The sequence below is a fragment of the Chitinophaga arvensicola genome (assembly GCF_900110835.1).
GTDB classification, from domain to species: Bacteria; Bacteroidota; Bacteroidia; order Chitinophagales; family Chitinophagaceae; genus Chitinophaga; species Chitinophaga arvensicola.
The window spans coordinates 2,440,842-2,498,512 of record NZ_FOJG01000001.1; the positions used below are offsets into that span (position 1 = coordinate 2,440,842).

At 47.1% G+C, this 57,671-nt stretch carries 39 protein-coding genes (2 of these 39 cut by a window edge); 17 read left to right on the forward strand and 22 right to left on the reverse strand.

The window, feature by feature from the left end:
• The 3 genes in view from hutU to hutG are tightly spaced (at most 50 nt apart) and all read left to right on the forward strand, a layout consistent with a single transcriptional unit that may run on beyond the window.
• Positions 1 to 800, forward strand: the final stretch of a protein-coding gene (gene hutU, locus BMW79_RS10310; RefSeq protein ID WP_089894118.1) for a urocanate hydratase. 871 nt of this gene lie to the left of the window's left edge; the window shows 800 of its 1,671 coding nt (coding positions 872–1,671); its start codon lies beyond the left edge, outside the window; it ends in the stop codon at positions 798 to 800.
• A gap of 50 nt (positions 801 to 850) precedes the next feature.
• The gene (hutI, locus tag BMW79_RS10315; protein ID WP_089894121.1) at positions 851 to 2,080 is read left to right on the forward strand and encodes an imidazolonepropionase; all 1,230 of its coding nucleotides are present in this window, start codon (positions 851 to 853) and stop codon (positions 2,078 to 2,080) included.
• Between the two features lie 2 nt (positions 2,081 to 2,082).
• Positions 2,083 to 3,087 carry a formimidoylglutamase gene (gene hutG, locus BMW79_RS10320; protein ID WP_089894124.1) on the forward strand — a complete coding sequence of 335 codons (1,005 nt, stop codon included), beginning with the start codon at positions 2,083 to 2,085 and terminating at the stop codon, positions 3,085 to 3,087.
• A 19-nt stretch (positions 3,088 to 3,106) separates the two neighbouring features.
• On the opposite strand, the gene BMW79_RS10325 is transcribed toward hutG, so the two are convergent.
• The 6 genes from BMW79_RS10325 to purU form a co-directional block, all read right to left on the reverse strand.
• Positions 3,107 to 3,934 (reverse strand): CHAD domain-containing protein, encoded by an 828-nt coding sequence (locus BMW79_RS10325; RefSeq protein ID WP_089894127.1) that lies wholly within the window; start codon positions 3,932 to 3,934, stop codon positions 3,107 to 3,109.
• Positions 3,935 to 4,030: 96 nt separating this feature from the next.
• Positions 4,031 to 5,275 (reverse strand): DUF5018 domain-containing protein, encoded by a 1,245-nt coding sequence (locus tag BMW79_RS10330; RefSeq protein ID WP_089894129.1) that lies wholly within the window; start codon positions 5,273 to 5,275, stop codon positions 4,031 to 4,033.
• Between the two features lie 50 nt (positions 5,276 to 5,325).
• Positions 5,326 to 8,103: an outer membrane beta-barrel family protein gene (locus BMW79_RS10335; protein ID WP_089894132.1), complete on the reverse strand. Its 2,778-nt coding sequence runs from the start codon at positions 8,101 to 8,103 to the stop codon at positions 5,326 to 5,328.
• Between the two features lie 145 nt (positions 8,104 to 8,248).
• On the reverse strand, positions 8,249 to 9,229 hold the full coding sequence (locus tag BMW79_RS10340) for a FecR family protein (RefSeq protein WP_177192108.1): 981 nt from the start codon (positions 9,227 to 9,229) through the stop codon (positions 8,249 to 8,251).
• A gap of 74 nt (positions 9,230 to 9,303) precedes the next feature.
• Positions 9,304 to 9,888, reverse strand: a complete 585-nt coding sequence (locus BMW79_RS10345; protein WP_089894138.1) for an RNA polymerase sigma-70 factor — start codon at positions 9,886 to 9,888, stop codon at positions 9,304 to 9,306.
• Between the two features lie 61 nt (positions 9,889 to 9,949).
• Positions 9,950 to 10,819 (reverse strand): formyltetrahydrofolate deformylase, encoded by an 870-nt coding sequence (gene purU / locus BMW79_RS10350; protein WP_089894141.1) that lies wholly within the window; start codon positions 10,817 to 10,819, stop codon positions 9,950 to 9,952.
• Between the two features lie 54 nt (positions 10,820 to 10,873).
• On the opposite strand from purU, the gene BMW79_RS10355 reads away from it, so the two are divergent.
• Entirely contained in the window at positions 10,874 to 11,344 is a 471-nt protein-coding gene (locus tag BMW79_RS10355) for a metallophosphoesterase family protein (RefSeq protein WP_262487470.1), read from the forward strand.
• A gap of 31 nt (positions 11,345 to 11,375) precedes the next feature.
• The gene (locus BMW79_RS10360; RefSeq protein ID WP_089894147.1) at positions 11,376 to 12,428 is read left to right on the forward strand and encodes a DUF4421 domain-containing protein; all 1,053 of its coding nucleotides are present in this window, start codon (positions 11,376 to 11,378) and stop codon (positions 12,426 to 12,428) included.
• Here BMW79_RS10360 and BMW79_RS10365 read toward each other — a convergent pair.
• The 3 genes from BMW79_RS10365 to BMW79_RS10375 form a co-directional block, all read right to left on the reverse strand.
• Positions 12,425 to 13,006: an LOG family protein gene (locus BMW79_RS10365; RefSeq protein WP_089894150.1), complete on the reverse strand. Its 582-nt coding sequence runs from the start codon at positions 13,004 to 13,006 to the stop codon at positions 12,425 to 12,427. The genes BMW79_RS10360 and BMW79_RS10365 overlap by 4 nt on opposite strands.
• Before the next feature lie 9 nt (positions 13,007 to 13,015).
• Positions 13,016 to 13,630 (reverse strand): HD domain-containing protein, encoded by a 615-nt coding sequence (locus BMW79_RS10370; RefSeq protein WP_089894153.1) that lies wholly within the window; start codon positions 13,628 to 13,630, stop codon positions 13,016 to 13,018.
• Positions 13,631 to 13,716: 86 nt separating this feature from the next.
• Complete coding sequence (locus tag BMW79_RS10375) at positions 13,717 to 15,987, reverse strand: aconitate hydratase (protein WP_089894156.1); 2,271 nt, start codon at positions 15,985 to 15,987, stop codon at positions 13,717 to 13,719.
• A gap of 344 nt (positions 15,988 to 16,331) precedes the next feature.
• On the opposite strand from BMW79_RS10375, the gene BMW79_RS10380 reads away from it, so the two are divergent.
• A complete protein-coding gene (locus BMW79_RS10380) occupies positions 16,332 to 16,553 on the forward strand; it encodes a PspC domain-containing protein (protein WP_089894158.1) in 222 nt (73 codons plus the stop codon).
• Positions 16,554 to 16,725: 172 nt separating this feature from the next.
• Positions 16,726 to 21,588, forward strand: coding sequence for a PKD domain-containing protein (locus BMW79_RS10385; protein WP_089894161.1), 4,863 nt, complete (start codon positions 16,726 to 16,728; stop codon positions 21,586 to 21,588).
• Positions 21,589 to 21,649: 61 nt separating this feature from the next.
• On the opposite strand, the gene BMW79_RS10390 is transcribed toward BMW79_RS10385, so the two are convergent.
• Entirely contained in the window at positions 21,650 to 22,051 is a 402-nt protein-coding gene (locus BMW79_RS10390; RefSeq protein WP_089894164.1) for a hypothetical protein, read from the reverse strand.
• A gap of 113 nt (positions 22,052 to 22,164) precedes the next feature.
• Entirely contained in the window at positions 22,165 to 22,986 is an 822-nt protein-coding gene (kdsA, locus tag BMW79_RS10395; RefSeq protein WP_177192109.1) for a 3-deoxy-8-phosphooctulonate synthase, read from the reverse strand.
• 247 nt (positions 22,987 to 23,233) lie between these two features.
• Here kdsA and BMW79_RS10400 point away from each other — a divergent pair, with 247 nt between their 5' ends.
• On the forward strand, positions 23,234 to 24,172 hold the full coding sequence (locus BMW79_RS10400; protein ID WP_089894171.1) for an NAD-dependent epimerase/dehydratase family protein: 939 nt from the start codon (positions 23,234 to 23,236) through the stop codon (positions 24,170 to 24,172).
• Between the two features lie 72 nt (positions 24,173 to 24,244).
• On the opposite strand, the gene BMW79_RS10405 is transcribed toward BMW79_RS10400, so the two are convergent.
• From BMW79_RS10405 to BMW79_RS10445, 9 genes are all read right to left on the reverse strand, one after another.
• Positions 24,245 to 25,492 (reverse strand): sulfate adenylyltransferase subunit 1, encoded by a 1,248-nt coding sequence (locus tag BMW79_RS10405; RefSeq protein WP_089894174.1) that lies wholly within the window; start codon positions 25,490 to 25,492, stop codon positions 24,245 to 24,247.
• A gap of 84 nt (positions 25,493 to 25,576) precedes the next feature.
• On the reverse strand, positions 25,577 to 26,485 hold the full coding sequence (cysD, locus tag BMW79_RS10410; RefSeq protein ID WP_089894177.1) for a sulfate adenylyltransferase subunit CysD: 909 nt from the start codon (positions 26,483 to 26,485) through the stop codon (positions 25,577 to 25,579).
• A gap of 44 nt (positions 26,486 to 26,529) precedes the next feature.
• Positions 26,530 to 27,213, reverse strand: a complete 684-nt coding sequence (locus tag BMW79_RS10415) for a phosphoadenylyl-sulfate reductase (RefSeq protein WP_089894179.1) — start codon at positions 27,211 to 27,213, stop codon at positions 26,530 to 26,532.
• Positions 27,214 to 27,508: 295 nt separating this feature from the next.
• A complete protein-coding gene (locus BMW79_RS10420) occupies positions 27,509 to 27,928 on the reverse strand; it encodes an RrF2 family transcriptional regulator (protein ID WP_089894182.1) in 420 nt (139 codons plus the stop codon).
• 152 nt (positions 27,929 to 28,080) lie between these two features.
• On the reverse strand, positions 28,081 to 28,800 hold the full coding sequence (dapB, locus tag BMW79_RS10425) for a 4-hydroxy-tetrahydrodipicolinate reductase (RefSeq protein ID WP_089894187.1): 720 nt from the start codon (positions 28,798 to 28,800) through the stop codon (positions 28,081 to 28,083).
• Between the two features lie 42 nt (positions 28,801 to 28,842).
• On the reverse strand, positions 28,843 to 29,508 hold the full coding sequence (locus tag BMW79_RS10430; RefSeq protein WP_089894190.1) for a DUF5683 domain-containing protein: 666 nt from the start codon (positions 29,506 to 29,508) through the stop codon (positions 28,843 to 28,845).
• Positions 29,509 to 29,548: 40 nt separating this feature from the next.
• Positions 29,549 to 30,466 (reverse strand): ParB/RepB/Spo0J family partition protein, encoded by a 918-nt coding sequence (locus BMW79_RS10435; RefSeq protein WP_089894193.1) that lies wholly within the window; start codon positions 30,464 to 30,466, stop codon positions 29,549 to 29,551.
• Positions 30,450 to 31,271 (reverse strand): ParA family protein, encoded by an 822-nt coding sequence (locus BMW79_RS10440; RefSeq protein ID WP_089894195.1) that lies wholly within the window; start codon positions 31,269 to 31,271, stop codon positions 30,450 to 30,452. Before BMW79_RS10440 ends, BMW79_RS10435 begins: the two co-directional genes overlap by 17 nt.
• A gap of 67 nt (positions 31,272 to 31,338) precedes the next feature.
• Positions 31,339 to 32,019 (reverse strand): metal-dependent hydrolase, encoded by a 681-nt coding sequence (locus BMW79_RS10445; RefSeq protein WP_089894198.1) that lies wholly within the window; start codon positions 32,017 to 32,019, stop codon positions 31,339 to 31,341.
• Positions 32,020 to 32,471: 452 nt separating this feature from the next.
• On the opposite strand from BMW79_RS10445, the gene BMW79_RS10450 reads away from it, so the two are divergent.
• From BMW79_RS10450 to lon, 4 genes are all read left to right on the forward strand, one after another.
• Positions 32,472 to 33,737, forward strand: a complete 1,266-nt coding sequence (locus tag BMW79_RS10450; protein ID WP_089894201.1) for a metallophosphoesterase — start codon at positions 32,472 to 32,474, stop codon at positions 33,735 to 33,737.
• A 122-nt stretch (positions 33,738 to 33,859) separates the two neighbouring features.
• Positions 33,860 to 34,768, forward strand: coding sequence for a hypothetical protein (locus tag BMW79_RS10455; RefSeq protein ID WP_143059122.1), 909 nt, complete (start codon positions 33,860 to 33,862; stop codon positions 34,766 to 34,768).
• A gap of 113 nt (positions 34,769 to 34,881) precedes the next feature.
• Entirely contained in the window at positions 34,882 to 35,496 is a 615-nt protein-coding gene (locus BMW79_RS10460; RefSeq protein WP_089894208.1) for a porin family protein, read from the forward strand.
• A 215-nt stretch (positions 35,497 to 35,711) separates the two neighbouring features.
• Positions 35,712 to 38,114, forward strand: coding sequence for an endopeptidase La (gene lon / locus BMW79_RS10465; protein ID WP_089894210.1), 2,403 nt, complete (start codon positions 35,712 to 35,714; stop codon positions 38,112 to 38,114).
• A 147-nt stretch (positions 38,115 to 38,261) separates the two neighbouring features.
• On the opposite strand, the gene BMW79_RS10470 is transcribed toward lon, so the two are convergent.
• Together BMW79_RS10470 and ahcY are read right to left on the reverse strand one after the other, a co-directional pair.
• Entirely contained in the window at positions 38,262 to 38,993 is a 732-nt protein-coding gene (locus tag BMW79_RS10470) for a pyridoxine 5'-phosphate synthase (protein ID WP_089894213.1), read from the reverse strand.
• A 110-nt stretch (positions 38,994 to 39,103) separates the two neighbouring features.
• Entirely contained in the window at positions 39,104 to 40,432 is a 1,329-nt protein-coding gene (gene ahcY / locus BMW79_RS10475) for an adenosylhomocysteinase (RefSeq protein WP_089894216.1), read from the reverse strand.
• Positions 40,433 to 40,957: 525 nt separating this feature from the next.
• Between ahcY and BMW79_RS10485 the strand changes: the two genes are divergently transcribed.
• The 5 genes from BMW79_RS10485 to BMW79_RS10505 all read left to right on the forward strand — a co-directional run.
• Complete coding sequence (locus BMW79_RS10485; protein WP_177192110.1) at positions 40,958 to 51,295, forward strand: Calx-beta domain-containing protein; 10,338 nt, start codon at positions 40,958 to 40,960, stop codon at positions 51,293 to 51,295.
• Positions 51,296 to 51,352: 57 nt separating this feature from the next.
• Positions 51,353 to 52,267, forward strand: a complete 915-nt coding sequence (locus tag BMW79_RS10490; RefSeq protein WP_089894226.1) for a PorP/SprF family type IX secretion system membrane protein — start codon at positions 51,353 to 51,355, stop codon at positions 52,265 to 52,267.
• A gap of 20 nt (positions 52,268 to 52,287) precedes the next feature.
• Entirely contained in the window at positions 52,288 to 54,438 is a 2,151-nt protein-coding gene (locus tag BMW79_RS10495) for an OmpA family protein (protein ID WP_089894229.1), read from the forward strand.
• A 43-nt stretch (positions 54,439 to 54,481) separates the two neighbouring features.
• Entirely contained in the window at positions 54,482 to 56,965 is a 2,484-nt protein-coding gene (locus BMW79_RS10500) for a Calx-beta domain-containing protein (protein WP_089894232.1), read from the forward strand.
• 272 nt (positions 56,966 to 57,237) lie between these two features.
• A protein-coding gene (locus BMW79_RS10505) for a hypothetical protein (protein WP_089894236.1) crosses the window boundary here: on the forward strand, positions 57,238 to 57,671 show its 5' portion. 817 nt of this gene lie beyond the right edge of the window; the window shows 434 of its 1,251 coding nt (coding positions 1–434); the start codon lies at positions 57,238 to 57,240; its stop codon lies off the right edge, out of view.

Below are 57,671 nucleotides of genomic sequence, written 5' to 3' on the forward strand. Positions count from 1 at the left end.
TGCGTAAGAGTGATGCGGTGAAATATAAGGAGCTGTCGCTGAAAAGCATGGCCCGTCACGTAGGCTTTATGTTGCAGCTGCAGCAGAAAGGCGCTGTTACTTTCGACTACGGTAACAACCTGCGTGAGTTTGCCCGTGAAGGAGGAGAGCCCAATGCCTTCAACTTCCCCGGGTTCACACCGGCGTATATCCGTCCGCTGTTCTGTGAAGGAAAAGGACCTTTCCGCTGGGTGGCCCTCTCCGGCGATCCGGAAGATATTTACACTACAGACCGGGCGCTGATGGAAGCGTTCCCGGAAAATACGCACCTGATCAACTGGCTGAAACAGGCACAGGAAAAAGTAGCATTTCAGGGATTACCTGCCCGCATCTGCTGGCTGGGTATGGGTGAGCGCGAAAAAGCCGGTCTTATTTTTAATGAACTCGTGAGAACAGGCAAAGTGAAAGCGCCGATCGTAATTGGCCGCGATCACCTGGACTGTGGCTCTGTGGCTTCTCCCAACCGGGAAACGGAATCTATGAAAGATGGTTCCGATGCCGTGAGCGACTGGACCCTGCTTAACCTGATGGCCAATACCGGTGGCGGCGCTACCTGGGTATCCTTCCATCATGGCGGTGGTGTAGGTATGGGATATTCCCAACATGCAGGCATGGTAGTGCTGGCAGATGGTACTGATCGGGCAGCCGATTGTTTACGCCGTGTACTCTTCAATGATCCGGCCCTTGGCATTTTCCGTCATGCAGATGCCGGCTATGAAAAGGCACAGGAATGGGGAGATAAATTTGGTATCAATATTTAATCGCAGCAGCAGCCGGTGTAAACCGGCTGCTGTCAATTAATCCGGCGTTCATGAAAACATTAATCGGTCCTTTTGCACAGATCCTTCCTATGACAGGCCTCTCTCTCAAAGGCACCCTGCAGGATGAGCAGTTAACCGTGATTCCCAAAGGTGGTATCGTAGTGGAGAATGGGGAGATAGTGGCGATAGCGGAATACAAATCTTTATTACAAAAGTATCCGGATAGTGAAATCGCTTTTATCGATACGCCACAGGTATTATTGCCGGGGTTTATTGATTGTCATACGCACATTTGTTATGATGGTACCCGCAGCCGCGACTATGCCATGCGCATTGCCGGCAAAAGCTACCTGGAAATAGCCCGCGCCGGTGGTGGCATCTGGGATTCTGTCACCAAAACACGTGTAGCCGACATCGTTACCCTCACAGAAAATACGGTGGCCCGGGCCAACCGGCACCTGAAAGAAGGGGTGACGACCATAGAAGTAAAAAGCGGGTACGGACTGAGTCTGGAGAGTGAATTGAAAATGCTGCGTGCTATACAACAGGCAGGGATGCATACACCGGCTACGCTGATCTCTACCTGTCTGGCGGCGCATATGAAACCGCGTGACTATGAAGGTACCGAAGAGGAATACCTGCAATGGGTGCTTACGGAATTATTACCTGTCATACAACAGGAGCAGCTGAGTAACCGTGTGGATATCTTTATTGAAGAAACCGCATTTTCTGCGAAAGCGGCGGCGCATTTCCTGCAACAGGCCATGCAGCAAGGCTTTGCGGCTACGGTGCATGCCGATCAGTTCAGTGCCGGCGGCGCGGAAGTGGCGGTAAATGCGCAAGCCTTATCTGCCGATCACCTGGAAGCCAGCAGTGAAAAAGAAATCGCTTTACTGGCGAAATCTGATACGGTTGCCGTAGTTTTGCCGGGTGCTTCACTGGGACTGGGCATGCAATATGCACCCGCCCGTAAATTGCTGAATGCAGGCGCATGTGTGGCCATTGCAAGCGATTGGAATCCTGGATCTGCGCCCATGGGCGATTTACTGGTACAAGCCGCTGTGATGAGTGCTGCGGAAAAATTATCTACCGCAGAAGTACTGGCCGCCCTCACGGTGAGAGCAGCCCCCGCATTGCAACTGAAAGATGCCGGCCAGCTGATAGCAGGTTACGCGGCAGATCTGCAGGCTTATCCAACCGCAGATTACCGCGATATTCTTTATTATCAGGGCAAAATGAAACCGGCCATGGTATGGAAAAAAGGCGTTTTAGTACCGTAATTATGATAACAAAGGAAAGCTATCAACCCACAGATATCAGTGCATGGACCGGTCGTACCGATGGTACCGACCCGGATCTGCTTCGCTGGCATCAGGTCGTTCAGGTAATCAACCTCTTACAGCAACCATTGCCGGCATTAACGCCCGGTCAGAAAGGAATTGTATTGCTGGGTTTTGCCAGCGACGAAGGCGTTCGCCGTAACAAAGGCCGTGTAGGCGCAGCTGAAGGGCCAGCAGCACTTAGGAAAGCTATTGCCAATTTCCCGGTTCACTTCAACGCACAAACGCTGTTACTGGATGCCGGTAATATTATCTGTGTAAACGGAGAACTGGAGAACGCGCAACAGGTGCTGAGCGAGGCGGTGAAAGCCATTCTTACTGCGGGTTACCTGCCTTTGCTGCTGGGTGGCGGTCATGAAATTACGTATGGTCATGCCAGTGGTATCCGGCAGTTTGCCGGAAAACGGCCCGTTGGATTCATCAATTTCGATGCGCATTTTGATATCCGGGTGCCCGGAGAAGAAGGCGCCAGCTCCGGTACCGGCTTCTGGCAACTGGCGCAGGACGCCAAACAGGCCGGAGTACCTTTTCATTACCTCGCCCTCGGTATCCAGAAGAACGGGAATACCCGCCAGCTGTTTAATATTGCGGGCGAAGAAGAAGCTACCTATGTAAGTGCAGATGCGTTTCACCTGCAAGATAAAGACACGCTGCTGGCAGCTATTCAGCATTTTTTATCGCAGGTGGAGAAGGTATACCTGACTACCTGTCTGGATGTATTTTCGGCTGCGTTTGCGCCGGGAGTAAGCGCCACCGCCTACAACGGTATTCTGCCGGGAGGCTTGTTCCTGCAATGCTACCGCAAGATCATGGAAAGTGGAAAAGTAGCAGGTGTGGATATCGCAGAATTAAATCCTTCGCTCGATATAGATAATCGTACGGCTAAACTGGCGGCTTCTTTGATTTTTGAAACCGTAATGGCGTACTGTGGCGAAGAGCCATTTTAGTATACAGAAAGCGGCCGGTTTACAGGCTGGCCGCTAAAACCTTTACCTGCCTGGCGCATTGTGCCAATTGTTCCTTCCTGTCTGTGTCCAGTAATTGCACCAGTTGTTGTGCATTCACCGGTAAGGTGATTTTCTCCTTTTTCAATTGTGCCACTGTAGCTTTTACAAACAGTAATAATTCGCTGGTATCATGCCATTGTCCCAACAGTTCACCTGCCTCACGGGCCGGTGGCAGCAGGTGAACTGTAAAAGTGGCGGGTAGCAGCTGCTCAAGTATATTCAGGTGGTAGTATAACGCCTTTACTTTTTTTCTCACACCATGCCATACCGTATGATGCGCACGGCTGGAGGGGATAATAATCTGCTCATGTTGCTGCTTTAAGAAACCGATCAGCGCAGGCGTAGCTGCATCAGGATCGATGTCTGCAATAGCTGCTTTAAATCTTTCCGGCAGTGTTCCTAACTTTTTCAACGAACTGAATTTTACGGTTGCTTCCATCATTTCATCGGCGGTAGCCGCTTTGTTTTGTAGCAACAGGTGCGCAAAGGAAAAGCGCCAGTCCACTTTTTTCTCGTAGGCACGTAAGTGTTTTTCCTGTAGATGCGTATCCCTGGAAGCCCCGCCGATAGACTGTATCAGGCGTGCCTCTTTCAGGTGTTTGCCGGCGCCGAAGGAATAATCCGGCAGTTGTGTTACCAGTGAGAAAAAAGCGCGCAGTTTTTTAACGCCAACCCGCATGGCATGAATGGCATCTGCATCGCCGGGAGCCTGCTGCAGTGTGTTGTAGGCGGCTGTTACCGTATCGCATTCCTTGCGGAGATAATGATATAAAGTAGTATGTAGCATCGTTACTAAAGTTAACTATTTAAAACGAAGCTACCCTGAATTGACCCGGTAAAAAAAGTATACCGGGTATAGGCGTACCCGGTATACTTTCTGAACTTATATTATTTTGATAATGTCCTGGCATTCCTCGCTGGTTTTGCCGTTCTGTTCAATCACAATTTTATAGCTGCCTTTAGGCAAAGTAGCATCCACCTGGAATCTTACGTCGGAACCTTCCATGCTCTGGGCAGAAATACGGCCTGTTCTGACGTACACCGGACCGCCATTTACCGGCACAAATTTAACCGTAGGATCAGGTGTCATGCTGATATACTTTACAAGTATCACCATCACATCATCCATCCGGAAGCTGGCGCCATCCGGATTACTGGACCTGTTAATTTTAATAATCGTGGGTTTATTGGCAACAACGGGGGCCACCACTTCTATATCTTTAGCAGCGGATGTTTTATTGTTTGAGTTCACCTGTACGGTATATTTGCCACCGGGAATACCCGCCAGCTTAACTTCTATTTTCGCAGTGGTGGCGCTGACAATAGCTTCGCTGGGATAGTTGATCGTATAAACGGTACCATCGGCTTTTGACTTGAAGGTCAATGACAAGGTATTGCCTGGTGCAAAGAAACGGCCATTGATGGTTAAAGTTTCTTTTTGCTCTAAGGAAGCAGCGCTCAGTGATTCAATGATAGGGGCTGCCTGTACAATCGTTAATGTAACGGGCACCGGCACGGCTTCGCCATTGATCACCACCTGAACGGAATAAGTGGCCAGGGGTAGAGTGGCGGGGATGTTAAACCCTATATTTTTATTATCAAGCACGGAGAAAATAGTAATCGCTGTATTCAGGGCGGTGGTTTTATTGGTGAGTATTACCTCCACCTTTGCCGCTTCTGTACCAAAGCCATTGCCTTTTAATAAAAACGATCCGTTACCGGCTTCCAGTTCTGTAGGCCCAGTATAATTATCAACACTGAATTTGGCATTGTTAACCGTTGTTGTTACCTGGTAATCCTGTGTACTGCCATCTTCTGCCGTCACTTTATAAGTCACTACCTTTGAAAAGTCGGCAGCTGCGGTATTATTAATGCTGGCCTTTTCTGAAATCGTAATAACCGGTTGAAGGGAAGTGACTACGGTACCATATGGCACACTCACTGTGATCTTTTTGGCGCCCTCATCTACGGTGCCAACCGCCTCAGGTTTTGTAGCGGTAAATTTAAACGACAACACTTTTTTTTCGCTGCTTTTAGTCGCAGTTGCAGGTGGATTTTCACTCGTTGAGTCTTTCTTACAGCTAAACAGGCACAGCAAGATAGGGAGTGCGAAATTTCTGATTCTCATTTGGTTTTTATTAATTAGAAAAGCTAATATAAAGGCTTCTCTCATATGTATTACAATCTTCTCCTTGCTTCATTACCTGCAGCATCTACCTGTTCTTTGTTGCTTTGCTTTCTGCCACTGGAAAAATTGTACGTGATGAAAATTCCAACATATCTTGTGTAGTCCAGCCGTCTTCTTATCACGTTCCTGGTAAACTCGGGTGTATTCACTTCATATCCTGGTTGATAGAGATGAAAAGGATCCTGCAATTCTACGATAGCAGTTAGCCGGTCTTTCAGGAAATTTTTCCGGATAGCCAGATCCACTTTGCCCACACCAAACTGATCGTAGATATCATGAAAATCGGCGCTGCTGTAATTGCCGGAGATCTCTAAAAAGTATTTGTTGGGCAGGCTGAATTTATTGGTGCCCCATATATTCTGTGTAAACTTCGACCGGTGAACTTCCGGATTACCATACACATCGATAGTCCGGTATCTCAGGGTAGTATTGGTATTGAATTCCCACCACCGGGTGATCTTCAGAGGAATGTACATCGAAAGGAAAACGTTGCTGTTGTCGTTCATATTCTCATCTCTGGAAATAATCATATCTCCCTTGTTGGTCACTTTCGTAGAAATGGCATTGGCGGTATTTTGATAGCCAGCTGTGAAGGAGTACTTATTTTTTAACAGGTATTCCAGTTGCACATTGTTGCTGTAATACGGCAACAGGTTGGGATTTCCTTCCCAAACGGTATTAGGACTGGTATACGTAATAAAAGGATTCAGCTGCCTGAACCCGGGGCGTTCTATGCTCCTGTTATAAGCCAGCGTGAAAGCATGATCATCTGTGAGTCTCCGGTTGATATAGGCCGATGGAAACAGGTTCCATTGATTACGCCCAATAGTTTCACCGGTGGTCACAGACCTGCCGTTGTAATCGGTTTGCTCCGCTCTTAATCCAATTTTTACGTCCCATTGCTTAAATGATTTTGACAGCGTTCCGTAAAATGCAAGGATGTTTTCGTTATAGAGGAAACGGTTCGACTGTGAGGTATCCAGTGGCGCTTTATCATTCAATCCTTTGCGGAAGTCCATGGAATAATCTGTTTTGGAACCGGTGTATTTGGCGCCTGCATTCAGTATCAGCGAATGCAGGAAATGTTTTTCGAGGTCGATGTTTGCCACGTGTATCATGGAGGTGCCGAGCGTTTTGGTAAACAGGCTGTCGGGCGGATGAAACTCAGCGCCTGCACTGTTCAGGAAACGGGTTTCTATTGCAGAAGGATCTCTCAGGCCATAATAGATATAGCTGTAGCCAACATCCAGCTTGCTGCCGAGGGTATCCAGTTTATTCCGGTAAAACGCATTCGCCATCTGGTTGATGTAGCGGAAGTCGGTGCTTTTGGTGGTATTGAAGGAAGAATCGATGGTGTTGGCTTTTACCTTGTTCATATAGTCGATACCGGTAGTTGTGATGTTACTGATATCGCCCGGATTGGTGAACATGTTGTAACTGACGCCCACTGTTTGTTTATCACTGATTTTATAATCGACGGCTGTATTGAATCCCAGTGAATGATAATGCTCCTTATATTTCTCGGTCTGTTGGCTGGTAACGCCAGTGGCATTGATGGTTTGCTTCGCTTCGTCTTCATAAAAAGCAGGCACGCGTGCATAGTTGAAACTTCCCTGGAGATTGAATTTTCCTGCCCGGTAGTTTACAAACGATGATCCTTTGCCATTGCTGTTGCCATTATACCAATAGCCGGTATTGACATTGCCGGTAAGGCCGTATCTATACTCGGATTTTAAGACAATATTGATGATGACACCTGCGTGCTGTGCGTCGTTTTCAGCGCCAGGAACGGCTTTTAGCTCGTACGATTTAATGGATTCTGAGGGAATAGACCGTAGGTAGGTGAGCAGCTGTTCTCCCGGCAGGAGGATTCTCCGGTTATCCACATATACCGTAACGCTTTCACTGCCACGGAACGTAATGTCTTTTCCGTTTACATATACACCGGGAATTACGTTGAATAACCGCAGCGCATTTTCTCCTTTTTCATAAACGCTGCCTTCTACATTTAATGTCAATTTATCGAGCGACCGGCTGATCAGCTGTTTCTTTTCTTTAATCTCCACTCCTTTTAACTGGATAGTGGGGCCGCTGAGGATAATATCCGGTAATTGCAGCAGCGCGTTATTGCTGATAGTGATCCGTTGTGTGAAACTATCGGTGAACGGCGACGCTGCTTTCAGCAGGTAATCGCCCTGTTCCGGAACTTTCAGGCTGAACCTGCCGCCGGTGTCTGCCAATGCAGCGGAACTGATATTGGGATTGACTATGCTGGTGACTGTAATCGTGACCAGGTCTACCGGTTTTTGATCCGGACCCAATACCCGTCCCTGCACGGTGTAATCTGCCTGCTGATGGCGTTTTTCGAGTAAAATATTATTCTCAATCTGGCGGAAGGAGAGGTTGGTATTTTTCAGCATTTCAGTCAGGAGATCTTCTATAGTACGGCTACCGGAAGCGATATCGAGGCCGGTGATTTGCTTTATTTCCGCTTTCCGGTAATAGAACCGGAAATTGCTTTGTGCCTCGATCATCTTTAGCCCGGTCAGCAAACTTTCCTTTTCCAGCTTCAGCGTTACTTTATAGTCGCTCATACGCTGACCGTGTACGGTAGCAGCTGTGAGCAACTGCAAAGAAGTGAGGAGGAAAAGCAATATGATAAAACTTACACGCATTAACCAGGTGATGAATTGTTTGTTTTTAAATAATATTCTCATGAGATGTGCATATAACATCCCCTCATTCCACACGTTTGCAGAATTTTTCATAATTTTAAAATGTTTTAAGTGATTCCGAATTGTTTAAAGCACCGGTTATCCGGGAACCTGTAAGCCGATGGCCGTCGGTTTACAGGTTATTTTTTGTTGATACGCCACTGAAGGCTTTCCTGTATAAATAGATTTTAATGATGCGTTATTCGGTGCATCCATCTCCGTAAATAACAATCAGTCCATCCGGTTTCCTTTGCCAGGTGGCGTTATTAAAGCCGGTGATGACATCCAGTATTTTATCCAGCTGATCCCCTTTCAGGGTACTTCCACTAAAGCGGCAGGCTTTTAATTTTTCATTGTTAAAGCTGATTTTTACATGAAAGTGTTGTTGTAATTGCAGGGCGGCATCGGCAAAAGTGATATCGTCGAACGACATTTCGTTGCCTTGCCAGGCGATAACCGTATTGGCATTCACTGTTTTCTCCGCAAATTTGCCACTCACCAGGTCCAGGCTGATCTGTTGGTTACTGGTAAGAATACCTAACAGTTTACCAGCATCTTCCACACTCACTTTTCCTTTGCTCACGGTTACTTCCACTGTTTGCTGGTCTTTGTCTGCTTTAATATTAAACGCTGTTCCCAATACAGTGGTGAGTACTTTCCCGGTATGAATAAGGAAAGGTTTGGCGGGGTCATGTTGTACATCGAAATAGGCTTCTCCCGATAGATAAACTTCTCTTGCTTTTTCGCTGAATACAGCAGGATACTTTAATTCGGCGCCTGCATTGAGCCATACCCTGCTGCCATCTGCCAGTGTGATCTGTTTTTTCTGATCCCTGGGGATGGATACCACAGCGAGGTCTTTGGGCAAAGCCGGTTGCCCGGAAAACCTTGACCACACCGCAAATACTACTAATAACACGGCCGCGGCTCCCGCTAGTTTGTACCATAGGTAGCGGTGCGATGGAACCAACTTTCTTACCGGCTGATTACTTCCGATCGTTGCTTTCACGTCCGTGAGTACATCGGCCAGCCATTGTTCTTTATCAGCGGGGGCCAGGCGTTGCCAGGCAGGATCTGCTACCCCGTTTTCTGCCAGCCATTTTTCAATCAGCTGGTTTTCTTCAACGGTAGTGTTGCCTTGCCGGTAGCGGTCTAACAACGCTTCTATATTGCGGTTCATGACATCGGATTTCACAATAGCCGTATGAACCAGCATGTAGTACTATAAAAAAATAAAATTTTTTCCGGGAGATATCAATGCAGGCACCACGCGACCAGTGCAGATGCAGACAGGAGTGTCAATGACTCGCGCAGATGTTTCAGCGCAACGGTGAGTTGATTTTTTACAGTTTGTTCAGATAGCTGGAGTTTATCCGCTATTTCGGGAATGCTGAGATGCGCTTCCCGGCTCAATAGGTAAATCTCTTTTACTCTTGGCGATAGTTTGTCCAGCGCCTTTGCAAAGTGTTCCTTCAGTTTTTTTACGGCCATCTGTTGCTCTGGTGCGGCTGCCAGGCTGGTTTGCAGCGCCAGCATCATTTCTGTGTAATCTTCCCGGGTAATATTTTTCCGGATCTTGTCGATCACCCGGTAGCGGACAAGTGTAAAAAGGTAAGCTTCTAAATTCCGGGTGATGGTTAACGTTTTTCTTTCTTCCCACAACTTTACAAAAACATCGTGGATGATATCGCGTGGTTCTTCGAGGTTATATAGTTTGGCACTTGCAAATCCCGTCAGCTTTTCAGCATAGCGGTGGTAGATCTCTGTGAAAGCAGCGTCATCGCTGTCTTTCAGGAGATCTACCAGCTGCAGATCAGTGAAGGAATAGTATGTGGTCATTTTTTTACGTTCCGGGCAAGTTACAGGAAATGGAGGTTCCCTGCAAACGCGATTCCACTGTCTAAAACACGATCGTCTTATTTCCGTGGAGGATCACCCGGTTATCGATATGCGATTTTACGGCGCGGGTGAGCACCTGTCGTTCAATATCACGTCCCAGCATCACCAGGTCTTCCACCCGGTGTTTATGGCTTACCCTGGCCACATCCTGTTCAATAATGGGGCCTTCGTCCAGCTCATTGGTGACATAGTGCGCGGTAGCGCCAATCAGTTTTACACCTCTCGTATAGGCGTTGAGGTAAGGTCTTGCACCTGCAAAAGCTGGTAAAAAGGAGTGATGGATATTGATGATGCGTTGAGGATAGTGGCTCACAAACTGTGGCGACAGGATCTGCATATACCTGGCCAGCACCGTGAAATCAACCGCGTGTTCTTCCAGGAGGCGAACAGCGGCGCGTTCCTGTAATGCTTTGTTGTCCTGGTTTACGGGCAGGTAATGAAACGGGATATCCAGCGCGGTGCATTCTTTTTCCAGGGAAGGGTGATTCGAGATCACGAGCGGGATATCTACGGACAGCTCACCGCTTTTCCATCTCCATAATAATTCCAGCAAACAATGATCGTAGGCAGATACCATGATGGCCATCCGTTTCCGACGATCACTGTAATCTATTTTCCATTCCATTTGTAACGGCGTGGCTACCTGTTCCTGAAAAGCCGCTTCCAGTGCGGATTTATCAAGGTGCTCTACCTGGAATTCCATGCGCATAAAAAATAATCCTTCGCGGGGATCGGTACTGTGTTGACTTGCATCCAGTATATTTGCACCCAACAGGTACAGGAATTGCGATACGCCGGCCACTATACCTGGACGATCAGGACAGCAAATGAGCAAACAGGCGGTTGTATGAGGGGTATTTTGCTTTAACATATAGCTACCAAAATAAAAAATTAATACAATTCTCCGTTGAAAAAGATAGGACTCATGTCAGATACCCACAGCTATCTGCACCCGCAGGTATTCCGGTATTTTGAAGAAGTAGATGAAATCTGGCATGCCGGCGATATCGGTAATGTGGATCTGGCCGATAAACTGGAAGCTTTTAAACCTTTCCGGGCCGTTTTTGGCAATATCGACGGCGCGGATATACGTATACGTTATCCCGAAATACTGCGTTTTAACCTGGAAGGAGTGGAGGTTATGATGACACATATTGGCGGATATCCGGGGAAATATGCCCCCGGTGTGAAGGAGGCCCTGAAAAAGGATCCGGCCAAACTGTTTATCTGCGGGCATTCCCATATCCTGAAAGTAATGCCGGACCCGGCACTTCATTTGTTACACATGAATCCGGGAGCCTGCGGACAACAGGGATGGCATAAGGTAAAAACGCTGCTGCGTTTTCAACTGGAGGCAGGCAACATCCAGCAACTGGAAGTCATTGAACTTCCCTGATCATCTATAATATTCATAACCTGCAACGTGTATGAACCTACGAATTTTAGTATGGCTGATAGTATCTGTAATGTGCACTGCGCAAGCAACGGCGCAAAATAAATTCTTTAAATGGCTGAAAACAGAGAATGATACGGCGTACATCGAAGATCATACGGAAGATATCACCTTTCGCTTATATGGCTCCCGGAAGTATACCAAGTACGATATCATGGACAGGAAAACCAAAACGGATATCCTGTACCGCCCCAATACGCCTTTTAACATTGGATTTGGCGCCAATTACCGCTTCGTGGGGATCAACCTGGGGTTTAACCTGCCCTTTATCAATCAGCACAACGATAAGTATGGCAAAACAAAATACCTTGATCTGCAGTCGCATATCTATCTCCGTAAACTGGTGGTCGATTTTTACGGGCAGTATTACAAAGGCTATTATGTGGCCAATCCACAGGAAGTATTCGGAAAGACCTATGCGGCGCAGAATCCTTATCCCCAGCGGCCGGATATCCGCAATATTGACTTCGGATTGAATGTGGGCTATATTTTCAACGATAAACGTTTTTCCTACCGGGCGCCCAACCTGCAGAATGAATACCAGAAGAAAAGCGCCGGTTCCCTGATTGTGGGCGGAGAAATGTTTCTTGGCAGAATCAAAGGTGATTCCTCACTGATTCCCTCCAATATGGCGGATACTATGTTTCTGCGGGATGAACACTATTATAAAACCGGTATTTCCTCTCTGGCAGCCAATGTGGGCTATGCATATACCTTTGTAGTGCACCAGCACTTCTTCCTGTCGCTGTCGCTTACGGCAGGTTTGGGGGGAAATGTGACCAGTCTTTTCATGGAAAACGGCGATATCAGCCGGAAGGTTGGCTTACAGTTCAGTAATACCGTGCGGGCCTCGCTCGGATATAATTCCAGCCGTTACTTTGCAGGCGTACACTATGTAGGTATGAACACCCGCAGCGGGATGTCCATACCGCATACTTACCAGACATTCGGCACCGGCAATTTCAGGGTGAGCCTGGTGCGCAGGTTTACCTTACAAAAGCCGCTCTGGAAAGCAAAAGAGATCTAGCTCTGTGCCGGTGAAATCCATTTGGATTTGGAAGGTGGCTGGTAGTTTTCCAGTTTGGATAGCAGTTCATCAATGTTGTCGCTGTGCAACAGCATATCCCTGTTTTCCGCTGTCAGGAAGCCTTTTTCCGACATATTGCGGGCGAGACTGATGAGGTCATCGTAAAAGCCATCGGTATTCAGCAGGCCGATTGGCTTGCGATGCAGGCCCAGTTGTCCCCAGGTAAGCATTTCGAACAGCTCTTCCATAGTGCCGAAGCCGCCGGGGAGGGCAATCACGCCATCACAGAGTTCATTCATTTTTGTTTTGCGTTCATGCATGGTATCTACCAGGATCAATTCTGTGAGGCCGGCATGCGCAAGTTCTTTCTGTTGCAGAAAATGAGGAAGCACCCCAATGGCCTTTCCGCCGGCGTTGAGGGCGCCATCTGCCACCGCACCCATCAGTCCTACCCGGGCGCCGCCGTATACTACAGTGAGGTTCTTTTTAGCTAATGCTGTGCCCAGTTGAAGGGCCTGTTCCATGTAAACGGGGTTGTGTCCGGCACTGGATCCGCAATACACCGCAATTCGATTCATATCTGTTGATTATAAAGTGTTTAATTCCGCCTGGATGTTCTGCCGGGCATTTGTTTCGTATAGTTCCCTGAATACCGGTGTTACATATATAACGGGCTTTTCCAGGAAGTGTTGGAGTACTTTTTTCCGCCCTGGTTTATAGAGCAGGTCGGGGTAAATGTGGTACTCCTGTCGTATTTGCCCGGTGTATGCCCGGTATGTAACCGGATCGCTCCCCAGGATCTGAAGGTCAAAATCCAGGAAATAATCGATGTCCGGATCCTGATGGGTATTCAGATGTGTTTTGGTAGCGATGATGAAATCGCTGATTTTTTCCGTTTGTGCTACCGGATAGCCAATTTTTTGCAGGTGTGCCACCGCTGCCGCTGCGCTTTTTTCTTCGTTATCTGATTTTCGGGCGTTGTAAATAATATCATGAAAGAAGATGGAAAAAAGTACGGCTTCCCGGTCAGCGATCTGTTGGACGTATGTTTCGTAAAGATGGATGAGCTGTTGGATATGTGACCAGTTGTGATAATGGCGACTGGAAGATCCGTAAGCTTTCAGCAGACTGGCGTAGGTGCTTTGCACCAGTGCTGGTGGGGTAGTGGGATGCAGGGAGGACCAATAATCGGATGTTGACATATGGTACTGTTTTTTGGGTCGCTATAGAAAAGGAAAACGGGCAGAAATAAATTCCTGCCCGTTCCTTATATGCTTAAAGCGTTTGATTAAGCTTTTTTGGCAGCTTCTGCGCGGATCACGTTCAGTGCGCCACCTGCTTTGAACCACTCGATCTGTTGTTCGTTGTACGTGTGGTTTACAGGGAATTCGTTGGTGCTGCCATCTTTATGATGAAGCACAACGGTGAGTTGTTTACCTGGAGCGAAGGTAGTCAGGCCGTCGATATCGATGGTATCGTCTTCCTGGATCAGGTCATAATCTTCTTTGTTAGCGAAGGTCAGACCGAGCATACCTTGTTTTTTCAGGTTGGTTTCGTGGATACGGGCGAAAGATTTCACCAGGATCGCACGAACGCCGAGGTGACGGGGTTCCATGGCAGCGTGTTCGCGGCTGGAACCTTCACCGTAGTTTTCGTCACCTACTACTACTGCACCAAAACCGTGTGCTTTGTAGTCGCGCATAGTGGCAGGAACTGCACCATATTCGCCGGTGATGGAATTCTTAACGGTATCACTTTTATCGTTGAATGCGTTGATCGCACCAATGAGCATGTTGTTGGAGATGTTATCCAGGTGACCACGGTATTTCAGCCATGGACCAGCCATAGAGATATGATCCGTGGTACATTTACCGTTTGCCTTGATGAGGAGTTTCAGCCCTTTCAGGTCGGTGCCTTCCCATGCGCTGAATGGCGCGAGGAGTTGCAGACGCTCAGAAGTAGGGGATACAATTACCTGTACACCGCTACCATCTTCAGCAGGGGCCTGGTAACCGGCATCTTCCGCTTCAAAACCATTCGGAGGCAGTTCATAACCTACGGGTTCATCCAGCATTACTTCTTCGCCATTTTTGTTCTTCAGTTTATCGGTCAGCGGGTTGAAGGTAAGATCACCTGCAATAGCCAGCGCAGTAACGATTTCCGGAGAAGCTACGAAAGCGTGGGTAGAAGCGTAACCATCATTTCTCTTCGCGAAGTTACGGTTGAAGGAAGTGATGATGGAGTTTTTGCGGTTAGGATCGTCGATGTGACGGGCCCATTGACCGATACACGGACCGCAGGCATTTGCCAGTACTACACCGCCTACCTGGTCGAAAGTGTTCAGCAGGCCATCTCTTTCGATGGTGTAGCGTACTACTTCAGAACCTGGAGTGATGGTATATTCAGATTTCATATCCAGCTGTTTGTCGATCGCCTGTTGAGCGAGAGACGCAGAGCGGGAAATATCTTCATAGGAAGAGTTGGTGCAGGAACCGATCAGGGCTACATCCAGTTTTTCCGGCCAGTTGTTTTCTTTAACAGCCTGGGCAAATTTGGAAATAGGCCATGCCAGATCCGGAGTGAACGGACCATTTACATATGGTTCCAGTTCGTCCAGGTTGATTTCAATTACCTGGTCGTAGTATTTGGTAGGATCTGCGTATACTTCCGCATCCGGACGCAGGTGTTCTTTTACTTCGTCTGCCAGGGCAGCTACTTCTGTTCTGCCGGTTACTTTCAGGTAATCCGCCATTTTGGTATCGTAAGCGAAAAGGGAGCAGGTAGCACCGATTTCAGCACCCATGTTACAGATAGTACCTTTACCGGTAGCGCTGAAGCTATCGGCACCTTCACCAAAGTATTCCACGATAGCGCCGGTACCACCTTTTACGGTGAGGATACCCGCCACTTTCAGGATAATGTCTTTGGCAGAAGTCCAGCCACTCATTTTACCAGTCAGCTTCACACCGATCAGTTTCGGCATTTTCAGCTCCCATGGTAAACCAGCCATTACGTCTACCGCATCAGCACCACCAACACCAATCGCCACCATGCCTAAACCGCCGGCATTAGGGGTGTGGGAGTCAGTACCGATCATCATACCACCTGGGAACGCGTAGTTTTCCAGCACTACCTGGTGAATGATACCAGCGCCTGGTTTCCAGAAACCAATGCCGTATTTATCAGAAATTGAGGAAAGGAAATCGTAAACTTCTTTATTGGTGTCAATAGCAGTTGCCAGATCTTGTGTAGCGCCTACTTTAGCCTGAATGAGGTGATCACAGTGAACAGTGGATGGAACCGCAACTTTATCGCGGCCGCACGTCATAAACTGGAGCAATGCCATCTGGGCAGTTGCATCCTGCATAGCTACGCGATCTGGAGCAAATTCAACATAGGATTTGCCTCTTTCGTAAGGCGTGGTAGTCGGTGCATACAAGTGAGCGTACAAAATCTTCTCGGCAAGTGTGAGCGGGCGACCTAACATTTTACGGGTTGCTTCCACCTTACCCGGGAGTGCCGCATACACTTTTTTAATCATGTCAATATCAAACACCATGGGAAAAAAATAATTTAAGAGCGGTTAAAAATCGTCCGCAAAATTAACTAAAAACAACAAGTTTTTAAATTAAATACTTAACATCTAGCCAACTGTGCATAAACTTCCTGTACTTTAACAGTTCCTTAAATTCCGGACAGCAGCCGGAAATATGCCCTTTTTATCTTCCCGAAAAATTATCAAAAAATGATATATTAAATTTATCTGCCCTGCTTTTGCTGGCTTTCTCATGCACAGAAAACCGGCAGGGCGGCAAAGATGCTGATATTCAAGGTACTGGAGGGAATACCGGCATTCGCTGTTTTTTGCTTGTTTTTCCAGCCGGAATTTGATAAATTTGATCTATGAACCGGATTAAAGACTTTGTGGAATGGAAAGCGTTCGGTGTATGTGCCGCTATTGGAGATAAACTCGGGGTAGCCACATCCCGCATACGCATCTTTTTCATCTATGCCACTTTCCTGACAATGGGTTCCCCACTCATTGTTTACATGATTCTTGCGTTCTGGGTTAATATGAAAAATTATATCCAGAATGCCCGGAGAAACCCTTTACGCTATTTATAACGCATAATATTAAGCTGACCCCAACAAAACCAGCGAACATTTCCTTCCATTTACATGTTTTCAAAAATTAATCTGAGCCACTAGATCAATTTTTTGGCTATTGGGTATAAAATTGTACTTTGATCCCCAATCTTATCGAGAGTCCGTAACCGTATCCGTATCCGAAAAAACGATGAACCTTACCGTATCTGCAAAGAGCAATATCGTTGCTATTCTATGCTGTGTAATGGCATTTCCTGCCAGGGCACAACTGAAAGCCGCTTTCTCTGCCACCAACACCAGCGCCTGTGGCCTGCTGGTCACCAACTTTACTGATCAATCCACCGGTAATCCCGTATCCTGGCAATGGGACCTGGGAAATGGATTTACTTCCCGGGAACAACATCCCAGCGCTTCTTACGTAACCGGAGGAAGTTATACCGTAAAACTGACCGTAACCGATGCCTCCGGCGCTTCCAATACCATTGTAAAAGAAAACTACATCAATGTATGGAAGAAGCCTGCCGTGAAATTCAATGCCATACCCCCTGCCGGTTGCACCCCTTTTACCACCACTTTCACTGACGGGTCTGATCCCGGTAGCGGTACCATTGCTAAAGTTACCTGGGATTTTGGCGATGGGTTCATCGGCAGCGGCAACACCATTGCCCACACTTTCAATAAAGCCGGTAAATATGCCATCACCCTCACTGTTACCAACAGTAACGGGTGTACCAATTTTGCACGGGTAGATAGCGCCGTGGAAGCACAGGCACCTATTATCGCCGATTTTATAGTGGCAGATAAAACGCTTTGCCAGGCGCCTGCAGACGTTACGATCACCAATACTTCTGTTGGCGGTGGCAAACTCAGCTACCTGTGGACATTTGACGATGGCACTACCTCCACCGAAAAGGATCCGGGTAAACATACTTTTACCACCCCAGGTAAACATGCCATTACACTGAACGTAACAAATGACCTCGGATGTTCCGCCACCAAAACCATCAGCGATATCAATATCGCTAATTATAGCACAGACATAGCATTGCCCGCCCCCGTATGTACCGGCACCGGCAACATTTTTAAGGCTGTTTTATCAGGCATCAATGCAGATAACTACAGCTGGGAATTCAACGGCCAGCCCTATGGCGGAAATAATGCAACAGTAGTATACCTACCCGCTGCAGCCGGGCCTTTGAAAGTAAAATTGACCGCCACCTACGGGAAGTGTACGCAGGTAGTAGAAAAACTGGTGACCGTCAATACGTCGCCAACAGCCAGTATCAGCAGCGACAACAAACCCGTGTGCAGTTTGCCGGCCATCGTTCATTTCAATGATAACGCTACCGGCGCTGCCAGCTGGCTATGGGATTTTGGTGATCAGCAAACATCCGGAGAAAAAGCTCCGGCGCACAGTTACGCTGCCCCGGGATTGTATAAAGTCCGGCTGACTACCGCCAATGCGGCCGGCTGCGGCACCAGCAGTGAAGCAGATATCCAGGTGGTACAAACGATTATTACAGCCACTGCAAATGGCGCCAGTGGCTGTGAAGGAATTACGCCCGGTTTCAGCGCCACCAGTAACAGCAGTGACGCCATCAGTTCTTATGAATGGGATTTCGGCGATGGCTCGCCCCGATCTGCCGCAGCCAATCCTTCACATGCTTACCCGAAAGCCGGCACTTACTCCGTAAGCCTCACATATACTACAGCCAGCGGATGTAAAGGAACCGTGAAATGTAATCCGGATATCACCGTGTTTAAAAAGCCTGTCATAGATTTTTCTTCGCCGGATATTCCACAGGTCTGCGGCAATACCGTGGTGAGCTTTAAAGATCTGTCGGACGTAGGAGATAAATGGCTATGGGATTTCGGTGATAACACTACCAGCGAGGGGAATACACCCACGCCCAAACATGCCTACAGCAACCCGGGAACCTATGATATTAAACTGACGGTGTGGAACGGTACCTGTAGTAATACGCTCCTCAAACCGCAATACATAAAGGCCATCGATCCTTTTCCCCGTTTTAGTATTCTTAACCCCGACTGTAATAACCGGCTTACCGCCACTTTCATAGAAAATTCTACCCAGGCCACTTCCTGGAAATGGGAATGGGGCGATGGTACAGATACCTCCTACACCACCCGTGTGGCCAGGCTTACCCACAAATATTCCCGTACCGGAAAATACCAGGTACGTCTTACGATTACATACGGTGGCTGTACCACAGTGCTGGTAAGAACAGCAGATATGATTGCGGCTTCTCCGGTGACCATCACGGCAGATAAAAACACCTTGTGCAGCAGCGATATTATTACCGCAACGGCCAGCAAGTATGATCCGGATATTTATGTTGCCAATAGCTTTGCCTGGCGGGTAAATGGAAAAGCCTGGCCAGATAGTACACAAACCACTTATCGCTTTAGCAACCTGGCACCCGGTAAGCAGGCTTTACAGCTGCTGGCTGTGAACAGGGTAGGATGTATCGACAGCAGTAATATTGTGAATATACAGGTGCGCGGCCCGCTGGCAGGCTACAACACACCACCTCAGGTGCAATGCCGTGGAACAGTGGTTACGTTTACAGATGCTACAGATCTTACCTACAGCAGCAATATTGTAAAATGGGAGTGGGATTTTGGCGATGGTACACCGGTGAAAACATTCACCGCTCCACCTTTCACACATACCTACTATACGGCCGGATTATTTTATCCGGTGCTGCGAGTGACTAATAAAGAAGGCTGCACGAATGTTTTCTCCGGAAAAAAAATACAGGTAAATGGCCCCAATGCCGCTTTTACCGCCGATAAAAACATCGTGCAACCCGGTGCCAATGTGAGATTTACCAATCGCTCTGTTGAGGTGGGAGGAAAGATTGCCACTACCTCCTGGGATTTTGGAAATGGCACTACTGTTTCCAATTCTGATAATCCTGTTGTGAATTATCCAACTCCAGGCCTGTATACTGTAACCTTAATCATCACCGACAGCAACGGTTGTACAGATACCACTTCACAACAGATCAAGGTAGCAAAGACGGGCGCCGCATTTACCTATACTTCCTCCTTTGTTGATGGTGGCAGTTGCGCACCCATGGTGTTCCGCTTTACCAATAAATCGTTCAACTATATCAGTTCTGCATGGGATTTTGGCGATGGCAGTACCTCAGATCAAACTAACCCAATGCATACCTACATACTGGCTGGTAAATATAAAGTGACTTTAAAAGTAAAAGGAGAAACCGGTGCGGAAGACCAGGCAGAAGAACTGATTACAGTAACCGGGCCTTCTGCGGAGATAACGCCCAGTACACAGGGCGGCTGCCTGGAAAAAGAAGTGGTGTTTAACATTGTTAATTCCAGCGCAGCTACTTTCAACTGGGATTTTACAGATGGGATCATCCAGGAATCAAAGGATACAGTGATCACGCATCTCTTTAAGACCCCGGGAATATACAATCCCCGCCTGTTATTAACAGACAAACAAGGCTGCAAGGGCGTTGCTTTCCTGGCGTCGCCGATCGTTATTGATCAACTCGATGTGAAATTAAATCCTTCGGCCACGCAGATCTGCGGTAAAGGTGAACTCACTTTTGCACCGGTATTTACCAGTCAGGCCATGAGCCTCGGTATGCCGTCTACCTACAAATGGACCTATGACCCTTCTGTGAGGGCAACGGGGGCCAATACAGCCACGCCAAAGTTTTACCTGGATAAACCGGGTACTTATGAATTCAGCTTAACCACTACTACCGCCTATCTGTGCGAAAAAACGGTGTCGGCAACGGTGGTCGTATATCCGGCGCCGGTAGCGTCCATTACGGGGCCGGATAAAGCCTGTAAAGACATGCCTGTCGGCTTTAAAGGAAACAGTACGGGCATGACCGCAGCTACCTGGAAGTGGAATTTCGGTGATAGCGGAACGGACGACAAACAATTACCTGCAGATCACGCATTTGTTGTTCCGGGTAATAAAGATGTTACCCTGACTGTTACCAGCAAAGATGGTTGTACAGACACTGCGCATCATATGATCAATATCCTGCCGCTACCAGATGCCAGGGCTACTTCTTTCAGCGAATTTATCTGTCAGGGAAATACGACCATGCTGCAGGCCAGCGGCGGTGCGCAATATGAATGGACGCCAGCGGCAGGGCTGAGTAACCCGGCCATTGCAAATCCCCAGGCCAGTCCGGCTACCACTACCGATTACCTGGTAAAGGTAACCGACAACAATGGCTGTATCAATACGGCTGCTGTAAATGTAAGGGTGGTACAACCCTTTACGGTAAAAGCGACGCCTGATACTGCACTTTGTTTGGGTGACAAGCTCCCGTTGTGGGTAACCGGCGCAGATAGCTACCAGTGGGAAGGACCGGGACTCGACAATACCAGTTCTGCCGTGCCAACCGCCACGTTGAACAATGCAGGTACCTATGTTTACAAGGTAACCGGGTATGATAAAGATGGATGTTTTTCCGAAAACACCTCGCTGCAGGTACAACTGCATCCCAGGCCTACGGTGAGTCTTGGCGCAGATATGCAGGCAATGGCCAGCGTACCCGTTACCCTGGGTGGTGCTGTCAGCAACGATGTTGTCCGCTGGACCTGGTCACCGGCCGAGTACCTGGATTGCAGCAGTTGTCGTTCGGTGCAGGCCACTCCCAATATTACTACCCGTTACCTGCTGGAAGTAGAGAACCGCTTTGGGTGCAAGGCCTCCGACGATATTGTGATACACATTACCTGCAGCCAGGGCGCTGTATTTATGCCCAATGCCTTTACACCAAATAATGACGGGCAAAACGAATATTGCTATCCTAAAGGAAGAGGCGTAAAAGAAATTGAATATCTGCGGATCTACGACCGTTGGGGAACACTCGTGTTTGAAAACAGGCACTTCCCGATAAATGTGCCAGGCTCCGGCTGGGACGGGAAAAACAGGGGACAAGTGGCGCCTATCGGCACCTACATTTATTCACTGAAAACGATCTGTGAAAGTGGGGAAAGTTTTGAATTTAAGGGTAACATTACTTTGATAAGATAAAAAACAGCTAACAGATAAGAAAGGCTGACCTGCTTTAGGTCAGCCTTTCTGTTTATGGGCTTTATTCCAGATGATAAAGCGTCATGGCATGATAATGATTCTGTAGTTCATTGAGTGTAATCGGCTCGTTCAGCGCCCGGGTTTCATCGCGGTAATGCAGCTGCAGTAACGGCTTATGTCCTTCATCAAACCAACGGACTGAAAAGGGGCCTCTCACATACAACGACCCACCTGCGGGAGACGATGCGGCCTCGTCTTTATGAAACTGTAACTTCAGCAGCGTGGCTTCGGTCAGATGCACGGGCAACAGGTTGTCAAGGTCGTACCAGTACTCACTTTCATCTGTAGCCACCAGTACCTTTTTGTCTTCATGATCTACCTGTAAAATTTTTCCCTCTTTTTCCGCCCCGCCGTAGTTTGTGATAACGGTATCACCTGATTTTAATTCGTGGATATTAATCATAGTGAGCTGAGTTTATGTGTTTCATGAATTTACAGAAAAAACGGGAAAGCCGGAAAAGCAAAAAGCTATTACCTCCGTATGGAAGTAATAGCTTTTTATGATAGCGGGTAAGATTAGAATTTTCTCACTACCTGGCGGATTTCCACCAGTTGTTCCAGCAATGGTTCCAGCAAATCGAGGCGTAACATGTTGGCGCCATCAGATTTTGCTTTGGATGGATCCGGATGTGTTTCGATGAACAGGCCATCTGCACCGGTAGCAATAGCAGCCCTGGCAATGGTGCTGATCATCTGCGGGTTACCACCGGTAACGCCGCTGGTCTGGTTGGGCTGTTGTAAGGAGTGCGTGCAATCCATTACCACTGGCTCGCCCAGGTGTTTCATGATGGGAATATTGCGATAATCCACTACGAGGTCCTGGTAACCAAAGGTGGTACCACGTTCGGTGAGGATAATATGATCATTGCCTGCGCCCTTGATCTTTTCCACTGCAAATTTCATGGACTCTCCGCTGAGGAACTGACCTTTCTTTACATTTACTACTTTGCCGGTTTCTGCGGCAGCCAGCAGGATATCTGTCTGACGGCAGAGGAAAGCAGGGATCTGTAACACATCTACGTAAGCGGCAGCCATGGCTGCTTCTGCGGCAGAGTGAATATCTGAGGTCACTGGTACATTAAACGTTTTACCGATCTTCTGTAACAGTTCCAGTCCTTCCACATCACCTATACCGGTAAAGGAATGTACGCTGGTACGGTTGGCTTTACGGTAAGAGGCTTTGAAGATATAAGGGATAGCTAATTTTTTACAGATCGTAGTAACTTTCTCCGCTACTTCCATCAGGATTTCTTCTTCTTCAATCACACAGGGACCAGCAATCAGGAAGAAATTTTCCGGGTTGTATTGTTCCTTGAATAAAGATTTTAAGTGCTTCATATCTTGAAAAAATTGGGTCATTTAATAGAAGGTGCAAAGATAGTCATTATCCGGCAAAGGCGGCGGATCAAAGCATCGTAATACCGGCAATTGTCATAATATTGTAATCCGAAAACCATGTGCATCACCCGGCGTTATTTTTATTGTTATAGCATTGTCATGCGCAGGGGAGTCATGAGTGGAAATAGCGGCGAACCCGTTAATATTACGGTCCGATTTAAAAAATAGCTTACAATTATATTTTTGTATGAAGAAAGATAAGATACTGGTTATTGGCGCCTGCGGACAAATTGGCGTGGAGCTGACCCTGGCCTTAAGAAAGATGTATGGAGACACAAACGTGCTGGCCTCGGATCTGCGTGAAGAGCATGATCTGTTGAAAGGTACCGGTCCTTACGTATCGCTGGATGTGATGAACAAGGAGATGCTGCACGTATTGGTGATCCGTCACAATATCACCCAGATCTATCTGCTGGCGGCGATCCTGTCTGCCACCGGTGAAAAAAATCCTTTACTGGCCTGGCATATCAATATGCAAAGCCTGCTGAACGTACTGGATATTGCGAAAGAAGAGAATCTCGATAAAATATACTGGCCAAGTTCCATTGCAGTATTCGGACCTAATTCCCCTGCGCAGGAAACGCCGCAGCACACTGTGATTGAGCCTACCACGATTTATGGTATCAGCAAGTTTGCCGGTGAGCGCTGGTGCGAATATTACAACCACCGCTTCGGAGTGGATGTAAGAAGCCTGCGTTACCCCGGGTTGATCAGCTATAAATCAGCACCAGGCGGTGGTACTACTGATTACGCCATTGAAATTTTCCACGAAGCAAAAGAGCACGGAAAATATACCAGTTTCCTTTCTGAAGATACTTACCTGCCCATGATGTACATGCCGGATGCGATCCGCGCTACCATTGAACTGATGGAAGCAGATGCCTCTAAAATTGCAGTACGTTCTGCCTATAACCTGGGTGCTATGAGCTTTTCTCCGAAAGAGATCGGCGCAGAAATTAAAAAACATATCCCTGGTTTCACGATGGCATATGAGCCGGATTACCGTCAGCAGATTGCAGATGGCTGGCCTAACAGTATCGACGACAGCCAGGCGCGCAACGACTGGGGCTGGAAGCCGGAGTTTGATCTGGCTGCCATGACCGTGGATATGCTGAAAAATATCTAAACAATTATCTACATAAAAAAAGCAGCGGAAGGTATTTACCCTCCGCTGCTTTTTTTATAGTGAGATGTGATACTATTCAATGAAACCCACTGCTACAGTCGTATTGTTATACTCATCGATGAGTATAAAAGCGCCGTTGGCAGGATTGTTTTTGTAAGGATCTGCAAATACCGGCGCAGCTGTTTTCAAGGAAATGCGGCCAATATCATTCAATCCCATAGACGTTTTATCTGCTACCTGCGTATGATTGGTTACGTCGGTCACGTAGTTGATCTGCTGCACCTTAGCTTTTACACGGTTTACACCGTGTTGCAGGAGATAGGTTTTACCGGAAGTAAGCGGCAGCTGATCCATCCAGCAGATGTTGGCGCTGATTTCTTTCAGTTGTGCGGGTAATTCATCTGTTTTTACCAGCATGTTACCGCGACTGCTGTCTATTTCGCCTTCGAGGGTGATCACCACGCTTTCACGTGCATGCGCTACCGTTAGTTGCTTTTCGAATTGTTCGATGGTTTTGATGCGGCTCTTCTGTCCGGAGGGCAGGGATACCACTTCATCGCCTACATTGAAATGACCGCTGGCCACTTTACCGGCAAAGCCACGGAAGTCGTGGTATTCGGTTGTTCTGGGGCGGATCACGCTTTGAATCGGGAAACGGGCAGGATGGTTACGGTCTTCATGATCGAACGATACCTGTTCCAGGTATTCCAGCAGGGTGCTGCCGTTGTACCAGTTGATAGCACCAGTGCGGGTAGCCACATTTTCGCCATACAGGGAGGAGATGGGAATGAATTTTACTTCCTGTCCTTTGTATCCGGCATTAGCGAGCATTTGCTGGAAATCTTCCACTATCTGGTTAAAGCGGGCTTCGCTGTAATCTACGAGGTCCATTTTATTTACGCATACCACCAGGTAAGGAATACGGAGGAGGTTAGCGATAAAGAAGTGACGGTGTGTTTGTTCCACAATACCTCTGCGGGCATCGATCAGGATCAGCGATACCTGTGCGTTGGAAGCGCCGGTTACCATGTTACGGGTATATTCGATATGCCCGGGGGTATCGGCAATGATGTATTTGCGGGTAGGTGTGGAGAAGTAGATGTGTGCCACATCAATGGTGATCCCTTGTTCTCTTTCTGCTACGAGGCCATCGGTGAGCAGGGACAGATCCGTAAAATCGAGTCCTTTGCGCTTGCTGGCGGCGTGGAGCGCTTCCATTTTATCTTGTGGAATAGAATTGGTATCGTATAATAAACGACCTATCAAGGTACTTTTACCATCGTCTACACTACCGGAAGTGGCTATACGTAAAACCTCCATTATTTTTTATTTTTAGCTTTTAGCGGCGGGCCGTTAAAAGAAGTGTTCAATTGAGTTATCTAAATAGTCAGGGATGGGTATCTGCTAGAAATAACCGGCCTGTTTTCTCTTTTCCATGGCGGCTTCGGAGCGCTTATCATCGATACGTGCGCCGCGTTCGGAGATCTTGGCTTCCATGATTTCTGCGATGATATCTTCCAGTTTATCTGCTTCTGATAATACGGCAGCGGTACAGGTCATATCGCCTACGGTACGGAAGCGTACTTTCTGGCGGAAAGGCACTTCGTCGGCAGTGGTATTGAGGTACTCTGAGTAAGGCCAGTAGAGTCCATCGCGCTCGATGATTTCTCTTTCGTGGGAGAAGTAGATAGTTGGAATTTCGAGTTTTTCACGCACGATATAATTCCATACATCGAGTTCTGTCCAGTTTGAGATGGGGAATACCCTGACGTTTTCTCCTATATTGATTTTACCGTTGAGGATATCGAACAGTTCGGGACGTTGCATTTTGGCGTTCCACTGACCGAACTCATCTCTTACGGAGAAAATTCTTTCTTTGGCGCGGGCTTTTTCTTCATCTCTGCGGGCGCCGCCGATGCAGGCATCGAACTTACCTTCTTCGATGGCATCGAGGAGGGTAACGGTTTGGAGTGCGTTTCTGCTGGCGTATTTACCGGTTTCTTCCTGCACTTTTCCCTGGTCAATACTGTCCTGTACGTTTCTCACGATAATATCCAGTCCGAGTGTATTCACGAGCCAGTCGCGGAACGCGATGGTTTCGGGGAAGTTATGGCCGGTGTCCACATGTAATAAAGGGAAGGGGATTTTACCGGGATAAAAAGCTTTCTGTGCCAGTCGTACAAGGGTAATAGAATCCTTGCCACCGGAGAACAGCAGTACCGGCTTTTCGAACTGTGCTACCGTTTCACGGAGTATGTAAATTGCTTCATCTTCCAGTGCCTGAGGAAATTCCCAATTTATCTGATTAGTCATGGACTATAATAATTTATACTAAAAAGCTGATGTCTTTAATTTGCTTATCCGTGGAGGCCGCATTCTTTTTGCGACTGTTCCCACCACCATCGGCCGGCGCGGGGATTTTCTCCTGGTTCTATAGCTCTTGTACACGGGGCGCAGCCGATGCTGATAAAGCCTTTGTCGTGTAGTTTGTTATAGGGAACCTTATGTTGTTCCAGGTAGGCCAGTACTTCGTCGTAGCCCCAGTGGATCAGCGGGTTATACTTGTACAGGTGGCGATGTTCGTCCCATTCGAGGGTTTCCATGCCCTGGCGGTTTTCGGATTGTTCTGCCCGGAGGCCTGTGATCCATACTTTAACACCTTCGAGGGCCCTGTTGAGGGGAACAATTTTGCGGATGCCACAACATTCCTTGCGGTTTTCTACGGATTCGTAAAAGCTGTTGGGGCCTTTGGTAGTCACCAGTTTTTCTACAGCGGTGGTGTCCGGGTAATATACTTCTACAGGTTGTTTATAACGGGCCATAGTAAGGTCCATTACATCGTATGTTTCCTGAAAGAGGCGGCCCGTATCCAGGGTAAAAACTCTAACCGGCAAGTGGTTACGCCAGATAATATCTGATATTACCTGGTCTTCCTGGCCAAAAGAGGTGGAGAATGCGACAGCGCCGGGGTATTGTTCCAGCAGATACTGTATGGCCTCCTCTACCGGTTTGTTGACCAGCGCGGTGGTAATGTCTGTCATGTAGATCTTCCTTATTGATTGATTTGTCTAGTGCCAGCGGAGTAATTACGGCTACTCCTCTAACAAAAATACATAAAACCTATAAAAAAGATAGACTAAATAGGCAAAAAATTATTTCTTTCCCTGGAAGTGGCTGTAGTGGCGGGAATTAATGTTGAACAGGGAATACGAAGTTGTCAGGTAAGGTTTACTGGTGGTTGGGGAAAACGGTTTGGGGATACCCCTGATCAGGAGATCTGCTATTATAAAGACTAAAGCCGGCACGATGGCCGGCTTTAGAAAGTTGAACCCTTCATTAGTTATTTCGGGTCAGAATATCTTTCAACGTCTTGTTTTCCAGTATTTTAAGCGCAGAGTCTCTTACCCGTCCCATTACTTCGTTGAGGCCGCAAACGGCTTCATCACGGCAATTTTCGCAGCGTTCGTAGTAGTTGAGGCTCACGCAAGGGAGGAGGGCAATGGGACCATCCAGCAGGCGGATGATCTTGGCCAGTGCGATCTCTTTGGGAGGTCGCATGAGGTAATAGCCTCCGCCTTTTCCTTTTTTACTGCCGAGGATACCGGCATTCTTCAATTCCAGCAAAATGTTTTCGAGGAATTTGATAGAGATATTTTTTTCCTGGGCGATTTCAGATATCAGGATGGGGCCTTTATCTACATTCTCTGCCAGGTGTACTAATGCGTGAAATGCGTATTGTGTTTTTTTCGATAACATACTGACTGATTTGCATCCCTCCACGGATGAACTAATAGTGCGGTGCACACTTTATATTCCTGCAAAGATAAGCAGTTTTTAGCTGCCAGCAGTTAGTGGCTGGCTTTTAGCCGCCGGAGTGTGTCCGGTGGCTAAAAGCAGGTAGCTGACGACTAGCCCAGGTTCAATACATCCCGCATGGTAAACACGCCGGTTTTGCCTTTGATCCATTCTGCCGCTACTACTGCGCCGGCTGCAAATCCTTCGCGGGAATGAGCAGTGTGCGTGATCGTAATATCATCGATGGGAGAAGTGTAATTGATGGTATGTGTACCTGGCGCCGGATCAATTCTTTTAGAGATGATCGGGAGGATTTCAGGTTGATTGCTTTCTTCATTTACCCAGCTGGTTTTGCGGGTAACGGATGCCATCAGTTGTTCTGCCAGTGTGAGGGCAGTACCGCTTGGGGCATCTTTTTTATGGGTGTGGTGGATTTCTTCCATGCTTACACCGTATTGTGGCTGACCGGCCATGAGTTCGGCCAGTTTCTTATTCACTTCAAAGAAGATATTTACCCCGATGCTGAAATTGGTAGCATGAAGGAAGGCCTGTTTTTTCTCCAGGCAGATAGCTTTTATTTCCGGGAGTTTGTCGAGCCAGCCGGTGGTACCGCATACAACGGGCACGTTGGCATCGAAGCATTTCAGCACATTGTGGTAGGCTGTTTCAGGTGTGGTAAATTCGATGGCTACATCTGCCTGGCCGAGGTGTTCCTTTTCCAGCAGGTGTTTGCTGTTGAGATCAATACGGAGTATCACTTCGTGTCCTTTGGCGGTAGCAATAGCATCTATTGCCTGTCCCATTTTACCATATCCGATGAGCGCTATTTTCATGACCCTTGCTAGTTGTATTTAAAGTTGATGGTTTAGTGGTAATCAGCGGCCGGCGAAGTACCGGTTGCTTTTAGCCTTTTTGCCCCCGATAGAGATATTGAGGCTGAGACCCAGTGTACGGTTGTTGATGATGGTAGGCGAAACGCGCATACTGAGATCATCCGACATATCGAAGTTACGCAGGTGCGCAAACACGGTAGCATCAATAATATTTATCCCGTAGGCGAGTACAAAGAACAGTACGGAATAATCCACATATTGCCGGAACTGGTCCCTGGCGCCTTTGATGGCTTCATCATCAAACGGAGCCGTTTTAGGATTGGTATCTTTGGTATCCGGGTTGCCGTCTACGCGGAGGCGGTAGGCATCGCGGTACATTTTGTATGTTTTCATATTATCAATAAAGAAGTAGGTACAAGTGCCGATGGCAGCGTATGCCAGCGGAATTTTCCAGTATTCTTTATTGTATGCCTGTCCGAGGCCGGGTACTACTGCCGAATAGAGGGCCGCTTTGCGCGGGCTATGGGGCAGTTTGGAATCCGGCACATAAGCCGAATCTGTAAAGAGGGCGCTGTTGGCGGCTTTCACCGTATCGGTGCCGGGTGCTGGTGTAGGCCGGATAATCGTATCCATTGTTTTGGCGACAGGGCGCAGGGTATCCTGCTGCGCATGTGCTGGTATTGCTACCGCTGCTGCCGTTAAAAACAAGAAAATGTATCGTAGTGAATGAAATATGTATTGAGCCTTATTAGCCACCGTATATATCTATTTTTTCCAGGATACTATCCAGCTCTTCATCCGAATAGAATTCAATTAAGATGCTGCCTTTACCGCTTTTATTCCTATCCAGTTTTACTTTGGTAGAAAAGTGGGTAGCAAGTTTGTCCTGTATTTTCAGGAATGCAGGCGCCAGTTTGGCTTTGGCAGCTTTCTGCTGTTGATTTTTATCGGCCTGATTGATGTTGCGGGCCAGTTCTTCCGTTTGTCTTACCGATAAGCCATTTTTCAGGATTTCGTTGTACAGGAAGAGTTGGTTTTCCACGTTTTCAACACCGGTAAGCACGCGGGCATGTCCCATGCTGAGTTGACCGTTTCTTACTGCTACCTGGATATCCGGTGGCAGTTTGAGGAGGCGGATATAGTTGGTGACGGTACTTCTTTCTTTGCCCATGCGGTCAGCCACCTGTTCCTGAGTGAGGCTGCACTCATCCATGAGGCGTTTGTAGCTGAGACCAACCTCAATAGCATTGAGGTTTTCTCGTTGAAGGTTCTCCAGCAGGGCGAGTTCCAGGAGTTCCTGGTCGTTGACCTGGCGGATATACGCGGGAATATCTTTAAGACCGGCGAGTTTACTGGCTCTCAGACGTCTTTCACCGGCGATCAGCTGGAATTTTTTCGCGCTGATGCGGGAAACGGTGATGGGTTGAATAACGTCGTGGAGTTTGATAGACTGGCTTAGCTCCTGTAAAGAAACCTCATCAAAGTCACGACGCGGCTGTTTCGGATTGGTTGCAATCAGATCGAGTGATATACGTTCAATACCGGTAGCAGCGGCTACCACTTTATCACCGAGGGCGCTGGCAGTTTGCTTCAGGTCTGTGTCCATATTCTGAAGCAGAGAGCGGATGCCTTTACCCAATGCCTCTTTCTTACTTGGATTGGTCATCGTTTATAGCTAGGATTTTGTCTTTGGATTTAATTTTAGTGAAGTTATGTTTCTGCAGGATTTCCTTGGCCAGGTTCAGGTAATTGATTGCACCTGTGCTGGCAGCATCATACATAATCACGGATTTGCCGAAGCTGGGAGCCTCTCCCAGTTTGGTGTTGCGGTGGATGATGGTGTTAAACACGCTTTCTTCAAAGTGTTGTTTTACTTCATCCACTACCTGGTTACTGAGGCGGAGACGGCCATCGTACATGGTCATCAGGATACCTTCAATTTCCAGTTCTATATTCAGGCGGCTTTGTACAATTTTGATGGTGTTGAGCAGTTTACCGAGACCTTCCAGTGCAAAGAATTCACATTGTACGGGGATGATCACGGAATTGGAAGCCACGAGGGCATTTACGGTGATAAGGCCGAGGGAAGGGGAGCAGTCAACGATTACAAAATCATAGTCAGCTGCTACAGAATCAATCACCTGTTTCATCACTCTTTCCCTGCTGGGGTGATTGATGAGTTCCAGTTCAGCACCTACCAGGTCTATATGAGAAGGTAATACCTTCAGGTTAGGGGTATCAGATTCCAGGATCACATCTTTGGCCTGCACATCATTCACCATACAATCGTACAAGCTCTGCTGCACATTGCGCAGGTCGAAACCCAGCCCTGTGGTGCTGTTAGCCTGCGGATCGGCGTCTACGAGCAGTGTCTTAAATTCCAGCACAGCCAGGCTGCTTGCCAGGTTTATTGCACTTGTAGTTTTTCCTACGCCACCTTTCTGGTTAGCGATTGCGATTATTCTAGCCATTGTGTAATTTAAAAATTCAAAGGTTATTTATAGGATAAAGGATAAATCAGCGATGATCACTTCTTCCCTAAACCTCTATGGTACTACCTATTTCAGGCAGTAACAGCTCAAGCCCGGCATCAATAAACAACATCTTTGCTTCGTCGGTATCGATCTTAACATAGCCGAACGTATTATAGTGTACTCCGATTATTTTCTGGCATTCAATCATCTCTGCAGCTGCGATGGCATCTTCAATACCCATTGTGAAATTGTCGCCGATAGGCAGCACGGCAAAATCCAGGGAAGTGATGGCCGGGATCAGTTCCATATCCACGGTCAGTGCGGTATCGCCGGCATAGTAAAAGTTCGCTTCTTCCGTCATGAAAATAAAGCCCATCGGGTTGCCACCGTAGGTGCCATCCGGTAAACTGCTGGAATGTTGTGCTACCACGCATTTTACAGTACCGAAGTCGAATTTCCATTTACCGCCGGTATTCATCGGGTGCAACTTTTCTATTCCCTGTTTACCCGCCCAGGTCACAATTTCATAATTGGATACCACTGTTGCATTGGTCCTTTTTGCCAGATCCACCAGGTCGGCCGTGTGGTCCTCATGTCCGTGGGAAACAAAAATATAATCCGCCGTTATGGCATGGATGTCTACTTTAGCCGCCAATTCATTATGTGTGATAAAAGGATCAAAAAGAATTTTTTTACCTTTTATTTCCACTGCAAAACAGGAATGTCCGTAGCAAGTATACTTCATAATCAATCCATTTGAACAAATCACGACATCATACCGAAAGGATATACCTTCCGTAATTCGTAATTAATCTACACCTTATATTTAAAAGTAGCGCAATTAAAAGTAGCCTAATCGGACAAAAATACAACGATTAGGTAAAATTCGGGTGCTGCAGTATATTTATTTATACACAAACTGTTCGCAGAACAGGGTCCGTTATCCGTTAACAGGTTAATTTTAAACCAGTTTCAGCAGGGGTAAGATTAATACATTATTAAAATATTAAAATTATCTATTGTTTACCGGTCAGCCAGCAAATGTACTGTTCCTCCTACTGAATAAAAAAAATAAAACATACAATTCTTCGCGTTGTTATACGTCTGGTATATTACGTCGATCCCGTTTTAACTTTTCGGACCCGATTACTTGTATTAAATTGCTTAATTATTATATATCTATATTAAATTTTTATAATGCGACCCGGACTTAATTCCGTTATACTCATTGTTTTCCTCCTTTTGCTGGATTTATATGTTTTCCAGGCCGTCAGGGCCATGGTGTATATGTCTGCTCCAAGGGTGAGGAACGTTACCTATTCCGTTTACTGGGCAGTATCTGCCATTTGCGTGATCATGATCGCCCTGCTGCCGTATATCAACTGGCATAACTGGCCGGCCACGCTGAAGTCGTACCTGATGGCCATTTTCATGGGCCTGGTGGTAGCCAAGCTCCTGGTAACGCTGTTTTTGCTGATAGACGATGTCCGGAGAGGGGTGATATGGATTATCCGTAAAGTCAGTGGAGCACCGGTGGCGGATACCTCCACCGTGGTAAGCGGTTTGTCCCGTTCCCAGTTCATTAACCGGCTGGGGCTGATCACCGGCGGCGCCTTTTTCGGCACGCTGATGTATGGCTTCTCGAATAAATACAATTACCGGATCCATAAGGTAAAACTGAAGTTCGACCAGCTGCCCGCAGCCTTTAAAGGACTGCGGATTGTACAGATCTCAGATATACACTCGGGCAGCTTTGCCAACCGGGACGCAGTGCTGAAAGGCATTAAGATGATCAATGCCCAGAAGCCCGACCTGGTATTGTTTACCGGCGATCTGGTAAACGACCGTGCAGTGGAAATGGACGAATGGATCGACGTGTTCAGCCAGGTGAAAGCGCCTATGGGCGTGTATTCTACACTGGGTAATCACGATTACGGCGATTATTTCCCCTGGCCGGACAAAACGCCCAATGGTTACAGTGCTATGCAGCATGAAAACCTGGAAGCGTTAAAGGCCGTGCACGGAAAGCTGGGCTGGAAGCTGATGATGAATGAAAACGTAATCCTGGACCGTAACGGCGATAAAATTGCCTTGCTGGGTATTGAGAACTGGAGCGCTATCAAGCGTTTCCCCCGCTATGGCGATTTGAAACGCGCCTATGAGGGCACGGAGCAGATACCTTTCAAGATCCTGTTGTCGCATGATCCTACCCATTGGGACGCCCAGGTACGTACAGAATATCCGGATATTGACCTGATGCTGGCCGGCCATACCCACGGGATGCAGTTTGGTATCGAAATACCCGGCCTGAAATGGAGCCCTGCCCAGTACTTCTACAAGGAATGGGCTGGTTTATACAAGAAGAAGACACAGTTCCTGTATGTAAACAGGGGATTTGGCTTTTTAGGCTACCCGGGCAGGGTAGGCATACTGCCTGAAATTACGGTGATCGACCTCGTGTAAGCTGGTTGCGCAGGAACTGACCGATAGAAAAGCATTGTTTAACCCCTCATTCGTCCTATTCACGGACAGGGAGTTAAACAATGCTGAAATACGTTTATCTTGCAGTGACGTATTTTTACATCATGCGCCTATACTTCTTAACCTTCCTGTTGTTATGTAGCCGTATTGCATCGGGACAAACGTTGGCAGAGCTGGAGCAACAGCTGGACTCCTTGCTGCAGAAGCAGCAGAAGAGCGAAGTTGTGGCTGGCATCGGCTACGGCAACAACCCCGCCTATGGTAGTAAAGTCACCAACTTTGAGCTGCCGATCGTATTAAAAACGTTTGTAGCACCTTCTCTCAGTTATTATCATAAAAGTGGTTTATATGCCAGCGTAAGCGCCTATTATCTTTTCAATTCCGTTAAAAAGCCCTGGTTTGAAACGGATCTTACCGCTGGGTATGACTATACCAGGAGCAGGAACTTTCTGACGGGAATATCCTATACCCGGTATCTCTTTGCTGATTCTACCGATGTGCCGGCGACCCCTATAAAAAATGAACTCTTCGCGTACTTTTATTATCGTAAATGGTGGCTGCAGCCAGGCCTGAGCGTGGATTACGGCTGGGGGAAAGATGTATCGGAAGGAATGTTTAAAAGAGAAACCCTGCGGGGCAACGATTTTAATATCATAGCTGCGGTGAGGCATCCTTTTATTTTCTCCGGTGTAATCAGTCGTACAGACCTGTTCCTGTTTACCCCTTCGCTGAACTTAACCTTGGGCACCGCCAACTATTACAGTAACCTGAAGGCGTTCCAGTATATTACCCGCTCCCCGAAGATGACGCAGATCATGACACATCCGGGCAGGGAACTGAATTTTAAAGATCATACCGATTTTGAGCCACGTGCAGCAGACATTACACTGAATATATCTTACTTTATTGGTCATCTGAATCTGGCGCCTGCCTATACTATTTTTAAGCCGTTGACCGGCACTGATCAGGGGATTATGAGTTATTTCACTGCCCGCATCCTGTACAGTTTTTGATTTTCTTAACAAATAGCACGGAATTTGTATTTACCGGAAATGTAATTAGAAGATAGGGGTATCATTTAGGAGAGACGTCTATATTTTAACCATTACTAACAATACAAATTTTTATGAAAAAACTGTTCTTCGCCGTAGCAGTGCTGATCGCTGCTGTTACCACTGTGTCAACTGTTAATGCGCAAACCAAATTGCTGCGCTTCGGTATCAAGGGAGGCGCCAACCTCGGAAAGCTTGATGGTACCGGTTTTCAGGATGGCTTCAAATTAGGCTACCACCTGGGAGCATTTGCGCAGGTAAATCTTGTTAAAGGATTTGGCGTACAGGGAGAGTTGGTCTTCTCTTCCACCAAAGCTGAAACTACCGACAAGTTCAGTGATATTTATGAAGGTGTAAGTACTTCTGATAACCGTAAGAAAATTAACCTGAACTATCTCAGCATTCCATTATTAGCCAATATTGATCTGGGAACCCCTCGCCTGAAACTGCAGGTAGGTCCTCAGTTTGGTGCCCTGGTAAGCGATAAGAAAGTGCTGGGCGCTGCCAACACCGCTTTCAAAGGCGGTGAAATTTCAGGTGTAGCCGGTTTATGGTTACAACTGCCTATCATCAACATAAGTGCCCGTTACATCATTGGCTTCAACGACGTGAAAGATGTAAACAGCGTGGTAAGCACGAGCAACTGGAAAAACCAGAGCATTCAGCTGGGCGTTGGTGTATCTTTCTAAGATCCGGCAGAAAATATTTTATAAGCAGCAAAGGGAGAAGTGGAAACACTTTTCCCTTTGCTGCTTTTTTGTTAAGTCTTGTAACAGGACTGGTGCAGGGAGCCTGACAGGGCGTCACTTGGCATTAAACTTGACAATATAGGGATAAATAAAAATAAGAGGACTTTTGCCGGATTGTATGACAGAATGTCCTCATGAGGCTTTAAATATCTCAGATGAACAGATTTTATTTAGGAAATTCGGAAGATGAAATGGAGTTCATGCCTATTATCCCTTTGAACGAAGATGGGGAAGGACAGGAGGATGAAAACATTCCCGATGAACTGGCATTATTACCATTACGAAATACAGTATTGTTTCCGGGTGTTGTACTGCCGATTACGGTGGGCCGGGATAAGTCTATAAAAGCGGTGAATGACGCCTACAAAACTGACAAATCGATCGGTGTGGTAGCGCAAAAAGACAGTACGATAGAAGATCCGGGTGTAGCGGATCTGAGTGAGGTGGGAACTGTGGCACGTATTGTAAAGCTCATTAAGATGCCTGATGGTGGCACCACTATCATTATACAGGGGCGGAAACGTTTTAAGATAGATGAAATATTAACGGAAGATCCGTACTTCAAGGCGAAGATCAGCGTATTGCAGGACGAAGCTGCAGAAGATGATTCGGAGTTTGAAGCATATATTTCTTCTATCAAGGATCTGGCAGCACAGATCATTCAGTTATCACCCAACCTGCCTTCAGAGGCGAGTATTATTCTGAAGAACATCGAGAATCCATCGTTCCTGGTGCATTTCGTGTCTTCTAATCTCAATTCTGATCTGAAGGATAAGCAGCAATTACTGGAAACCAATAACCTGCGCACCCGTGCAGAATTGCTGATGAAGCTATTGCAGACAGAACTGCAGCTGGCAGAGCTTAAGAACAAGATCACCAACAAAACCAAGGCCGACCTGGACAAGCAGCAGCGGGATTATTTCCTGCAGCAGCAGATGAAGTCGATCAAGGAAGAACTGGGTGGAGATGCCAATGACCGGGAGCTGAAAGAAATGAAGCGTAAGGCAGAAGAGAAGAAATGGCCTGCTGCCGCCGCAGAAGCTTTTGCCAAGGGCATTGAAAAACTGGAGCGTATGCATCCGAGCACACCGGATTACAGCGTGGTGTATAACCACCTGGATCTTTTGCTGGATCTGCCCTGGGGCGAATATACGACAGACAGCTACGACCTGAAGAAGGCGAAGAAGATACTGGACCATGACCATTACGGCATGGAAAAAATCAAAGAACGCATATTGGAATACCTGGCGGTATTGAAACTGAAAGGGGATATGAAGTCGCCTATCTTATGTTTCGTAGGCCCTCCGGGTATTGGTAAAACTTCCCTGGGACGTTCCATTGCGAATGCCGTAGGTCGTAAGTATGTGCGTTTGAGCTTAGGTGGCTTGCATGATGAAAGCGAGATCCGCGGACACCGCAAAACTTACATCGGTGCCATGCCGGGCCGGGTGGTACAATCGATCCGCAAGATCAAATCCTCTAACCCGGTGATGATCCTCGATGAAATCGATAAGATCGGTAACGATATGCGGGGCGATCCTAGTTCTGCATTGCTGGAGGTACTGGATCCTGAACAGAACAGTACTTTCTATGATAACTACCTGGAGCTGGAATATGACCTGAGTAAGGTATTATTTATTGCGACTGCCAATAACATTAATTCTATTCATCCGGCATTGCGCGACAGGTTGGAGATTATTGATCTGAGTGGTTATTCTATTGAAGAAAAAGTAGAGATTGCCAAAAGGCACCTGTTGCCCAAGCAGAAGGATGCACATGGATTGAAAGATACAAAGGTAAAGATCAGCAATGCGGTGATTGAGCAATTGATTGCCGACTATACGCGGGAGAGTGGTGTACGTGAACTGGACAGACAGTTTGCGGCGATTATGCGTAACCTGGCGAAGCAGGTAGCAATGGAAGAGAAATTACCGGATGCTTTAACAGACGAAGGATTACAAAAGATATTAGGTAAGCCGCGTTATTCCAACGAGATCTATAAGGTGGGTAATCCGCCGGGAGTAGCGGTAGGATTGGCCTGGACATATGTAGGTGGAGATATCCTGTTTATAGAGAGCAGTTTGAGTGATGGCAAGGGTGATCTGAAGCTGACGGGTAACCTGGGTAATGTGATGAAGGAATCGGCGGTAACAGCGCTGACTTACCTGCAGTCGCATGCCGCAGAGGTTGGGATAGATCCGAAGATATTTGCGCAGAAGAGCGTGCATGTGCATGTGCCGGAAGGGGCAGTACCGAAAGATGGCCCGAGTGCGGGTATAACCATGCTGACGGCGCTTACATCTGTATTTACCGGCCGCAGGGTGAAATCTTATCTGGCTATGACGGGAGAGATTACGCTTCGCGGGCAGGTATTACCGGTAGGTGGTATCAAGGAGAAGATTCTGGCCGCCAAAAGGGCAGGTATCCGGGAAATTATTCTTTGCTGGCAAAATGAGAAAGATATCAAGGAAATTAATCCGTCTTATATTAAGGGGATGAAGTTCCATTATGTGCGGCAAATGAACCAAGTGCTGGAAATAGCGTTATTAAAGAAGTAACACCGCGTAACATTGCTGCCAGTCATGGCGGCAACTTATATACAGTTCATATCGGTTTTGTTGTGACCCCGCTATGAACTTCATGTTGATTGTTTTAAGGGTTAAATAAAGCCATTCCGGTAAAAGGGAATGGCTTTATTATTTGTATTAATCTGCGAGTTGTCTTTTGTAGAGTTGGATGGTATTTTCCAGTCCGAAGTAGAGTGCGTCTGCTACGAGTGCGTGCCCGATGGATACTTCCTTCAGTTGTGGAATATGCAGTTTGAAGAAGCGGAGGTTATCCAGGTTGAGGTCGTGGCCGGCATTGAGTTCCAGACCTATGGCGGTAGCTTCTTTAGCAGTGTTTTTGTAATCGTTGAACAGCTGTAGGTTTTGCGGCTGTGTACGGGCGTTCGTATATTCTTCTGCGTAAGGGCCTGTATACAGTTCGATGCGGTCTGCACCGGCGGTTTTGGCGCCTTCCACTTTTGTTACGTCAGCGTTGAGGAAGATAGAAACGCGAATACCTGCATTTTTCAGGGTAGAGATCACATCTTTCAGTTGTGACTGATAGGCGATGGTATCCCAACCGGTGTTGGAGGTAATGGCGTCTGGTGGATCGGGTACGAGGGTGCATTGGTGTGGTTTCACCGAGAGTACCAGGTCCATAAAGTCCTGCGAAGGATATCCTTCAATATTAAATTCTGTAGTGACCAATGGTTTCAGGTCTCTCACGTCCTGATAGCGGATATGCCGTTCATCGGGGCGTGGGTGAACGGTAATGCCATCGGCGCCGAAGCGTTCACAGTCCTGGGCCACTTTCAAAATATCCGGTAGATTGCCTCCACGTGCATTGCGCAGGGTAGCAAACTTGTTGATGTTTACACTCAGCTTTGTCATGGGTCAAAATTACTTTATAAAGGAGAAAGAGCAAAACGGGTTTTGTGGGTAAAAAAAAGCAGCGGGAAGAAGTACGACTTCCTCTCCGCTGCTTTTTTAAAATGTATCTACTAGTATCTGTAGTAATCAGGTTTGAAAGGACCTTCTTTAGGAATACCGAGATATTCGGACTGAGCGGAGGTCAGGACATCCAGTTCTACGCCAACCTTTTTCAGGTGTAAGCGGGCAACTTTCTCATCCAGGTGTTTAGGCAGTACGTAAACCTTGTTTTCGTAGTTTTCAGAGTGCAGCCACAGTTCCAGCTGAGCCAGTACCTGGTTGGTAAAGGAGTTACTCATTACGAAAGAAGGGTGACCGGTAGCGCAACCGAGGTTCACCAGGCGGCCTTCAGCCAGCAGGATGATATCTTTACCATCGATGGTATATTTATCTACCTGTGGTTTGATTTCCACTTTGGTATTACCGTAGTTTTTATTTAACCAGGCAACATCAATTTCGATATCGAAGTGACCGATATTGGAAACGATGCATTTGTCTTTCATCAGTTTGAAGTGTTCGCCGGTGATGATATCGCGGCAACCGGTAGTGGTTACGATGATGTCAGCTTCTTTTACGGCGTCGTTCATTTTCTTTACTTCATAACCTTCCATAGCGGCTTGTAAAGCGCAGATCGGGTCAATTTCAGTAACGATTACACGGGCACCTGCACCTCTCAGTGATTCAGCAGAACCTTTACCTACGTCACCGAAACCGGCAACAACGGCAACTTTACCAGCGATCATTACATCGGTAGCGCGACGGATGGCATCCACACAGGATTCGCGGCAACCGTATTTGTTATCGAATTTGGATTTGGTAACGGAGTCGTTGATATTGATAGCGGGCATTGGTAAAGTACCAGCTTTCATACGCTCGTACAAGCGGTGAACACCGGTAGTAGTTTCTTCGCTCAATCCTTTGATATGCTGGATCAGCTCAGGGTACTTATCGAATACCATATTTGTCAGGTCACCACCATCGTCCAGGATCATGTTCAGTGGACGATCGGGGCTACCGAAGAACAGTGTTTGCTCTATGCACCAGTCAAAATCCGGCTCATTCAGACCTTTCCAGGCAAATACCGGGATACCTGCAGCAGCGATGGCAGCAGCAGCGTGGTCTTGTGTAGAGAATATATTGCAGGAACTCCAGCGAACCTCGGCACCGAGGGCTACGAGGGTTTCAATTAATACGGCAGTCTGGATAGTCATATGCAAACAACCAGCAACGCGAGCACCTTGTAATGGTTTGCTGTTACCATATTCTTCTCTCAGTGACATCAGTCCGGGCATTTCGGCTTCTGCCAGCTCTATCTCTTTACGACCCCAGGCCGCCAGAGACATGTCTGCTACCTTGTATCCGAGGTTAAAGTCAATGTTTGATTTTGCAATTGTTGACATTCTGAATTGTTTTTTGCAAATCTAGGGTTATTTTAACTTTTTACATAATGACACTGCACTGCTAAGGCATTAAACGGCCTAAAAATTTGTTAATCACACTACTATGAGTCCCTCTTTACGAATCAGATAAATTAATTTGATTTAATATAAATATTATTATAGATTTGCTAATTAAAATATATGATTTTATATTTAATCGTTTGGTGATGTGGAACAGGTGGAAGGGTATAGAAAAATAATAAAGATCATAAAAAACGCCATAAGTGCGTGTCGGAAGTCCCTCTACCAACAGATTTTAGATATATATAAATATATAATTGCCGGCGGGCTGGTTTTTCAAATTCATCAAATCAAACGAAGGAACAATAGAGAAGTCCCCGGGAGAGCCAATTAGAGAGATCCGCATATAGGGTTTTACAAAGGACTGTTTTTCACATTTTTGACTTAAAATCTATATGTATAAATAGAAATTTACACGCTTATATGTTACTCCTTTCCTATCCTACGAAATTAAATAAGCAAGGTATGCCCCATCGTATCCATGTATTCCTGTGCCGGGTTCTTTTCCTGTTCGCGGCGTTTTTTCTTATCCATATAGGTGTACAGGCGCAGATAGCAACCGTGATTAATCCGAATGGAGGAGGTGTTGCCGCTGGTCAGGGATTAAAGATCCAGGTAAATACAGATGGCAGCTATGTGGTTTTCAGAAACGGAAAAACGGAGTCCGCACAGGAAAGAGACGATTTGCCGGTAGGAATCCAATCAGCCTTCAAAATGCGGGGGGCAGGCTGGAATACCGGAACAGATCCCTATATCATCAACTTCACGCATATTTCAGATCTGATGGGATCGGGTACAGCAACAGATCCTTACAAGGTGTGCATGCTGCAATCACGGGATTATAAAGAAGGAAGTAGTTCCATTGTTCGCACCATGACGATCATGATGACGATCACGTATATACGCCCCAACAGTTATTTTACACTTGACTATACCTTTTATAATAACAGTTACAACACAACCTTTCACCTGTTCCTGAATGAGTTCCCTGCGCTGCAGGCACAATGGAACACACCTCCGGACAACATTGGGTTTGATCCCGGGAATCCATCTATCAACGATAATAATATCAGTGTAAAGGGATATGCGGTGATTCCGTCTACCAACGCCAATGTGGTGGGATTTGTAAGAGATCCGTCTGTGACACTGATGCCGAAGGCTACTCCCGGTACTTTTTCACATACCTATCATGCTTACAATACCTTTGGTTCGTGGGTAGCGAGTGGTGCGGGCGCCCGGACTGATTATGACCTGAGCAGCTATTCTCTATTCACCACGGTGGATGAGTCGACCGATAACACCTATAACAGGGGGATGGCCGCAGAAGTAGCGATGGGTATGAAGGCCCAGAACCAGGCGATTGGTACGCGTGTAGCGGTTGATTATGGAAACACGAATGCGCCTGCACATATCAACCTCCAGACATCCCCGCTGAGCACTGGTACAGATCCTATTTCCATTTCCTTTGAAAAGGATTCCGCCGTTGGTCCGGAAGGAAACGCCGGAGATACAACAGCTCCATTGCTCTACCTGGTAGTGAATAATAACGCGAACATTACCGCTCCGCTGTATGTGAAGATCAGGGATATTACGCCGGCAGGGCTGCATAAAGCGGTGAAAAATGTGGATTACTCCTTTAGCGGCGGATTTATGATCCCTGCCCAAACTTATGCAGCAGGCGATAAAATACAGCTGACCAATATCAAAATTAATGGTAACAATAACCTGGAGTATAGCCGCTATGCGACGTTTGAACTGGTGCCGGTAACGGAAAACCAGTTGGTGACCATCACCGGCAAAACAACCAGCACCTATACGATACAGGATGATGAACCGAAAAAGATTACCATACAGGCGCCGGCAAAAATACTGGAAGGAACTGATGACAACATACATGTTAAGCTGCCGCCTGGTGTAAATGCAACTGAACCCATTACGGTTAACATCTCCCTGAAAAGTCCGGAAACGGAAGCTACTGCCGTGAAAGACTTTACTTACAATCTGAGCGGGATTATCGGAATAGGTTCAAACGGAGTTGATATTCCCGTAAGGGCTATCAAAGATAGTATCCTCGAAAAAGACGAAGCCGTATACTTCAAAGCTACGGCAGATGTCATGGGGCAACCTCAGGCCGACTCCATTTCCTTATTGATTCAAGATGCCACACGGTTAGACCCCACGCTAACCGTTGTTTCGTTTATAACGGATGATCCAACGCTGCTGAAAGAACCTTATGATGGCCTTGTAACTTTATCCTTACCCAAAGATGTAACAACGGAACTACCAATTACGGTAACGATAAATAAACTGGGAACTTCTACTGCCACGGACGGAACAGATTATGTATTATCCGGTTCTGCTGTGATTCCATTCGGCGCGGGCAAGGTAACATTACCTTTTAAGATCAATGCCGATAATGCCATTGAAGGAACCGAAAAAGTAAATCTCAACTTTACCGCCACGGATGGTATTGTGGGTACAACCTACACTACTTCTCCAGCTACGATCAATATCATCGATGCGCAGCTGCCGATGACAGACGCCATCGTTTTACATATTTCTGCCAACAGTATTAATGAAGGCGCTTCGCCACAGGTATGGGCAGCACTTCCTGCCGGACTGACCACTGAAATTCCTATTGCTGTACAATATACGCCTGGTCTTTCTTCTACGGCAGCCACATCTACTTATACCTTCCCGGTAAATACTGTTACCATACCGGCTAATGCCATCATTTCCAATAAGGTAACCGTAGGTACCACTACCAACCTGGTATTTGATGATACCCGCAAGCTTGTACTGGTAGGTAGCAGCGCCGATAATAATATCCTGGTAAAAGATAGTCTGACGCTTACCATTAATGACCAGACCACCGGTACGAAGCAACTTACCATCGCTTCCGTGAAGTCTCATTTAACGGAAGGCGATAGTACCCGTTTTACAATAGCATTGCCTGCCGGATATACATCTGCCAAAGAGATAGCCATTGCCCTGAAGAGAAAAACCTCTTCCGAAGCCGCTGCTACAGACTTTGGATGGATCGTAAACGACACCATTAAACTACCTGCATATACTGCTTCTCCCTATACAACGCCTTACACAGTTATAAAGGCTATCGGAGATGATAATATTATAGAGAAAGATGAGCAACTGGACCTCTCCGGTGCTGTATCCGGATTAACCGGTTACACCGTAACGGATGCCACCGTCATTATTGATGATGCCACCCGCAGAGACGCCACAAAAACAAAGCTAACTTTTGTACCACCTCCTGGCGTACTGTTAGAAAACAGTGTCAATAATATAGGATTCAGCTTACCGGTAGGTATTACTACTGAAATACCGATTAAAGTTACTTTTGGGACGGTAACAGGAACGGCTACACGGAACACAGATTACTATCTGCCTGCTGATACCACCTTTACTGCTACTTCCGGTATTGCAGAATTAAAAGTGGTGGGTGATATCCTGGTAGAAGATGCAGAAGATATTCATATTACTCCTGCCGTAAGTGATAACTACAGCACCGTTTACAGTTATCTGCCGGCTTCACTGGACCTGATCATCAAAGATGCGCAATATCCATTTACCAGCCCTGATTCTGTATTGCTGACCAGTACACCTGATCCGGTAACAGAAGGCAGTGGTGCCACCATCACTGCTACGTTCCCTCATGGCTGGAAGGCAGGTAAGGACTGGACCATCAACCTGGCGAAGGATGCTACGCCATCTATCGATAACAGCAGGCATGGCGCCATTCCTGCTTCAGTAGTCATACTGGCCGGAAACGCATCTGCCACTACTGCCGCCATTACCACCAGTACGAACCTGGTGTTTGATGATGGTGGTTATATTAAAGTAGACGGTAACACGGGCAATACCAGTATGCCTGCCAGCAGCGCCATTATCAACGTAGCCGATGGTACCGATCCAACGAAGAAACAATTCACGTTGTCGGCTGTTACCACACCACTCGCTGAAGGCAGCAATACTAAGTTTACCGTTTCACTGCCGGTAAATTACTCCACTGCCAAAGACGTAGTGATTACCCTGGCTACTAATTCAACAGGTACTACTGCATTGGCGGCAGACTACAATACGCTGCAAACTTCCATCACCTTCCCGAAAGGAGCTACCACGTTTACTACGGCGACCGATGTGATAGCAGCCACCACCGACGAGGTGATAGAAAAAGACAAACAACTGAAAATAAAAGGTACCGCTACCGGCTATACGATTACAGATGCATCTATCCAGTTGAATGATGCTACCCGAAGAGATAATACAAAAACACAGCTCACTTTCACCGCGCCATTGGCACCAGTGAATGAAGGCAGTACCGGTAATATCGGGTTCAGTCTTCCTTCCGGTGTAACCACAGAAATACCAATCAAGGTTACGTTTGGTACGGTAACCGGAACGGCAACACGTAACACCGATTACTACCTGGCTGCCGATACTTCCTTTACCGGCGCTTCCGGTATAGCAGAAGTGAAAATGGCATCAGATATCCTGGTAGAAGATGAAGAAAACATCCAGACAACGCCAACGGTGAGTGATGAGCTGAGCACCGTGTACACGCTTCAATCACTGCCGCTGAACCTGAAAATAAAAGATGCGCAATATCCATTTGCCAGCCCCGATTCTGTATTGCTGACCAGTACGCCAGATCCGGTAACCGAGGGCAGTTCTGTTAAAATCACCGCGACATTCCCTCATGGCTGGAAAGCGGGTAAAGACTGGACCATCAACCTGGCCAAGGATGCCGCACCATCTATCGATAACAGCAGGCATGGCACTATTCCGGGTTCAGTAACCATACTGGCCGGAAACGCATCCGCTACCACTGCTGCCATCACTACCAGCACCAACCTGGTGTTTGATGATGGTGGTTATATTAAAGTAGACGGCAACACGGGCAATACCAGTATGCCTGCCAGCAGCGCTATTATTAACGTAGCCGATGGTACTGATCCTACAAAGAAACAATTCACTTTGTCGGCCGTTACTACGCCGCTCGCTGAAGGCAGCAATACTAAGTTTACCGTTTCACTGCCGGTAAATTACTCCACCGCCAAAGATGTAGTGATCGCCCTGGCTACTAATCCAACGGGTACCACTGCACTGGCCGCTGATTATAATACGCTGCAAACTTCCATCACCTTCCCGAAAGGAGCTACCACGTTTACTACAGCGACCGATGTGATAGCAGCCACCACCGACGAGGTGATAGAAAAAGACAAACAACTGAAAATCAAGGGTACCGCTACCGGCTATACGATTACAGATGCATCTATCCAGTTGAATGATGCTACCCGAAGAGATAATACAAAAACACAGCTCACTTTCACCGCGCCATTGGCACCAGTGAATGAAGGCAGCACCGGTAATATCGGGTTCAGTCTTCCTTCCGGTGTCACCACGGAAATACCGATCAAGGTTACTTTCGGTACCGTAACAGGAACGGCAACACGTAACACCGATTACTACCTGGCCGCCGATACTTCCTTTACCGGCGCTTCCGGTATAGCAGAAGTGAAAATGGCATCGGATATCCTGGTAGAAGATGAAGAAAACATCCAGACAACGCCAACCGTGAGTGATGAACTGAGCACCGTGTATACACTTCAATCGCTGCCGCTGAACCTGAAAATAAAAGATGCGCAATATCCCTTCACCAGCCCTGACTCTGTATTGCTGACCAGTACACCTGATCCGGTAACAGAAGGCAGTGGTGCCACTATCACTGCTACGTTCCCTCATGGCTGGAAAGCGGGTAAAGACTGGACCATCAACCTGGCCAAGGATGCCGCACCATCTATCGATAACAGCAGGCATGGCACTATTCCTGGTTCAGTAACCATACTGGCCGGAAACGCATCTGCCACTACTGCCGCCATTACCACCAGTACGAACCTGGTGTTTGATGATGGTGGTTATATTAAAGTAGACGGCAACACGGGTAATACCAGTATGCCCGCCAGCAGCGCCATTATCAATGTAGCTGATGGTACCGATCCTACGAAGAAACAGTTTACGCTGTCGGCCGTCACTACACCGCTCACTGAAGGCAGCAATACCAGGCTTATCGTTGCGCTGCCGGCTAATTACTCCACTGCCAAAAATGTGGTGATTAGTCTCGCTACCAATCCAACCGGTACTACTGCGCTGGCCGCTGATTATAATATGCTGCAAACTTCTATCACCTTCCCCAAAGGAGCCAACACATTTGCTACGGCGGCAGGTGTGATAGAAGCCACCACCGACGAGGTGATTGAAAACGATAAACAACTGAAAATAAAAGGTACCGCTACCGGCTATACGATTAACGATGCGTCTATCCAGTTGAATGATGCTACCCGCCGGGATAATACGAAGACGAAGCTGACTTTCACCGTGCCTCCGGTTGCGATGAATGAAGGCAGTACCAATAATATCGGTGTGAGCTTACCTTCCGGCGTTACCACTGAAATACCAATTAAGATTACCTATGGCGCTGTTACTGGTACGGCTACACGTAATACTGATTACTACCTGGCTGCTGATACTACCTTTACGGGTGCATCCGGCAATACAGAAGTGAAAGTAGCAGCCGATATTTTAGTAGAAGATGCAGAAGATATTCATGTAACACCGGTAGTGAGCGACGCACTGGGTACCGTATACACCTTCCTGCCTGCGAGCCTGGACCTGAGCATCAAAGATGCGCAGTATCCATTCACCGGCACGGATTCGGTACTGCTGACCACCACACCTGGCAGCATCTTTGAAGGCAGCAGTGCCATCATCACCGCTACTTTCCCTCATGGCTGGAAAGCAGGTAAAGACTGGGTAATCAACCTGGCAAAAGATGCTACGGCTTCTACCGTTGCCAATACCCGTCATACTACTGTACCTTCCACAGTTACTATATTAAAGGATGCATTGTCCGGCGCTGCTTCTGCAGTGGTAGCTACCCCCAACCTCCTGTTGGATGATGAAGGGGTACTGGTGGTAAATGGAAATAAAGGCAACACCAGTATGCCGGCAACCGACGCTACGATTTATATCAAAGACAATACAGAAAAACAACCCAATGCCCGTAAGATGACCCTGACACCGGATGCCACACTGGTACCGGAAGGCAACAGGGTGATGGTGACGGTATCGGTGCCTTATGCCTCTACCAAAGATGTGAACATATCACTGGCGGTAGATGCAGCACTGACCACCGCGAAGAACCCGGACGACTATACGCAGACCACTACCACCTTCGTATTGCCAGCCGGAGAAACCACCAAAACATTTGAACTCCTGCAAACCAAAACAGACCTGGTACTGGAGAAAAATGAAGCCATCGTGGTGAATGCTACCGTTAATAACTATACGGTAAATAACCTGACGCTCGCCATCCAGGACCTGACCCGCAATACAGCGGCCAATCTGAAGCTGAATATAACCGCCTGGAAATCGCCATTGGCGGAAGGAGACAACGGCCTGGTGACTATCAGTTTACCAACCGGCGTTACCACCGAAATACCTGTTCATATTTTGTTGCCACAAACGGGTACCGCAGAAGCAGGGCTTGATTATACCCTGGCCACCAGTGTGGATCTGACGAGTGGTAACAGCGTAACTATTCCGCTGGATGTGAAGCACGACAATTTCACAGAAGGTCCGGAAGACTTTACCATTAACGCTACCGCAGGAGATGGTATCAGTACCTATACCGTGAATGCACCGGTGTTTACCATCAACGACGATCCATCCCAGTATCCGCTGCCAGGTCCGATTGTACTGCATACCACCGCCGCCGCTATCGATGAAAACGGCAGCGGCGCCTTCCTGAGCGCAGTATTGCCGAACAACTTGCAGGCCGGTAAAAATATAGTCATACATATCAGTAAAGACAACGTGGCCAGTACCGCCATCGCTGCGGATCACAACGCGTTGCCATCTCCATATGATATTACCATCGGAAAAGGAAATAAAACAGGTACCAGTTCCTTTGAACTGAAAGCACTGAAAGACCTGGTACTGGAAGATGATGAAACCATTGTATTAAAAGGCGACATCACAGATGCCACTTTCAATACGGCTGTCATAAACGATACCACCATTACCATCAAAGACAGAACGCATGATGATCCGGTAACCGGCTTCCTGCATCTGACAGCGGTGAGCGCCGGAACCACTGTACTGGAAGGCAATAATTACCAGATGAAGGTAAGTTTTGCACCAGGTGTAACCGCGAGCAAGGATGTAATTGTGGCCCTGGGTATCGGCGCCGGATCGGTTGCTACTACAGATGATGTGGATAACCTGCCTGCCACCGTCACCATCCCTGCAGGTGCACCGGGTATTACGTTCTCCTTTACCGCGAAATCTGATTACATCCTGGAAAAACCAGAACTGTTATGGATCGCCGCCGAACCGCAAAATATTGCCGGCATGACAGGAGCTAAGCTGTCGGTTACCATCAATGATGCCACCCGCTTGAATCCGGATAACCTGAAACTCGAAGTACGTGTAGATTCTTCTATCATACATGAAGGTAGCAGTAGCAATGTAACCGTTGGATTTGTGAACAGCCAGATCACTTCTTCAGAAGATGTAGTGATCAATATCAGCAGAAATACCACATCTACCGCAGATGATGCAGATTACAGCGGCATGCCTGCACAGGTAACGCTGGCAGCAGGAGAGCATAGTAAAGCATACCAGCTGCAACTGACCGACGATCATATCCTGGAAGGAGATGAACAATTGCAGTTTACTGCACAACTGGCCACCGCAGGCTATACCCTTTCTCAACCGGGTATGATCCTGATACCGGAAACCGGTGATATGCGCGTGATCTTACAGAAAACGCAGGATGCCGCAGAACCGGCTACTGCGGGTGCTTACCTGGTGAAGTTACCTGGTAATCTTACTGCCGCAGCAGATGTGAAAGTGGTATTCTTTGTGAGCAGTATTACCGGAACTACCAACATTGCACCGATACAAACTGCAGCAATAATAACCGCCGGCCAGAATAGTGTATCCGTTCCCGTGAATGTGATCGATAATAAGGTACTGGAGGGAGATGAAACTGTGAAGATGGCACTGATGCTGGCACAGATGAAGCGGTTCAACAAGAACATCGCGCTGGATGTAGATGATAAAGATACCGTTGCCTTAATAGTACATGACGATGAAAGCTTATCGCCCGGCCGTGAAATGACCATACAGCAAACAGCCGATGCATCCGAGCCTGACGTAGTGGGATCGTTCCGCGTTCATTTCTCTGATACACAGTTAACTGCTGTGAAAGATGTAAGTGTAGCCTATACCGTTAGTGGTACCGCTGTTGCAGATGCACGTTACCGTAAACTGAGTGGCACTGTGCTGATTCCTGCTGGTCAGAATGGCGCTGATATTAAAGTAACACCAATCGATAATAAGGTAGTGGAAGGAGATGAAAATGTGAATGTGCGGTTGCAAACCGTTACCAGTACCATGGCAGGTATTACCTGGCCTTTAGCTGCCACTGCCGCCGCCGATGTTATCATACATGATAATGATACCCTGGTGGTAGATATATCTGTAGAAGGCACGAGTGCGGCAGAAGGCGCCGGTGTGAAGTTTACACTGACATCGCCCACCAGCGCTGCCTACGATGTGCCGGTAAGAATCCGGATCACCCAGGATGCTGCCCGTACCTTCACAGCCGGAGAAGGTACCGTGAATGGTAACATTGTGACGATCAACATGCCGGCACTGCAACAAAAACACAGCTTTATTATTACCACCGGAGATAATGATATCAATGATGACGACGGCTTCCTGAAAGCAGCTATCCTGCCTTACCTTGGCGGTGGCAGCAGCACCCTGGTATACAAACCGGGGACAACAGATACTGCCAGAGTTACCATTACCGATAATGATCCGCTGACCCTCAGTTTCGCCGCAGATAAATTCAGCGTGAAAGAAGGTAATACCGGGGAAAACACACCGCTGCGCTTTAATGTACAACTGAGCCGGCAAAGTTCCCGTCCGATTACGATCAATTACGACTTTGAAGAATCAACAGAAGGGGTGTCTTATCCTTACATGGACTTCAAAGCCACACCGGGTGTTGATTTCGATAATACCATTAAACAGGCCGTGATAGCGCCTTTGCAAACCATCGGACAAATTACGGTGAATATCAAGGGGGATACTACTTTCGAACAGAACGAAACCTTCATCGTGAAGATGACGAATGTGTCGGTGCCTTCCGGTCAGCATGTGCCCACCCTGGGAGAACCGGTAAAAGCAACAGGTGTGATCCTGAACGATGATCCGATGTGTGATGCCTGTGATACCGATGGAGATGGGCTGACTGACAAACAGGAAGACATCAACGGTAACGGAGATCCGTTTGATGATGATACCGACGGAGATGGTATCCCTAACTTCCTGGACCTGGATTCTGATGGTGACGGCGTACCGGATTCCGTAGAGAAGTACAGCACAGATAATCGTTATATCAACAATAACAGTGGAAAGATCCGGGTACATCCGGCGATTTCACCTAACAACGATGGTATCGGAAATGACGTGATGTATATCGAGAACATTGAAAAGTATCCGAATAATGAAGTAGTGATCTTTAATCGTTGGGGCGGTACTGTATTCAAGCTGCAGCACTACGATAACAAATCGAAGAACTTCCGTGGTAAGGCGAATGCAGGTGGCAGTTCAGGAAATGATGTGCCGGATGGCTCTTACTTCTACAATATTGAAGTAGAGATTGACGGTAAGAAAGAGCGCTACACCGGATTTATAGTGATAAAACGTTAATGGACATACGAATCAAGGCAAGATGAGTCTGACAATAAAATACTTAAGCTGATACCTATGAAAGAGCGTCTTATGAAAGCTTTAGGGGTTATGATCATATGCTGGTGCTGTTGCCTGCAGGCTACTGCACAGCAGGAACCGTTGTACTCGCAGTATATGTTTAATGGTATGATCATCAATCCGGCTTATCCTTCTATGGACGAATCTTCCAGCCTGACGGCCGTGGGCCGTAACCAGTGGGTGGGAGTGGAAGGAGCGCCTAAAACCGCCACGGCCTCGTTTTATACGCCGATTAAAGCCACCAACACCAGCTTTGGCGTATCACTGATGAACGAAAAGATTACGGTGAACTCGCAGACAGCGGTCAATTTTAATATTTCCCAGCGGGTAAAACTCAATGAAAAAATCTACCTGGCCATGGGATTGAAGGGTGGTATGTCGCACTTCAGGGAAGACAACAGTTCACTGAGTACCACAGATCCGGTATTTGCACAGAACCAGAGTTACTGGAAAACGGATGTGGGGTTTGGTTTTATGTTGTTTACCGATCGCTTCTTTATCGGTATATCGTCGCCTACTTTTAAAAGTTTTGACCTGGGTAACAGTGTAAATAAAGTGGTGGTGCAGTCGCACTACTACCTGCAAACCGGTTACCTGATCAATATCAATGATGATGTAAAGCTGAAGCCGAATATCTTATTAAGACAGGTAAAAGGAGCCGGGTTTCAATACGACCTGAATGCCAATATCCTGCTGAAGAACCTGGTATGGCTGGGCGCCTCCTGGCGTTCAGAGAAAACCATGACAGGATTGGTACAGGTACAGGCAACGAAGAACCTGCAAATCGGTTATTCCTATGATACACCGATGCAGTCGAATCTGAAAGGTGCGCAAACGGTGTCGCATGAAGTGATGATCAATTACCGTTTTTCCTGGTCTAAGTGGAAAGTGGTAGCACCACGTTATTTCTAAATTTAAAAATCAAGAATGGTATGCGAAAATATAGTTTCTCTTCCCTCATACTTTTTCTGAGCATTGTTTCCCTGTTTGTTTCCTGCAGCGTGGTAAAGGATCATATACAACCGGGTGGCTTGGGTAGTATGGCTAAAGTAAAGCGTGCAGAACGGCTTTATAAAAGACAGGAATACGAAAGGGCTATCTCCTTATGTAATGAAGTGATTAATAATGGAGCCAAAGAAGAAGTAGCGAGACGGGCCAAACTCCAATTAGCCAGGGTTTATTTTGAAACCCGGCAGTTCGAGAAAACCATCAGCCTGTACGATGAATTGTTGTACAAGCCGGAGAAAGATGTGCTGGTAACAGATGTGACCAATTATATCGATCTGCTGAAACGCACCGGCAGGGTCATCAAAGCCCAGGAAATGAGCGCCGTTTATGCCAATAACTATAAAAATAATGCACGGTTTACCAACCTGCAGGAGTCGCTGGTAAATTACTATGGCTTCTTTAACCGTGATTCCATGGAGAATGTGCGGGTAGACAGTCTCCGCCTGAATTTACCGGGCTACCAGTACGGACTGGCCTTGTACCGTAACAACATTGTGTTCCTTTCCAACGACATCAAACGGAATGAACAGCAATCTTTTTACACCAACTCCAAACTATACCAGATTTCAGAAGACGGGGTGGAGCCTTTCAACAACAGCTTACGGGGCGTATTACAGGTAGGTCCGGCTTCCTTCTTTGATAATGGCGGGAAGGTGATCTATACTTCCAACCGGTTTACCGATGTGAAGAACGATAAAAATTCCTATATCAATTACAACAACGGAACGCAGTTGTTATCGGCGGTTTATCAACCTGATCATGATGTGTGGAGCAAGCCGGTACCGGTAAAGCTGGTAAAAAACATGGAAACTTACTCATTCCTGCATCCATCAGTTGCACCTAACGGTAAACGTTTGTACTTTGCATCCGATATGCCTGGTGGTCAGGGTGGTACAGATATTTATTATGCCGACTGGGACAAGGAAGGGAAACGGTGGAAAACACCGGTGAACATGGGACCACAGGTAAATACCAATGGAAATGAACTGTATCCTTTTGTGGTGGGTGACAAACTGTTCTTTTCTTCCAACGGACTCCGTGGATTTGGAGGATTGGATATTTTTGTCATAAATATTAAGAAACCGGAAGAAGGAACCGTACATTTGCCGTATCCTGTGAATACGCAGTTTGATGATCTGAATCCGGTATTGGATGAAAGCAAATTGTTATTATATTTTACATCAGACCGTTCGGGTGCACATGATAACGATCATATCTATGTATTAAACCTGAAGAAAAATCCTTTGAAACAGCTGGATTTGCCTTATCCCGGCAAACCAGTAAAAGAAGACGATAGAGTGCCTTATACCATGAATCAGACGGACAGCCGTCAACAGCTGACTTTAGTAGGAACCAAACAGTATGATAACCTGCCTGTGCAACAACAGGTGGTAGATAGTGCTGTGAAGAAGCCTGCACCTGCCGTAGCAGCAGCTGTTGCTCCTGAACGCAAGATGGTGGATTATGCCAACGATATCATCGATAGCTCCCCTGAAATTATTCCCTGGCAAAACGGACATCCCGGAAACAATACTACCGTAGCTGCAACACCGGTTAGCAATACTGCTGCACCCGCGTATACAGGAGCCGCCGCCTACAGCAGCCCGGAAATTGTATCCTGGCAGGCATCCGGCAGCGGTCCGCAGGCATTTAACGGCAGTGGTTACACGTTGCTGGGAAAAGATAGCGCCGTAAAAGTGCTGGAAGCCTTATGGAAAGTACCCGGTGTGATTTACTACGACCTGAACTCATTTGTACCACAGGACCAGGAGTGGCGTAAGCTGGATTCTATTTTCCGGATCTGGAAAGCCAATCCGCACCGGATCATTTTTGTAAACGGTCATACAGATATTATAGGTACAGAACGATATAATCTGTCGTTATCGAAGAACCGGGCTGTGTATATCCAGGAATGCCTGCTGAGCAGAGGCGTGACCGCAGATAAAATCAAAATCAATTACTTCGGTTCTACCCACCCGGTATGGGTGGCCAGGAATGAAAGCCTGGATGCCAACAGGGATTACTTTATCCAGTTGCAGGGAGTGAACAGGAGGTGCGAGATCAGGATTCAATAATTTGTTTATCGGTTATTTTTTAGCGTATATCAAACTATTACAAATGAACAAAATTTCCTCACTAATGCTTTTACTGGCGATAGGCTCACAGGCCTTCGCACAGGAGATGCCTGTTGTGTTTAACAAGAGCTTTAGTGCTCCCAAAAACCAGTATAAGAAACTGGCGATTGCGGAGAACAATGCAATTGTTGCTATCGGCGGTGGATCAGATAATGGTTGTATCACCAAATTATCCGCAACAGGAAACCTTATTTACAATGCCAAACTGAATAAAGGTGGACTGGTAGCATACCAGGATCTGCTTTTATTGCCAAAGAATGAACTGGTGGCAGTAGGCGGTGGTACCATTGCTTATGGCAATGCCCGTATTACCAAATTGTCTGCTACCGGAGAAGTAGTATTCGATAAGAGTATCGGAAACGGTCAGGGTGGCTATTTCACCCGGATCATCACAGATCGTCATGGTAATTATATCACCGTAGGTGTAGATGGTAGCAAGCCTGCACAGGCACGCATCACCAAGATGTCGCCCGACGGTAAAATTGAATTTGACAAAGGTTTTGGTGCGCACAACGTATTTACCAATGTGCTGATTGATGAAGATGAAAACATTGTTGCTGTAGGTGGCGACGTGGGTGATGGACAGGGAAAAGCTTACATGGTAAAAGTAGATGGCAAGGGAGAAAAACAGTTTGAACTTTCTTTTGGTAAACCAGGCGCCACTTTCGAAAAAATGTTATTGCTGGAAGATGGCTCCCTGCTCGCTATGGGCGGTGGTTCCTATGGTACCGGCAATGCCAGCCGTATTGCGAAAGTAAATGCAGAAGGCCAGGTAGTATTCGATAAAGAATACAGCACTGTAGATGGTAAGTTCAACGCCATGAAAGTAAATGACCTCGGTCAGATCTTTGCCTGCGCAGAAGAAAAAGACAGGGGCCGTATCGTAAAACTCCGTCCTGATGGCACCGAGTTATTCAATAAAGAAACCGACGCCGCTTTATATTCCCTGGAAGTTGGCAAAAATGGTAAAGTGGTAGCAGCCGGTGGTAACGTGGCCAACAACACCGGTAAGATCGTGAAACTGCTGCCCGATGGCGCCATTTCTATCGATAAAAATATTGGTTCTGTATTCCAGCACCTGTTGCTCACAGAAGACGATGAAATCTGTGTAGTGGCCAGAGAAGGCTACCGCATGATTAAACTGAGTCCTGACGGGGAACTGATGTTCGACAAACAGTTAGGTAAATATGATGCCAAAACAAGCCTGGCTTCCCTGCTCATGAGCCCTTCGGGCGAGATCCTGGCAGCAGGTGGCGGCGATGAAGACGGTAACCGTATCATCAAGATCAGTCATGGTGTATCTATCAATGATATCGCCGTTTCCGAGCCTTTGAACGGTTTATCCAATGCTACGCTGACCATTACCTTATCCGGTTTCTTAAGAAGCAATGGTGTTCGTACACCCGTGAACGTACATTACAAAACCATCCCGCATAAAGGTGGTGCAGGTCCTGCCGATTTCGACGTAACAGAAGGAACCATTTCTTTTGTACCATCTGAGTTTGCAGCCGGCGCTATTATTTCCAAAAGCATCCAGATCCCTGTAAAAAGCGATAACCTGCTGGAAGGAAAAGAAGCTTTCCACGTAGAAGTGCTGGATGCGTCTGAACTGTATCTCACAAAAGCAAAAGGAGAAGTAACTATCCTGGATCAGCCGGCGATGGTGAAATTTATTGGTGGCAGCAACGGTGCAGAACCAGCTACTGATGTGGTATTTTCCGCAGGTTTGTTTAAGAGAGATAATACACCACTGGTGAATGCAACATCCAAACCTGTTCGCCTGACTTACAAATTCGGCAACGGTACCGCTTTGCCAGGTGCGGATTTCGTGAGCAGCATCAAAGCGCCTTTTGTAATCGACAGCGGTGCTACAACTGCGAGCCTGAATGTAAAAGTAAAAGATGATAACCGTTTTGAACTTGCTGAAACCGTAGTACTGGTACTCAGCGAAATCAAGGCAGAAAACGAAGCAGTAGTAGGATATAACGGCGACGTGACCTCCATTTCTGCTTCGCAGTATATACAGGATCAGGCGGCCTATATTACCCTGGTAAAACTGACAGATGCCAATGAATCTGCCACTGCACCGGTAAGTATGTTTAAATGTATCCTGGTAAAAGCTGCTGATCAGTCAGTACAAACCAATTGTACCGGTAGTGATATCAACGTCTTCTTTGGCGTGGATTCTTCCAGCACGGCTACTTATGGTAAAGACTACGTGATCATGAACGGCGACATGGTGAAGATCACCGGCGATTGCGCTTTCAGCGAAACCGATATACAGGTGGCGTTGGTAAACGATCGTATCAAAGAAGCCGATGCGCTGGTATCCGTAAAATTGCGTGATGTTACCGCAGCGGCCAATGCAGGGATGTTGAAGATTTCCCCTGAGCTGAAACTGAATAAGGCAGTAGCCGTTATCCACGATGATGATAACGACGAAGGCACCGTGCTGACAGCTAAATAATAACGGCTTGGATCAATAACCGATATACGCGCTTCAGGCACACCTACTTCCCGCATAGTTTACTATGCGGGAATTTTTTTTGAAACATAGGGTCGAAAAATTTCCGCTTTTGAGCGACCCATCTCCGTTTTTTTAATTATAATAACAGGAATAAAATGTTAAAGTATTGATAATTAATTCTTTGCTATTTATCATGTGTTGTCAGCCTGGTTTACCAGAAATTTTCCGGTTACGATAAACATTAATCCTCGCCATTGTACAAAATTTGTGCAATGAAAACGGTCATCTCAACGCTCCTGGGTTGCTTGTTCCTGGTGTCCTTTGCCAGTGCACAGCAACTAACCAACGCACAAAAATTAGTACTAACCACCAATGAAGATTCACTCAATGCAGGAGTCGCCAAAAACAAAACTGTCATTTCGGGCTACGGGTCTGCCTACTACCAGCGAAACTTTAATGAACAGATGTCTTTCGCCACGCTGGAACGCGCGGTATTATTTGTAGGGCACCAGTTTAATTCGAAGATTGCTTTTTTTAGTGAACTGGAGCTGGAGAATGCCAAAGCGGGTATTGGCCAGGAAAATAATGGATTTACCGGGGAGATAGCCTTTGAACAGGCTTACCTGCGCTTCAACCTGAATCCCCGTCAGTACCTGGTAGCTGGGTTGTTTACACCGCGTATCGGGCTGCTGAATGAAAACCATCT

Coding starts and splice junctions, on each gene's coding strand:
- hutI (WP_089894121.1), top strand. CDS start 851: ATGAAAACATTAATCGGTCCTTTTGCACAGATCCTTCCTATGACAGGC.
- hutG (WP_089894124.1), top strand. CDS start 2,083: ATGATAACAAAGGAAAGCTATCAACCCACAGATATCAGTGCATGGACC.
- BMW79_RS10325 (WP_089894127.1), bottom strand. CDS start 3,934: ATGCTACATACTACTTTATATCATTATCTCCGCAAGGAATGCGATACG.
- BMW79_RS10330 (WP_089894129.1), bottom strand. CDS start 5,275: ATGAGAATCAGAAATTTCGCACTCCCTATCTTGCTGTGCCTGTTTAGC.
- BMW79_RS10335 (WP_089894132.1), bottom strand. CDS start 8,103: ATGAAAAATTCTGCAAACGTGTGGAATGAGGGGATGTTATATGCACAT.
- BMW79_RS10340 (WP_177192108.1), bottom strand. CDS start 9,229: ATGAACCGCAATATAGAAGCGTTGTTAGACCGCTACCGGCAAGGCAAC.
- BMW79_RS10345 (WP_089894138.1), bottom strand. CDS start 9,888: ATGACCACATACTATTCCTTCACTGATCTGCAGCTGGTAGATCTCCTG.
- purU (WP_089894141.1), bottom strand. CDS start 10,819: ATGTTAAAGCAAAATACCCCTCATACAACCGCCTGTTTGCTCATTTGC.
- BMW79_RS10355 (WP_262487470.1), top strand. CDS start 10,874: ATGTCAGATACCCACAGCTATCTGCACCCGCAGGTATTCCGGTATTTT.
- BMW79_RS10360 (WP_089894147.1), top strand. CDS start 11,376: ATGAACCTACGAATTTTAGTATGGCTGATAGTATCTGTAATGTGCACT.
- BMW79_RS10365 (WP_089894150.1), bottom strand. CDS start 13,006: ATGAATCGAATTGCGGTGTATTGCGGATCCAGTGCCGGACACAACCCC.
- BMW79_RS10370 (WP_089894153.1), bottom strand. CDS start 13,630: ATGTCAACATCCGATTATTGGTCCTCCCTGCATCCCACTACCCCACCA.
- BMW79_RS10375 (WP_089894156.1), bottom strand. CDS start 15,987: ATGGTGTTTGATATTGACATGATTAAAAAAGTGTATGCGGCACTCCCG.
- BMW79_RS10380 (WP_089894158.1), top strand. CDS start 16,332: ATGAACCGGATTAAAGACTTTGTGGAATGGAAAGCGTTCGGTGTATGT.
- BMW79_RS10385 (WP_089894161.1), top strand. CDS start 16,726: ATGAACCTTACCGTATCTGCAAAGAGCAATATCGTTGCTATTCTATGC.
- BMW79_RS10390 (WP_089894164.1), bottom strand. CDS start 22,051: ATGATTAATATCCACGAATTAAAATCAGGTGATACCGTTATCACAAAC.
- kdsA (WP_177192109.1), bottom strand. CDS start 22,986: ATGAAGCACTTAAAATCTTTATTCAAGGAACAATACAACCCGGAAAAT.
- BMW79_RS10400 (WP_089894171.1), top strand. CDS start 23,234: ATGAAGAAAGATAAGATACTGGTTATTGGCGCCTGCGGACAAATTGGC.
- BMW79_RS10405 (WP_089894174.1), bottom strand. CDS start 25,492: ATGGAGGTTTTACGTATAGCCACTTCCGGTAGTGTAGACGATGGTAAA.
- cysD (WP_089894177.1), bottom strand. CDS start 26,485: ATGACTAATCAGATAAATTGGGAATTTCCTCAGGCACTGGAAGATGAA.
- BMW79_RS10415 (WP_089894179.1), bottom strand. CDS start 27,213: ATGACAGACATTACCACCGCGCTGGTCAACAAACCGGTAGAGGAGGCC.
- BMW79_RS10420 (WP_089894182.1), bottom strand. CDS start 27,928: ATGTTATCGAAAAAAACACAATACGCATTTCACGCATTAGTACACCTG.
- dapB (WP_089894187.1), bottom strand. CDS start 28,800: ATGAAAATAGCGCTCATCGGATATGGTAAAATGGGACAGGCAATAGAT.
- BMW79_RS10435 (WP_089894193.1), bottom strand. CDS start 30,466: ATGACCAATCCAAGTAAGAAAGAGGCATTGGGTAAAGGCATCCGCTCT.
- BMW79_RS10440 (WP_089894195.1), bottom strand. CDS start 31,271: ATGGCTAGAATAATCGCAATCGCTAACCAGAAAGGTGGCGTAGGAAAA.
- BMW79_RS10445 (WP_089894198.1), bottom strand. CDS start 32,019: ATGAAGTATACTTGCTACGGACATTCCTGTTTTGCAGTGGAAATAAAA.
- BMW79_RS10450 (WP_089894201.1), top strand. CDS start 32,472: ATGCGACCCGGACTTAATTCCGTTATACTCATTGTTTTCCTCCTTTTG.
- BMW79_RS10455 (WP_143059122.1), top strand. CDS start 33,860: ATGCGCCTATACTTCTTAACCTTCCTGTTGTTATGTAGCCGTATTGCA.
- BMW79_RS10460 (WP_089894208.1), top strand. CDS start 34,882: ATGAAAAAACTGTTCTTCGCCGTAGCAGTGCTGATCGCTGCTGTTACC.
- lon (WP_089894210.1), top strand. CDS start 35,712: ATGAACAGATTTTATTTAGGAAATTCGGAAGATGAAATGGAGTTCATG.
- BMW79_RS10470 (WP_089894213.1), bottom strand. CDS start 38,993: ATGACAAAGCTGAGTGTAAACATCAACAAGTTTGCTACCCTGCGCAAT.
- ahcY (WP_089894216.1), bottom strand. CDS start 40,432: ATGTCAACAATTGCAAAATCAAACATTGACTTTAACCTCGGATACAAG.
- BMW79_RS10485 (WP_177192110.1), top strand. CDS start 40,958: ATGCCCCATCGTATCCATGTATTCCTGTGCCGGGTTCTTTTCCTGTTC.
- BMW79_RS10490 (WP_089894226.1), top strand. CDS start 51,353: ATGAAAGAGCGTCTTATGAAAGCTTTAGGGGTTATGATCATATGCTGG.
- BMW79_RS10495 (WP_089894229.1), top strand. CDS start 52,288: ATGCGAAAATATAGTTTCTCTTCCCTCATACTTTTTCTGAGCATTGTT.
- BMW79_RS10500 (WP_089894232.1), top strand. CDS start 54,482: ATGAACAAAATTTCCTCACTAATGCTTTTACTGGCGATAGGCTCACAG.